Below are 57,671 nucleotides of genomic sequence, written 5' to 3'. Positions count from 1 at the left end.
GGGCAATCTCGGCCTTTTCTTCCCGCGTGCGGGCCCGCAGCAGCGAGCCGGTGATCACCGCGCGTTTGCCGAGGATGGTCAGCAGGTCGACGTCGTTGGCCTTGCCACCACCGAGGAAGCCGAGGATCACCAGGTGGCCGTCCATGCCCAGGGCCTTGAGGTTATTGTTGAGGTACGAGGCGCCCATGATGTCGAGGATCACGTTGACGCCTTTGCCATCGGTCTGTTTGGCGATGACCTCGGCAAATGCCTGTTCGCGGTAGTTGATCGGCTCGGCACCGAGCTTGGCAATCGCCGCGCATTTGTCGGCGCTGCCCGCCGTGGCGAATGCCTGGATGCCGAACTCCTGGCAAAGCATCAACGCGGTGGTGCCGATGCCGCTGGTGCCGCCGTGGATCAAGGCGCGCTGGCCTTTGCGGGCACCGCCGAGACCGAACAGGTTGGCCCAGACCGTAAAGAACGTTTCCGGCACGGCAGCGGCCTGAATCCAGTCCATGCCTGCGGGGATCGGCAGCGCCTGGCTGGCCGGCACCGCGCAATACTGCGCATAGCCGCCGCCATTGGTCAGGGCGCAAACCTTGTCGCCCAGGCTGTATTCGTTCACGCCAGTGCCCAGCGCCACCACTTCACCGGCCACTTCCAACCCCGGAATCGGGCTCATGCCGGGCTTCATCGGGTATTTACCCGCGCGCTGCAAGGCGTCTGGGCGGTTGACCCCGGCGGCGTGCACGCGAATCAGAATCTCGCCTGGCCCGGCCACTGGCACGTCGGCGCTGCGCGGCTGCAAGACCTCGGGCCCGCCAGGGGTGGTGATTTCGATCAGGGTCATTTCTTGGGGAAGCGTCATGGAAAAGTTCCTGTAGCGATGAGCGTATGGGTTGGGACCGTAGCGCGGGGTCGGCAGTTCAGCAAGATCATGCCGGGTTCTTCGGGCAATGCAAACGCAGGCTTTCAGCACAAGCCTGCAAGTGCGTCGGCGTGGCTTCGGACACACTGGCTGCCGCTCATTTTTGACGGACACAGGTGGCGTATGAACGAAGCGAGAAATCAGGATATCGGGTTGTTGTTCCTGCGGGTCAGCGGGGCGTTGTTCCTGCTGTGGGTGCATGGGTTGCCCAAGTTGCTCCACTACAGCGAGCAATTGAAGCTGATCGAGGACCCGTTTCACCTGGGCGCCCATGTCACGTTGCTGCTGGCGATCTTTGCCGAGGTGCTGTGCCCGCTGCTGATCGTCGCGGGCGTGCTGGTGCGCCTGGCGTGCCTGCCGATCCTGGCGGTGCTGGTCATCGCGTTGCTGGTGGTGCACCCGGAGTGGACGCTGTTCGAAGGGCAGTTCGGCTGGCTGCTGTTGATCATCTTTACCAGCGTGCTGATCGCAGGGCCGGGGCGGCTGGTGCTGAGCCAGCGCTTTGCCTGAACAAAAAAGGCCTGGCTCGCCCGGCCTTCTGCCTTCTGTAGGAGCGAGCTTGCTCGCGAAAAACGCATAGGCGCCGCGTTCATTCAGCAAGCACGCGTTATCGTTGACGTTCTTCGCGAGCAAGCTCGCTCCTACAGGGGCATCAAGATGTCAACGGTTCAGGAATCCCAACAGGTCTTCATTGAGCTGTTGAGCGTGGGTCACGGCAAACCCGTGAGGCGCATCCTTGTACACCTTCAGTTGCGCGCCCTTGATCATTTCAGCAGCCACCTTGCCGGTGGTTTCGAACGGCACGATCTGGTCGCCGTCGCCATGGATCACCAGGGTCGGCACGTCGATTTTGGCCATGTCCGGGCGGAAGTCGGTTTGCGAGAACGCCGTGACGCAATCCACGGTGGATTTGAGCGACGCGAGCATGGCGATCTGCAGGGTTTGGCTGAGCACACCCTCCGAAACGTGCTGGCCTTTATTGAGACCGAAGAATGGCGTGTTGAAGTCGCTGATGAACTGCGCACGATCCTTCAACAGGCCGGCCTTGATGCCATCGAACACCTCGCCTGGCACGCCTTGGGGGTAGTCGGCTTGCTGACCGAAGATCGGCGTGACCGCGCCCAACAACACCAGGCCGGCGACACGGGCACTGCCGTGGCGGGCGATGTAGCGCGCCACGTCACCGCCACCCATGGAGAAGCCCACCAGGGTCACGTCCTGCAGGTCAAGGTGTTCGATCAACTGGGCGATATCGTCAGCGAAGGTGTCGTAGTCGTTACCGGTCCATGGCTGGTCCGAGCGGCCAAAACCACGACGGTCAAAGGCAATGGTGCGAAAGCCACGGCTGCTCAGGTATTCCATCTGGTATTCCCACATGTCCGCATCCAGCGGCCAGCCGTGGCTGAACAGCACGGGCTTACCGCTGCCCCAGTCCTTGAAGTAGATCTGGGTACCGTCTTTGGCAACGAATGTGCTCATCTGAAACTCCTTGCAGGGCTGAAAAAGGGCGGTGTAAAAACCGCCTCACTATTGCCGTAAACCTGAGCCCAGGCTTGTATGGGTGTGCTTGTCTCACCAACTGAACTTGAGCTCCATGCCCAGGTAATTGCTGTCGTGCCCACCGGCATCACGCAGCGTCTGGCCGACCGCGTAGTGCACCGCTTCGACCGCACCGCTGAGGTTGGGCGTAAAGGCGTAGTCGGTGCGCAGTTGGCCGTAGGCGCCGGTCCAGCGCTCGCCTTGGCCCGCCGTGCCAGCCACGGCCAGGTTGGGCTGGGTGTAGACGGCGTCTGCGGTGGTCTGCCGCCACAGCAGGCCGACGGCGGTTTGCACGCTGAGCTTGGCGAGGGGCTTGACGGTGATCGACGGCTTGACGTGGATCAGGTTGCTGTAGCCGGTGTAGCCCGCCAGGGAAAAGTAATAGCCATTGGGGAACAGCGGGTTGAAGGTGCCGACCCGGCCGTCACCGGCCTGGCGGTCACCGGAAGCGATATCCAGTTGCAGGCCGATACGCGGCTTCCAGGCCAGCGTGTCAAAGGTGTAGCCGGTGCGGCTGCCACCGGCCCAGGCGCGAATCGTCTTGCTGCCCACCGAGCCGCGTTGCAGCATGGCTTCGACGTCCCAGTCGAAACCCTGGGCTGCGCCACCCAGGCGGGCGTCCAGCAACTGGCGCGTCTCTTCGCCGTCGGCGTCCAGGTAATGGGCGGCGCTGCGCTCGTACACGCCGTAATAGGCCGACAGCTCATTGGTGCCGCCCACCAGCCGCTCGACTCGTAGCATGTGGAAGCGCGCGTCGCTGTTGGACTTGTCGTCGAAATGCCGGCCATCCTGGTAATGCACCGGTTGGCTGGCGATCCCGATGAAGCGCCATTGCGGCGTTTCCCAGTCCGCCCACAACGCATCGAAGGACTGCCGCACATTCGGGCCGTCCCGTGACGAGATGAAACGCTGCAAGTCGAAGGCGAAATCCTGGCGGCCAGCCCGTGCCTTGAAGGTGCCAGCGCTGAAGGTCTTCACGTATTCGGCAAAGGCCAGGCGCAGGTCGACGCGGTTCTGGTCGGCACCGCCAATGGTGGTCTTGTCATAGGCCCGCACATCTTCCAACTGGGTGAACAGCCGCCAGTGTTCGTTCAGGTGCAAGTCGGCGTGCACCTGAAAGCGCTGGATCAGGTAGCGGTCACGCGGTACATCCCGCACGCCGAACCCGCTGGCGTCGTTCATCTCGAAACGTTCACGCAAGGTTGCGCCCAACGACAAGTAGGTGAACGGGTTGGCGGCGGACAGTGGGCTGTACTTGAGGTTGTCCAGCGGTTGCGTGCGCAATGCCGGGTCCTTGAGCACAGACCAGTCTTCCTGCCAACGGTTGGCCTTGATCGCCGGGCGTACCGGCTGGTCGTCGGCCTGCACGCTGCCGGTAAGCAACGGCCACAGCACAGCCAGGCTCCAGCCTGCGTGACGAATCATTTTGCCGCGCTGAGTTGGTGGATTTCTGCGACATAACCGCCCGGGAACTCCACTAACGCACTGCGCCGACCTTTGCTGTCGAACGCCGGCACCAGCACTGTGGCGCCAGAGCCAGTGGCCTTGCCCAGGGTGGCGGCGAGGTCGTTGACCTGGTAACCGGTGGTGTCGTGGCCGAACGGGTAGGGCAGTTGGCCGTTGGTGACCAGCACCGCCATGCGCCCGAACGGCGATTCGATCTCGACGCGGCGGTAGTGGCCGCCGGCCTGGCCGACATCAACCCCAGGGGCGTGCTTGTCGTCGCTCACTACCTTGCCGTGGGAGAAACCCAGGAATGCCTTGATAAACCGCTCGGCGCTGTCGTTGGACACATACACACGGTTTTCCGGCACGGTGTCGAAGGCGGCGTAATCCGGGGTCTTGGTGTGCCAGTAGAGCTGCATGTTCACACCGCCCGGCCATTGCACCACGGCATCACGGCCGATGGGGTCGGGGAAATCGCTGACGATTACGTCGGCGCCATTTTCCCGCGCGGCCTTGAGGGCCACGTCCATGTCCTTGACCAGATAGCCGTTGCGTTCCTGGCCGAACGGGTGAGGCACGGGGGTGGTAAAGCCGAACAACGACACGGTGCCCGCCGGGGTCTGGAGCAATTGCGAGGTGGTGCTGCTCGGCACCGGCAGCACGTTGACCACGACCTGGGGCGTGCTTTTGCCGCCGAAGGTGGCGAGGAAACTCTGGGCAAAACGGTCCACATCGGCCGGTGCCACATACACATGGCTGGTGTCGTACTGCGGCGCCACGGCCACGTTCGGGGTGGCGGCAAACGCGTTGCTCATCATCGCACCTGCCAGCAGCGTCAATGCCAGCGATACCTTGGTTGCTGTGTTACCCATGCCCGTTCTCCAGCGCTTCTGAGGGTTCGAAAGCCGTGAGGTTAGGGGGGCAGGGCGGTGGGGAATTGTATGGACGTGCTCGGTTGAACGTTTCAGCTACGCGGACCAGACAGCCGACGCCTATCTACCTGACGCCCCTCAATCCAAATATGGAAGCTGGCTTGCCTGCGATGACGGCCTGCCAGCCGACGCTTCTCTAGCTGATACCCCACGATCAAACTGTGGGAGCTGGCTTGCCTGCGAAGGCGGCCTGAGAGCCGACCATAATCTTGGATCAGACCGTGTACATATCCATTATTTAGGTCATGGCTGCTTATGGTTCCGCTTTTACAGCGGCTCACTTTTGAAAAGCGCAAAAGTAAGCAAAACGCTCTTGCCCCACCACTCGGCACCTCGCTTAGGCTCGGTGTGCCCTCACTCCGGCTTGAATCCGTGGGCCGCCGTCATGGGCCATCCTTGGCCCAGGACGGCTAACCCGGCGTCCTGCCGGGTTACCCACGAATTCAAGCCTGCGTTCGGCCAGCGTGGTTTAACGGGGCGCCTGAGATCAAGATCAAAAGCAGATCAAGAGCGGCTCGCTTCGCATCGTAGTTACCGGTGGCTGCGGCGAACTGCACAGTTGTGTAGATACCTATGCTGCGATGACGACGTTTCAGTCACTGCATCTATTACTGCACGACCGCTTTCGCAGGCAAGCCAGCTCCCACATTTGATCTTCGTTGCGTTGGGCATTGCGTTCGCTTAACTGTGCGGCATTGGGGCTGCCCACACATTTGGATGGCGGGGCATCGGTTAAACAGCCGTTATCGGTCAGGCCACCATAATGATCTTCGACACCAACTCCACCACCGTCTTGGCCTGCAATTTCTTCATCAACCGCGCCCGGTGCACCTCAACGGTGCGGTGGGAGATCGCCAGGCGCAGGGCAATTTCTTTGGATTTGAACCCGTTGACGATGTGCATGGCGATTTCCCGCTCCCGGGGCGTGAGGTCGCCGGTGCCCTGGTGCATGCGGTCCAGGCGTTCGAAGTGCCAGATCATCAGCTTGAACGGGTCTTTGGGGGTGAGGGTGTAGCCGTGGGACTTGGCCCAGAATACTTCGCCGTTGTGGTGCTGCATGAAGCGTTCATCGGAATAAAAGCCGTTGTCGCTGTCGAGCAGCCAGTCATGGCTGCGCTTGCCGATGGCGTGGTAGTCGGCCTGGGACGGGTAGATCAGCAGAGTCAGCTGGTTGACCAGTGCGTCGCGCGTATAGCCGAACAGCTTCAGGAAAGCGTCGTTGCAGTCCAGTATCACGCGGTCGCTGGTGACGATCTGCGGGGCAGGGGACAGCTTGAACGCCAGGCGTTCGAGGTCGGGAAATTGCTGGGCTAGCGCGGTCATGGGGCATCCTGCCTCGTTGTTCAATGCCCTGGGGCGCTACTTACCCGTGTAAGTAGTTACACGAATTGGCGCACGATCAGGGGTGGGTCATTGTAAGTAAAGTCCGAATCAAGAACAGAAGAAATTGATTATGCCTGCTGATTGCGTCTCCATTGTTGCCGCTGGTCACTCCCGCTTTGGTCGCCTGGAAGGCACGACGCTGGAAGACCTGATCGTCCAGGTTACCCGAGAAGCCCTGAGCGACGCCGAGATTGATGCGTCGCAAATCGATGCGTTGTTCCTCGGCCATTTCAACTCGGGGCTGGTGCCCGACGGGTTTGCCGCCTCATTGCTATTGCAAGCCGACCCCGGGCTGCGCTTCAAACCGGCTACCCGCTGTGAAAACGCCTGTGCGTCCGGCTCGGCGGCGATCCAGGCGGGGGTCAATGCGATCCTCTCCGGCAGTGCTGAGCTGGTGCTGGTGGTGGGCGCCGAGAAGATGACCCACACCAGCACCGCCGCTGTCACCCAAGCCTTGGCCGGGGCCGGCTACCAGAACGACCCGGCCGAAGCCGGCCTGAGTTTCCCCCAGTTGTTCGGCCGCGCCGCCCGCCAATACGCCGAGCGTTACCACTGCCCGCTGGGCTCGATGGCGGCCATCGCTACCAAAAACCACTCCAATGCCATGGCCAACCCGCTGGCGCAGATGCATCGGGAGATGAATTTCGAACACTGCAACAACGTGTCCCAAAGCAACCCGTTCGTGGCTGACTCCTTGCGCCTGACCGATTGCTCGCTGATCAGCGATGGCGCCGCCGCGATCATCCTCGCCTCGCCCAAACGTGCGCGGGCGTTCCGTCGCGAGGTGCAAATCCGGGCGATGACCCAGGTCAACGACACCTTGCCCATCGCCCAGCGTGACATCCTCGCCTTTGAGGGCCCGCAACGCGCGATCCATGCAGCGCTGCGCGGGGCGAATGTGACCCTGGCTGACCTGAGCTTCGCCGAAGTGCACGACTGCTTCACCATTGCCGAGTTGCTGATCTATGAAGCCATGGGCCTGGCGCCCAAGGGCGAAGGCCATCGCGTGCTCGACAGCGGGGTGGTGCGCGCCGGCGGGCGCTTGCCGGTGAACCTTTCCGGCGGGCTCAAGGCCAAGGGGCACCCCGTCGGTGCCACGGGGGTGTCCATGCATGCCTTGGCGTTCCGGCAATTGACCGGCGAGCCGATTGGCCTGGCGGTGCCCAACCCGGAGTTCGGCCTGGTGTTCAACATGGGCGGCATGGCGGTGGCCAACTACGCCTCGGTCCTGCAGGCACGCCGGAGCTGAGTCATGAACATTGCCAACTGGCTGCACGACACCCAGCGTCGGGCCCCGCAACGCCCGGCATTGTTCGACGGCAGCGTGCAAGTGGCCGACTACGCCACCTTCGCCGCCCACGTGCGCCAACGCGCCGCGCACCTGGTGGAGCAGCATGGCCTGGTGCCGGGAGACGCGGTGGCGCTGCTGATGAAAAACAGCTGCGACTACCTGGAACTGCTCTACGCCATCTGGTGGATGGGCGGGGTGGCGGTGCCGATCAACGCCAAGCTGCACCCCAGCGAAGCGGCGTGGATTGCCGATAATGCCGAGGCGCGGTTGATCTTTACCGACGGCGGCCAGGTGTTTTCATCGCGGGATTTGCCCGCGCATTGCACGGAATTGAACGGCCACCCGCTGCCGCCCAGCCATGGTTGGCCCAGCCTGGAACAGCCGGTGCCCCGCCAGGATCACGACCTCGCCTGGCTGTTCTATACCTCTGGCACCACCGGGCGCTCCAAGGGCGTGATGCTGTCGCACGGCAACCTGATCGCCATGTCGCTGTGCTACGCCACGGATGTCGATCAAGTGAGCGCCGACGATGCGGCGCTGTATGCCGCGCCCATGTCCCACGGCGCCGGCCTGTACAACTTCATCCATGTGCGCTGCGGCGCCCGCCATGTGGTGCCCGCCTCCCATGGCTTCGATGCCGCCGAGCTGTTCGGGCTGGCCGAGCACATGGGCCAGGTGTCGCTGTTTGCTGCGCCGACCATGGTCAAGCGCATGGTCGAACAGGCCCGGCGCCAGGATTATCACGGCGCCGGCATCAAGACCATCGTCTACGGCGGCGGCCCCATGTACCTCGCCGACCTGCGCGAAGCAGTCGATACCTTCGGCCCGCGCCTGGTGCAGATCTACGGCCAGGGCGAGAGCCCGATGACCATCAGCGTCTTGCCCCGCGCCTTGATCGCCGAGCGCCAGCGCCCCGACTGGGCCACCCTGGCCGCCTCGGTGGGCCACGCGCAAGCCTGTGTCGAGATCCGCATTCTCGATGCCGAGCACCAGCCACTGCCCACCGGCCAACGCGGTGAAATCGCGGTGCGTGGCGCCACGGTGATGCAAGGCTACTGGCGCAACCCGCAGGCCACGCGCCAGACGCTGGTGGACGGTTGGCTGCTGACCGGCGACATCGGCTACCTCGACCCGGCCGGCTACCTGACCCTGACGGATCGCTCCAAGGACGTGATCATCAGTGGCGGCAGCAACGTGTACCCCCGTGAAGTCGAGGAAGTGCTGGCCCAGCATCCCGAGGTGTTCGAAGTGTGCGTGGTGGGCGCGCCCGACGCGCAATGGGGTGAGTCGGTGGTGGCCTTCGTGGTGACCCGCAGCGGCCAGCCGCTGGACGAAGGCGAGCTGACGGCGTGGTTCCTGGCGCGCATGGCCTCGTTCAAAAAGCCGAAAAAATATGTGTGGCGCAGCGACTTGCCGAAGAACAGCTACGGCAAGATTCTCAAGACCGACTTGCGACATTGGCTGCAAACCGCGAGTATCGCCGCGCTTTAACATGGATCGATAATCAGACAAGGAGTCCCCACGATGGGCAATCCCGCACAAGACACCGTCCGCAAGCGCCGCCGTGCGTTTCTCGGCGCCACCTCGGGCCACTTGATCGAGTGGTACGACTACGGCGTGTATGGCTTTCTCGCGGTCTATATCGGCCAGGCGTTCTTCGTCTCCGATGACCCCACCACCAGCCTGTTGGCCAGCTTTGCCGCGTTTGCGCTGAGCTTTTTTATCCGCCCTCTGGGTGGGCTGTTCTTCGGCCCGCTGGCAGACAAGATCGGCCGGCGCAAAACCCTGATCATGGCGCTGGTGATGATGACCGGCTCCACGGTGATGCTGGGCCTGTTGCCGACCTACGCCAGCCTGGGCATCGCCGCACCGATCCTGTTGATCCTGGTGCGCTGCGTGCAGGGCTTCTCGGCGGGCGGCGAAATCGGCACCGTCACCAGCTTCATCTCTGAATACGCCGGCCCCGGTCGCCGTGGCTTTGCCACCTGCTGGCTGATGGTTACCGCCGTGCTCGGCCTGCTGCTCGGTGGCGCCGTGGCCAACGGCATGACCTGGGTGCTGGGCGCCGAGGTCATGCAGGAATGGGCCTGGCGCGTACCGTTCCTGATCGCCGCGCCCCTGGGCTTTATTTCCATGTACATTCGCCTCAAGCTCGAAGACAGCCCCGAGTTCCTCGCCCTGCAACGCGCCGGGCAAACTTCGCGGGCGCCGCTGCGTGAGGTCTGGCAGTGGAAGCGGGCGATTGCCCTGGTGTTCTTTATCATCACCTTGCACAGCTCGATCTTTTACCTGGTGCTGACCTTCGCCTCGACCTACATGGCCAAGATCCTCAAGTTCGACAGCGGCACCACCTTGCTCTATGTGTTCGTCGCCAGCTTCTCGGCGGCTTTCGTGATGCCGTTTGGCGGGGCCTTTACCGATAAATACGGGCGCAAGCCGTTCCTGATGGTGATCGGCACGCTGGCGACCCTGGCGATGTTCTGGCTGTTCAAATCCGCCCCGACCGCCACCCCGGCGACCTTCTTCGCGCCGTTGATGGCGGTGGCGATTCTGTTCGGGCTGTACGCGTCGTCAACCTATGCGTTGATGAGTGAGCTGTTGCCGACGCGGATTCGCTCCACTGGGATTGCCGTGGCGTATAACGTGCCCGTCGCGGTGTTTGGCGGCAGTGCGCCGTTGATTTCCACCTGGTTGATCAAGGTGACAGGCGACATTACTTCGCCGTGGTATTTCTATGTAGCGACCGGGGTGGTGTCGTTGGTAGCGCTGGTGGTGTTGCGCAAGGAGGACTTCGTGGTCGGTGCCACGCCTAGGGTGGCGTCTGCGAAAACGGCGCTGGCCTGACGCCGTGTTTGCATCTTGGTAATCAAACGGCAGGGTTGCGTTGGCAAACCTGCCGCAACAGGCTATCGGGCTGAATTGGCTGGCAACACGTGGGCCGCGGCCAGGGCAGGGTAGGAGTAATGTGGCCGGTAATCGACAAGTTCTTGAACCATCTCAGGCTCTTTCTGGGTGCCAATATTGAATCGCAGCAGCGTTCCTGATGTCTTTTCCACCGTATTAAGGTGGTTGTTCTTGGCAAAATCCAACTTCACTTTCGAGTCAGCGAGCAACTTTATGTCGCGTGAAGAAAGCGTGGGGTATTTCGCTTTGAATTCCCGATAGTACGTTTTGAACAGGCCCGTTGGGTCTTTGCCCAAAAAATAATCCATGTGCACAGGACCTGCGAATGACTTGGTGGGTATGTTGGTCAGGTTGGAGATTTCATCACCCAGCGAGTTCGGGCCGTTTGCGCCGGAATAGCAGACGCGAAGCACAATGTTTTTATATTTGCTGAAGTCAATTTTTTCCGCACGAAGTTTATTGACGATGTCTTGCGCCGAATAGAACTTGCCGTTTGCGCCCACGACTTTCGCGGGCTCTCCGGGGGCCGGTTCAGTCCCATGTCCGAATATATTGAGTCGTGGGGCGCCTTTGTAAATATCCTCGAAGGTTTGTATGTCGCCATCGATGGCCTTGAAACCCCTCCATGGACCGCCCAACCGAATCACTTCACGTAATGCTGACTCAGGCGAAGGCGCCGCCGGTAAATCACCTACGCGTGTTTCCTGCGGTACCGTATGAATGGCCGCGATTCCAGTACGTGAGGAGGTTTGAGTGGGGTGTGCTCTTGCGAGGTGAAGCAATAACATCGCTATGTTGATGAATAAATCTGTTGCGGCTGCTTCTTTGTTTCCTTCCCTGCTCTCGGCAAGCGTCTTGATATCACTTATGATGCTGTCTGCCTGAAACGGCATACCGATTAAAAAGGCACTCTCTGGCATGAACAGAAATGCCGTATTGAGTAATAGGCCTGCCCCTTCTTTAATCCTTTCCCAGCGACTTTCCCCGTTGGATACGGCTTGGTGTTCGGCCAGCGATGTCAGCGCCCTTGAATTTGCTTCATACAAGTAGTTCAACAGTTGCGCGGTTTGCAGCTCGGACGACAGGTCGTGAGTCGCCAGTGTGGGCGGCGCAGGCGTGAACACGGGCGTATATGTCGGCATATGCGGTTCGCGAAAGCCATCGTGCCTGTAGACGGCGCGGGTTGTCTCATCAGGCAGCCAGGCAAGAATGTCTTTTTGTAGCTCCTTCTGTGTCTGGACAGACTCCATTAGCGCCTGGCGCGAAGGAAACTGCAGCAGGGGGGCGCTGGAATTCAACGGGCGATAAAGAATATGCGGGCCGACTGTGGTGTCTTTGGGTTCGATCAGGAACATGTTTTCGACCACATCGGGCACCGCGCCGGGCAGGCGCATGAGCGCCAACGGGCGCACGGTGATTTCGTTGCCATTGACAAACTTCTTCCCTGGCGTTGGATCCAGTATTGCCTGGAGGTAACGAAAACCCATGGCGTTATCGAAGCCAGCCTCGCCTTTGGCCGTCAGTTCCAGGGCCCTCATTTTCAGTTCAATCGGGACTTGCTCGGCGAACAGCGCTTGGCGCCTGGTTTTTTTTTCAGGATCGTCGAGCAGCTCGCGCCTGACTAATTCGGGGTAGTTCTTGCCGGCATCGATTTGCTGAATCAACTTACCCAGTTCGCCCTCTCTTCCGAGCTTGGCTAGATGAATGCCCGTCGGTTTGTGACGCACCTCCACCCGACCTTTTGGTAATCCTGAAAGGTTGCGTACAAAGGTTTCGGTGAAGGACAGGGTGGTGGTTTGGGTTGATCCGAATCCGCTGGCCGGGGCGCCATAGGGAGTGTGAAAGATGACTTCCAGATCCTTGATGTCATAGTGAAAGGGTGGAGGGTTGAGGGCTTTGATCTGTTCCTGGATATAAGTGCTAATGTCCGGAATATCACTGCCAAAGCTCTTGCCCTTGTGCCGGCGCTCGAAGCCCGCCATCTCCAGAAGCAGGTCATGGTAAATAAAGCGATTGGCATCCGAGGCGGTTTTCGACCATTCGGGACGCTTGAGCCCGGACTCTTGGGATGGTCGCGCCACGATCAGCGCGGGATCAGTGTTGGCGTTGGCGTCCCCGTTGTTAATCATGACGTTCGCTTGCAGGTAGAACGCATCAGCGTCGAAGGCTTTCAGGCTGGGCTTGTCGGTGCGGGTCGGTGGTTGCGCCTCGGGGTTTTGCTGTTCCCAGGCCTGCTGGGCAGCATCCAGGGAAGCATAAGGGGTAACCTTTCCGCTGGGTTCGCACATCAGCACTGCGAGGGTGCGATCCCCAGCCTTGCGTTCGATGAACAGGTTAGGGGTTTGAACGTTCGGGCTGTCTGGGTTGGCCGGGTCAGTGCGGACCATGAAGTGAATGGTTGTCTTGGAGTTGTCTGTGGGGTTGAGGTACCCGTGGGGAAACCTTGCTACCGTATCCAGTGTTTCGCGCTGTATGTCATTGAGACCTGGAGATTTTAAACTGGCCAGGCGCAGGTTGCTGTGCAGCAGTTGGCCGAGCATTGACCGCCGACTACCCGCGTAAATCGGGGTGACACTGAGCGCTGTGTCGGCACTTAGCCCAGGGGTCGGCTCATTGAACGGCGGCTCATTCCAATACGTGATCTTTGCCGCTCGAAGCGTTTCGTTCAGCTTGCCGGGCAACTCGCTCATAGCCTTCTGTAGCGCTGACCTATCGATAGGAAGTGCAGTACCCGCAGGTTTGCCGGTACGGGCGAGCACGTCCTCGCGCGTATCGACGAATTTGCCAGCGCTGTCGAAAACCGGCGCGGCGCCTCCAGCGACATGGCTGATGATCATTTCCATCAGCGGTGTTTCAATGTACTCACCTGGATTGTCCGGATCGGGAACGGCGAACGCCAACTGCTCCACATCGAGGTTCAATGACGCATCGATGGCGTCCTTGAGTAATCCCGATACGACCGACTGCAACCCGGGCTCTGCGTTAAACAGACGGTGGGCGATGTCGCTCACGGGGCTGGCGACGGGCGGCTTGGCGGTGGTTACCGCCGCAGGCGCTTGAACGACGGTAGGTGTTGGAGGGGTTGTGATGCCTGCAAGTGTTTGTAGGGCTGCCTGCTGCAGTTCGCGAATCCCACGCGAGGTGTCAGCAGAAGGGTTGTTTTTTTTCAAGGAGGGGAAGCCATCGCGGATGAGCCCTGCGACTTGTTCGAGCCACTTCTGCTCTGAGCCGGTTTCCCGAGTCACGCCGTAAAAGTCCAGCATCATAGAGAGATCCAGCGCTTGCTGGGTACGAACGGGCCCCTCGTAGACCGAGCCGCTTCTCCCGTATTTTCGGGCTGCGCTTGAAATGTCGGGTTCAAGGGCCGCCCATTGGGGGCAAGTCGACGTGCGCAAAACAATCGATTTACGGCTGCCGTCAGGGTTTCGTACGTAGCCTTCCAACTGGCCTGTCGGCAAGTGGATAAACAAGGATGACACCTCGAGATTATGTTCTTTCGCAAACGCCAGGAAAGCGGGGCTGGAGAAACATTTGCCGAACGCCTCGCGTGTGTGTGCGTAGGTCGAGTCGTCAGGCACATTCAGGAAGGGGAGAAAGGTTAGCGACTGATCATCGATGCGCCTTTGATAGCCGATCCTCGTGAGGATTCTGGCACACTCCCGTGCCACTTCCCGATCAGCCGCCTCGACGCGTTCGGCGGGCGTCGGTGTGCGACTGGAGTCGGCAAGTGTGCCGCTGCGTTCAAAGGTGGCTTGGGTGATCGTCTCCTTCACGCTGCGTTGTGCTTGCCTGGCACGCAAGGTCTGTTGCGAGATGTCCAATGGCAGGGGGCCGTTGGGGATGACCAGAGAGGGGAATGTATCGGCGTCCTGGAGTGCCGCGATCACGGCCCGCGGATTACGCGTAAGCTCGGTTCTAGCGATAGCGTAGAAGTCTCCGACCAGGTAACTGGGAGGCGTGTGGTCGCCCGTGTAGCGGAACCAGGTCGTCGACGGGGCGCCCAGCTCTCTGGCCGCTGCGGCGACGTCCGCCGATGCCTGTGACCAGCCAGGGGTGAACTCCGTGAAGCTGTTGGGGGAGCCATTGATCATGCACGTCATGGTTCCCTCTTGAGGGTTCCAGCTGAAATTGGACAGGTCGATGTGATGGGCTTTGGCAAAGGTTGCAAACGGCTCTGCCCTGAGCGCCTGGTTAAAACGTGCCCACGCTTGGCCGAAGCTGGAAAAAGGCGGAACCTGGGTGAGGGTCGGGGCGGTGAGTGACTGCCTGTTGGTTGTGAGCTCCTCAGCGACCTGGCCCATCAATGCCGCGCTGAGCTGCTGTGCCAGCTCGGCATCACTCTTTTCCACCAACGTGCTGACGTGTCCTTGAGTGAGCAGAAATTGAGGCGAACTTGTGGCGCGTCTTGAAACGGGCTCGGATCGACCAGGATTTTCCGGCTGCTGAGCGATGTCATACTTCAGCCTTTCATCCGGGTTGACCGGCCACGCAAAGGTGCCTGTTGGCGTTTGTTGCGAAGATGAGGGTGGAACATGGTTCGTGGCTGCCGGGATCGTCATGGAAGTCTCCGTCTATCGTTATGAAAAGCGCGCCTTCTGTGGCGAGTTTTCGTGGCTTTTCTGTACGAAGGTGTTCCGTATCCACTTAATACGAAGGGTTACAGCCACTGATGCGGGGAGCCGTCATGTGTCATGTTCGTTGTGACAGGTTGAAATACGGCGCCGTTTTCCCTGCGCCGCGTCCCTGAACAGAGTGAGGTGCCTATGCAAGCAACCCGATTGACTCTCGTATGTCATGCCGTGACACCCTCGCAAAAGCAGGGGCGATTTCCCGATGACGAATCGTTGCTGATGGATTGGCAGAATGCGCGGCTGTCACTGGCGGATCGGTTCCGCAAAAGTGTGCGCCTGATATGCGGGCCCGAAGCGCGGACTCGCCAGACGGCGACGCTGTTCGGTGACAACGCCGTGGTTGAGCCCGCGTTACGCGATGGCGATTTTGGCCATTGGAAGGGGCAGGACACTGCCCAGCTTGATCGCGATGAATTGATGACTTGGCTCACCGACAGCGCCAGCGCCCCCCATGGCGGCGAGTCGGTGGACCACATTTGCGCGCGCGTGGGCGAATGGATGAGGTCACTGGAGTGCCAACCCGGCCATGTGGTGGCCGTTACACATCCCTTGGTCATCCGCGCTGCAATGCTGTACGTCATGCAATTTCCGGTATCGATGTTCTACCTGATCGATGTCGAACCGCTGTCGCGCACCGAGCTGCGTTTCAACGCGGTCTGGCGCCTGCGCCTGGAAACTCACGCCTGATGCGTTGATCATGGCAAAATCCACGCCCCGCACTGAGAGCAACCCATGAAACGCATCCTGATCATCGGCATTGGCGCCGGCAACCCCGACTACATCACGATGCAGGCCGTGAAGGCGCTGAACCGTACCGACGTGTTCTTCCTGATGGACAAGGGCCAGAGCAAGGACAAGCTGATCGACCTGCGCCGGGAAATCTGCGACACCTATATCACCGAGCCCGGCTACCGTTTTGTCGAGGCCGACTGCCCGGAGCGTGTGCGCGGTGAAATCGACTACACCACCGCTGTGCAGGACCTCAACCGCGATAAGCAGCAGACCTTCGAACGCATGATCAACGAAGAAATGGCTGACGGTGAGGTGGGGGCGTTCCTGGCCTGGGGCGACCCGGCGCTGTACGACAGCACCATCCGCATCTTGCAGGCGATTCTTGCCAGTGGTCGCTGTATCTTCGAGTTTGAAGTGATCCCCGGCATCACCAGCGTGCAAGCCCTGGCGGCGCAGCACAAGGTGGCGCTCAACCGTATTGGCAAGTCCATCGAAATCACCACTGGGCGCCGGTTGGCGGCGGGGCAGGCGAGTGATGCCGATACCCTGGTGGTCATGCTCGACGCCGAAGATTCCTACCGCAGTGTGGCGGATCAGGACCTGGATATTTACTGGGGCGCCTACCTGGGCACCCCGGACGAGATCCTGATCAGCGGTAAAGTGGCGCACGTGGCAGAAGAGATCGAACGGGTACGCAAGGCGGCGCGCCTGGAAAACGGCTGGATCATGGACACCTATTTGTTGCGCAAACCCTGAGGTAAACCCGATGCTCAAACAACTTGCCCTCGCCTTGGCCCTGGTGGCCGGCGCCGCTCATGCCGACTCCGGCTTGCACACCGACTTGCCTTTGTCCTACCTGGAACAGACCCAGGGTGATGCGCGCAACCAGCCGCTTGTGATCTTCCTGCATGGGTTTGGCAGCAACGAGGAAGATCTGTTTGGTATCAAGGACGCGTTGCCGTCCACCTGGACCTACCTGTCGGTGCGCGCGCCGCTGCCCGTGCAGCCGCAAGGGTATCGTTGGTTCACCAAGACCGATGAGCCTGAGTACAACGGCGAGACTGATGAACTGTTCAGCAGCGCCCGGCTGATCAAGGACTTTGTGCTCAAGGCTACCGCCAAGTACCACACCCAAAGTGATCGGGTGTTCCTGGTGGGGTTCAGCCAGGGCGCGATCATGTCTTACGAGGTGGCCTTGCGTGAACCCGAGTTGGTACGCGGTATCGCTGCGCTCAGTGGCAGCGTGCTACCGGTGCTCAGGTCTGCGCTGAAACCGGATGCGTCCATGGGCAAGCTGGCGATCTTTATCGGCCATGGCACCTTGGACCAGGCGCTGCCCTTTAGCTCGGCCACGCAGGCGAACAAGGTGCTGACGGGGTTGGGGCTCAAGCCGGAGTTTCATGAGTACCCGGGAATGAATCACACCATCAGCGAAGCGGAAGTGCAGGACTTGAAAGCCTGGCTAGAGAAAAGCCTGAAGTGAAATGCGCTTGAACATGTGGGAGCTGGCTTGCCTGCGATAGCCATAGGTATCTACACAACTTCGGCACGACGCTAAATTTGTGGCGAGGGAGCTTGCTCCCGTGACGGCCCGGCAGCCGACACAGATATAACTGATGCCCCGCGATCCAATGTGGGAGCTGGCTTGCCTGCGAAGACGGCCTGGCAGTCAACACAGTTGGACCGTGTACATATCCATTCCTGCGGTAACGGCCACTTAGGGTTCCGCCCTTACGGCGGCTCACTTTGCAAAAGCGGCAAAGTAAGCAAAACGCTCTTGCCCCACCACTCGGCACCTCGCCTAGGCTCGGTGTGCCCGTAATCCGCCAGTGATTTGGGGGGCCGCCGCCACGCGCCATCCATGGCGCGGGGCGGCTAAACCGGCATCCCTGCCGGTTTACCCCCCAAATCCCTGTCGAATTCCGGCCAGCGTGGTTTAACGGGGCGCCTAAGATCAAAAGCAGATCAAGAGCGGCTCGCTTCGCATCGTGGTTACCGCTGAGCTTACAGAGTTATGTAGATACCTATGCTGCGATAGCGGTGGCTCAGTAAAAGATTCAGTGACTGACACACCGCCATCGTAGCCAAGCCCGCTCCCACATGGGTTTTGTGTTGGCTGGAAGAGGGGGCTACTTGCCGCCCGTAATCTGCTTCACCAACGCCGCATGCCCCTTCACATCATCCGCCCGGGAAATCGCCTGGATCACCAGCAAATGGTTGCCCGAACCACCCAGGAACGTGGAGTTCAAGGTCTTGCCTCCGCCTTGGGTAGCGCTGCTGTCCACCTGGCGCAGGCCCAGGCCCTTGTAGGTGAGTTTCTTCTCCCCCAGTTTCTTGAAGTCGGGCATGGCGGCGCTCTGGTCTATGACGAAATCAGCCACCGCGCCGTCGAGGAACTTTGGGTCGTTATCCTGGATAGTTGCCCCATCGTTGCGCACGGTTTCGGCGACGATCACCACACTTTTCGTCGTTGAGTTAGCGTACAGGGTGCCTTGGGTGTCAGCGGTGCCGTCTTGCGCCGTGCCGGAGGGCAGGGTGTCGGCGCTGTAGGCTTTGGGCAGTTTGAAGGTGAACTTGCCACCCAAGGTGGAGATTGTCTGTGTGGCGGGCTTGGTGGCAGCGAACACGCTGCCGGCGGTAAGCGCTAGGGCGAGCAGCATTGCGGTTTTGGTGAACGTGGCCATGAAGCACTCCGGGGTTGAACGAAATTGCGGCGTATTCTGTCAGAAAATTCGCAATTTCGTTCATCCAGCCCATCACAGCTTGTCGGAGGATTCCTCGTCAAGCCTGTCCATTTCAAACAAGCGCGCCAGTTCCGCACGGGCTTCCTGGGCAGTTTGCATGACCTTGGCCGCGTCGTCGTATACCGCGTGTTGGGCGGCAAGTACCTGCTGGTCGTGGGTTTTGAAGCGGTTGATGCGCGCATCGGCCTGGGCCTGGCTCAAACCGAGGCCGACCAGGGTACGGCGGCTCATTTCCAGGCTGGAGTAGAAGGTTTCGCGCACCGGTGAAGCGTCCAGGTCCACCAGGCGGTGTACGTGCTGGCGGTTACGCGCACGGGCGATGATCTTCATGTGCGGGTAGAGGTTGCGCACCAGCTCGGCGGTCTTGATGTTGATCTCCGGATCGTCCATGGCGATCACGAAGAATTCCGCTTGATCGACTTTGGCAGCGTGGAGGATTTCCGGGCGTTGGGGGTCGCCGTAGAACACCGGCATGCCGCCGAAACTGCGGGTCAGCTCGATGGTTTCCACCGAGGTGTCGAGGGCGATGAACGAGATGTTCTGCGCGCGCAGGATTCGCGCCACGATCTGGCCCATCCGGCCCATGCCGGCGATGACCACGCGAGGCGCATCGCTTTCGATGGCGCGGTATTCCTCGGGCACTTCCACCGGCTTGGCCTTGGGTTTGAACAGCTTCGGGCACACCAGCAACAGCAGCGGAGTCACGGCCATGGACAGGGTGATGGTCAGCACCAGCACGTCGTACAGCTGCGGTTCGAACAGGCCCTGGTCGCGGCCGATTTTGAACACCACAAAGGCGAACTCACCCCCCGCCGCCAGTACCACGCCCAGGCGCAGGGCACTTTCGCGATTGAGGTCGCCCACCATCCGCCCGACGGCGTACAGCAGCGGCAGCTTCAAGCCGATCAGCAGCAGGGTCAGGCCGATCACCACCAGCGGCGTGCTGAGCAGCAAACTGAGGTTGGCGCCCATGCCCACGCTAATGAAAAACAGCCCCAGCAGCAGGCCCTTGAACGGCTCGATCTGGGATTCCAGTTCGTGGCGGTATTCCGAATCCGCCAGCAGCAGGCCGGCGAGAAAGGCCCCCAGGGCCATGGACACGCCCACCAACTCCATCAGCCAGGCGGTGCCGATCACCACCAGCAGCGCGGTGGCGGTGGACACTTCGCGCAGGCCGGTCTTGGCCACAATGCGAAACACCGGGCGCAACAGGTAGCGCCCGCCGATGATCACCACTGCGATGCTGCCGAGGATCTGCAACACATGTTGCAGGCCCTGGGCTTCGGTGGTCGGATGATCGCTGCCGGCCAGCAACGGCACCATGGCGATCAGCGGGATGGCGGCGATGTCCTGGAACAACAGGATGGCAAAGGCCAGACGCCCGTGGGGTTGGTTGAGCTCCTTGCGTTCGGCCAGGCTTTGCAGGCCAAACGCCGTAGACGACAGCGCCAGGCCCAGGCCCAGCACGATGGCGCTGTTCCACGACTGGCCAAACAGCCATAGCGCGACCGCGCCCATCACCACACCGGTGAGCAGGACCTGGGCCAGACCGACGCCGAACACCGCCTTGCGCATCACCCACAAGCGTTTGGGCGACAGCTCCAGGCCGATGATGAACAGTAACAGCACCACGCCCAGTTCAGAGAACTGCGCCACGCTTTGCGGGTTGCCGATCAGGCCGAGAACCGACGGGCCGATGATCACACCGGCAAACAGATAGCCCAGCACCGCGCCCAATTGCAGGCGCTTGGCCAGGGGCACGGCCAGCACGGCGGCGAACAGGAACACCACGGCTGCTTGTAACAGGTTGCCTTCATGGGGCATCACGAACTCCATCGTTTACGTAGATCAACTCGGGGGGCCATTGTGGCGAGGGAGCTTGCTCCCGCTGGGCTGCGAAGCGGCCCCAAAAAACTGCGGGCGCTGCGCACCCGAGCGGGAGCAATCTCTGGCCACAAAATATTCCACAGCAGGGGAAATAGAGCGCTATTAGAGCGCTTTTTCACATTTTGAAACTTGTATTTTTGTCGCGACAGTCAATGGATGTTGGCTCTCATCCCATTCTTACGCCGGTTTTACGAAAGTATTAATACCATTTAATTCAATGGCTTTCGCGCGGGTCTACTAACGTTTCGAAAAACTGGATCAGTAGTCACCACGGTCAGGTGTTTCGAATTCGATGCGTGTGGATCGTTGAAACAAGGCTTGCACGCAGTCACGGATGAAAGGCTTGGACCACAAGGAGTAGAACGTGGATAGAAGACTTGCGACTGCCGCTTTACCTCGTATTTCTGCACTTTCTCTCGCGATCCGCCTCGGAGTGGCCGGGCTGGTGATGGGCCTGGTAAGTCCGGACGTGTTTGCCGCCTGTAGCCCGGCAAGTCCTACGGTCGGCGCGACGGTGACCTGTACGGGCGTGCCGTCATTGCCATTGTTCCTCAACACTTTCAGCAGCGCGGTCAATAACCTGACGGTCAACGTCAATGCCGGGGCGCAACTCAACGCAACGCTGGGCGGCAAAGCACTGACCCTGACCGGCAACAACGCCACGTTGAACAACTCCGGCACCATTGACCCGGCACTGCTCGGACTGGTTTCAGTGCTGAGCGGTGGGGTGGTGATCGGCAACACGGCAGCCAGCGTGTTGAACATCACCAACAGTGCCACCGGCATCATGCGCGGTACTGGCGCGTTGCTGGGGCTGAACCTGGCCTCGTTGGATGGCATGGCCCTCAACGCCACCAACGGCGCAGGCGGCACCACCACGATCGTCAACAACGGCGTCATTGGTTCTTCCTCCTTGCTCGGCCTGTCGCTGTTCACGTCCGATACCCCGGTGGTAGCCGTGCAGGGTGGCGGGCAGGTCAATATGACCAACAACGGCGCCCTGACCGGGCGCGTGGCGTTCGAGAGCTCCACTACAGGGAACACGTTCCGCAACACCGGCACTATCTCTGGCGGCGTGTCGATGGGGGCCGCCAGTACCAACACCTTTACGGCAGTCACGGGCTCGCAAGTGGCCAACGGCGGCGGCATCGGCTTGAGCCTTGGCGGACTGATCGGCGTGAACCTGACGTTCGCGCCCACCGGCCAGGTGGATGGCGGGGCAGGCGGCAGCAACTCGCTGATCCTTGAAAACACGACGGGTGTCGGTGGTGGCAGTACGGGCACCGGCACGGCTTCAAGCGCCAACTATGTCAACTTCAACAACCTGGCCATCAACAGTGGCACCTGGACGTTGCAGGGGCCGTTGGTCAGCGGCAGCACTACGCTCAATGGGGGTGTGGCGCAATTCAATAACAACGCGACATTTGGCAGCGGTGTGCTCACGTCTAACGGCGGTGCTATCGAGGCCACTGGCAACGGCTTGACGCTGGCTAACCTGATGACCCTCGGAACCGGTGGACTGACGGTGCAGGGGGCTGCTACCGGGCTGACCTTGAGCGGCCTGATCTCGGGCAATACTGGCTTGAACAAAGCCGGGACCGGCGAATTGATCCTCAGCGGCGCCAACACCTTCCAGGGTGGTACTACCTTGAGCGCCGGCACGCTCACGCTGGGCAATGCCACCGCGCTAGGCACCGGTGCCTTGACCGTGGCGGGTGCAGGTACTTTGCAAAGCAATGCTGCGCTGACAACCAGCAATGCAATCGCCTTGAACGCCAATCTGACCGTAGACGGCGTGAACCCGCTGACCCTTGGCGGGGTTGTCAGCGGTGGTTCCGGGTTGATCAAGGAGGGCGTATCGAGCCTGGCGCTTACGGGCAACAATACTTACACCGGCGCCACGGCCCTCAACGCCGGTTCGCTGGTGGTTGGCTCCAATACTGCGCTCGGCGCCAGTGTGTTGAACGCCTCGGCGGGTACCACGTTGGATGCCAGTGCAGCAGTGAGCCTGGGCAATAACCTCAACCTGGGCGGTAACCTGACCCTCGGCGGCAGCAACGCGCTGACCCTTGGCGGCGTGGTGGCGGGCCTTGGCGGGTTGATCAAGAACGGCCCGGCGGATCTGATCCTCAATCAAGCGAACACTTACCTCGGCAACACTGCGCTGAACAGCGGCAAGCTGGTGGTTGGCGCCAGCGGTGCCTTGGGCGCGGGTACGTTGAATGCAGCCGGGGGCACGACCCTGGACGCCAGTACCAGTGCCACGCTGACCAACGCGATCAACCTGGCCGGTAACCTTGGAATCGGTGGCAGCGCCAACCTGACCCTGGGCGGCACGGTCAACGGTGCGGGCAGCCTGACCAAAGACGGCGCGGCCGGCCTGACACTCAGCGGCAACAATAACTTCCTGGGTGGCACCACCCTGAACGCAGGCAGCCTGACCCTCGGCAGCAACACGGCGCTTGGCCTGGGCAACTTGACCGTCGGCGGCGCCGCAACCCTGGACAGCAACTCGGCGGTGGCGCTGGGCAATGGCATTGTCCTTAACGCCGGGCTGACCGTCGGTGGCACCAATGGGCTGAACCTGGGCGGTGTGGTCAGCGGCGCGGGGGCGCTGATCAAGGATGGCCTGGCCAACCTGACCCTTGACGGCACCAACACTTTCACCGGTGGCACCAGCCTCAACGCCGGTACGCTGACCTTGGGCACGGCAGGCGCTTTGGGCGCAGGCCCCTTGACGGTCGGCGGTGCGGCAACCCTGGATAACAGTGCTGCCCTTACCCTGGGCAACGGGATTGCCCTGAATGGTGACCTGACGCTCGCGGGTAGCAATGACCTCAACCTCAGCGGCGTGATCAGCGGCGCCAGTGCGCTGATAAAAAATGGCTTGGCTGACCTGACCTTGAGCGGCAACAACACCTTTACCGGGCCATTGAATATTGTCTCCGGCAGCGTCACCACCGGCAGCGCCGGTGCATTGGGCAGCACCTCCGGCGTTGATGTCAGCGCTGGCGCTGCGCTGAACCTGGGCGTCGATTCCAGCCTGGCCGGCCTCAGCGGTGCGGGTGGCGTGGCAGTCGGCGGCGGTTTGGAACTCACCGTGGGTGGCGTGAACACCAGCAGTACTTTTGACGGTGACCTCAGCGGCGCGGGCAGCTTGATCAAGGTGGGTACCGGCACGCTCACGCTCAACGGAATCAATGGCATCACCGGTAACACGGCGATCAACGCGGGCACTCTGGATGTCGATGGTTCCCTGGGCAGCGCGTCGGTCAACGTGAATACCGGCGGCACCCTCACCGGCAGTGGCTCGCTATTGGGTACGGCGAATATCAACAACGGCGGGCACCTGGCGCTGGGCAGTGGCACGACCTTGTCGGCTGGCGGCCTGAACATGAGTGCCGGGGCCAGTCTGGATGTGGCGCTTGGCGCACCGTCGCTGACCTCGCTGATGAATGTCGGTGGCAACGTGAATCTGGCCGGCGACCTTAATGTGAGCGATGCCGGTGGCTTTGGCGCCGGCGTGTATCGCTTGATCAACTACACCGGCGGCTTGACCGGCGCATTGAACGTCAACACGGTGCCGCTGGGTTATGGCCTGGGTGATCTGCTGGTACAGACCTCAGTGGGCAGCCAGGTCAACCTGGTGGTAGCGGCGCCGAATATTCGTTTCTGGGACGGCAGCAACACCCTTGCCAACGGCACTGTCGACGGTGGCAACGGCACCTGGACAGCGGGGGGCACCAACTGGACCTCGGCCGACGGCCTGTCCAACCAGACCTGGGGCGGCGGCTTTGCGGTGTTCCAAGGCGCTGCGGGGACTGTCAGCGTGAATGGCGTACAAACCATCACCGGTCTGCAATTCGTCACCGATGGCTACAGCCTGGTCAATGGCACCGGTGGGCAGTTGAGCACCGGCAGCGGCAACTTCGTCGTACGTGTCGACCCACTGGCGACTGCCACCCTCGGCGTCGATATCACCGGCGCGGGCGTTCTGAACAAACTCGATACCGGCACGCTGGTGCTCAATGGCGCCAACAGCTACACCGGTGGCACCTTGCTCAATGGCGGTACCTTGGTGGTCGGCAGCAACACCGCGCTGGGTACTGGCGCCCTGACTGCTGCGGCGGGCACCACACTGGACAGCAACGCCTCCGTAACCCTGGGCAATAATGCGGTACTCAGCGGCAGCCTGACGGTCGGCGGCAGCAACGCATTGGCGCTCAATGGCGCCATCAGTGGCATCGGTGGTCTGGTGAAGAACGGCACGGCAGACCTGACACTCGGCGGCACCAATACCTTCCTGGGCCCTGTGGCCTTGAACGCAGGCGGGCTGATTCTGGCCAGCAATACGGCGCTGGGCGCGGGCGTGTTGAACGCCGCCGGCGGCACAACATTGGACGCCAGCACGGCGGTTACTACCACCAACGCGATCAATCTGGCTGGCAACCTGGGCATCGGCGGCACCGCTGACCTGACGCTCGGCGGCGCAATCAACGGTGCGGGCAGCCTGACCAAGGAGGGCGCGGCCAATCTGATCCTCAGCGGCGCCAACGCCTACCTGGGTGGCACCACCCTGAACGCCGGTACGCTGACCTTGGGCAGCGCCACCGCCCTTGGTCTGGGCAACCTCACCGTTGGCGGCGCGGCGACCCTGGATAACACGGCAGCGCTGAGTGTGGGCAATGGCGTCGTGCTTGACGCCAACCTCGCCGTCACCGGCAGCAATGACCTGACCCTGGGTGGCCTGGTCACCGGCACGGCTGGCCTGAGCAAAGACGGCGCGGCCAACCTGACCCTCAATGGCGTCAACACCTTCCAGGGCGGCACCACCCTCAACGCCGGCACGCTGACCCTGGGCACGGCAGCGGCCCTGGGTACCGGCGCCTTGAACGTAAACGGCGCGGCCACGCTGGCCAACAGCACACCGCTGGTATTGGCCAATGCGGTCAACCTCAACGCTGGGCTGACCGTGGGCGGTCTCAACAATAACCTGACCCTGGCCGGCGTGCTGGCCGGCAGCGGTAGCCTGGTCAAAACCGGCACGGCGGATGTGAGCCTGACCGGCACTAACACCTTCAACGGCCTGTTCGATGTGCAATCGGGCAGCCTCACCACGCTGGGCAACGGAGCACTGGGTGTCGGCGCCGGGGTCAACCTGGCGAGCGGTACGTCCTTGAACTTGGGCGGCAGCGCCAGCCTGGGCGCCCTCACGGGTACCGGGCTTGCAACCGTAGGGGCCGGCAGCACCTTGAGCGTCGGCAACAATAATCTGGACAGCACCTTCAACGGCGTCGTGGCAGGCCTCGGCAACCTGGCCAAAGACGGCACAGGCGCCTTGACCCTCGGCGGCCTCAGCGTGGTGACCGGGGACGCCCAGGTCAACGCCGGCAGCTTGCTCGTCAATGGTTCCCTGGCCAGCGCCAACGTGGCGGTGGGCAGTGGTGCCACCCTCGGTGGTACCGGTACTTTGTTGGGCAACGTGAGCATCGCCGACGGCGGCCACCTGGCCGTCAATTCCGGCGCGACCCTGACCACCGGTTCGCTGCTGCTCAATGCCAACTCCAACCTGGATGCGGGCCTCGGCGCGCCCGCCACGGGCGGCACCGCGCTGGTGCAGGTCAACGGCAACCTGACTCTGGACGGCACCCTCAACGTCACGGATATCGGCGGCTTCGGTGCGGGTATCTACCGCCTGATCGACTACACCGGCGGCCTGACCAACAACGGCCTGCTGCTGGGCAGCCTGCCGGTGAACATCCCGGCCAGCGACCTGGACCTGCAAACCGCTATCGGTAACCAGGTCAACCTGCTGGTCAACGGCAGCACCAACGTGCAGTTCTGGGACGGTAGCCAAACCACGGGCAATGGCACCATCGAAGGCGGCAGCGGCACCTGGAGTGCAGGCGCCAGCCAATGGACCGGCGTCAACGGCGCATTCAATACAGCCTGGACCCCGAACAGCTTTGCCGTGTTCCAAGGCACGGCGGGCACTGTCACGGTTGACGGCGCGCAAGCCATCACCGGTTTGCAGTTCGTCACCGATGGCTACAACCTGGCCGGCAGCGCAGCGGGCGCCTTGACCCTGTTCAACGGCGTGGGCGGCAACACCGCCGTACGTGTCGATCCCGGCGTCACTGCCACCCTGGGCGTCGCGCTCAACGGCGGCGGCACCCTGGCCAAGCTCGACACCGGCACCCTGGTGCTTAACGGTGCCAACAGCTACACCGGCGGCACCGCCCTGGATGGCGGCACGCTGGTGGTCGGCAATGACAGTGCCCTGGGCAGCGGCGCCTTGACCACCGCCAACGGCCCCACCCTGGACAGCAACACCGCAGTCAGCCTGGCCAATGCGCTCAACGTCAACGGTAGCCTGACCCTCGGCGGCAGCAATGCCTTGACTCTGGCCGGCACCGTGGCGGGCACGGGCAGCCTGATCAAGAATGGCATCGCCAACCTGACCCTCAGTGGCAACAACACCTATGCCGGCCCAACCGCACTCAACGCAGGCGGCCTGATCCTGGCCTCCAACACGGCCCTGGGCAGTGGCGCCCTGAACGCGGCCGCCGGCACCACCCTCGACAGCAGCACGGCGGTCGCCCTGGCCAATACGGTCAATCTGGCCGGCAACCTGGGCATTCTAGGCACCGCCGACCTGAGCCTGAACGGCCTGGTCAGCGGTACCGGTGGGCTGACCAAAACCGGCGCGGGCGACCTCACGCTCAACGGCGCCAATGCCTACTTGGGCGGCACGCAGTTGAATGCCGGCTCCCTGACCCTGGGCAATGCGTCGGCCCTGGGCAGTGGTGCCTTGGCGGTCAATGGGGCAACCACCCTGGACACCAACACGGCGTTGGCCCTGGCCAATAACACCAGCCTGAATGCCGCGCTCACCGTCGGCGGCAGCAACGACCTGAGCCTCAACGGCGTGGTGGACGGCAGTGGTTCGTTGACCAAGGCCGGTGGCGCCAACCTGACCCTGAACGGCGCCAATACCTACAGCGGCGGCACGGCACTCAATGCCGGTACGCTGACCCTCGGCAGCACCACGGCCCTGGGCTCGGGCGCGTTGACCGTCGGCGGTGCGGCGACCCTGGCCAATAGCACGCCGCTGGTGCTGGCCAATGCGGTCAACCTCAATGGCGACCTCAGCGTCGCTGGCAGCAACAACCTGACCCTGGCCGGCGTACTCGCTGGCAATGCAGCGCTGATCAAGAATGGCGCGGCGGACCTGCTGCTGACTGGCAACAACAGCTTCAGCGGCCCACTGACCGTGGCGGCCGGCAGCGTGACCACGGCGGATAATGGTGCGCTGGGCACCACCTCCGGCGTCACTGTCGGCAGCGGCGCGAGCCTCAACCTGGGTGGCAATGCCAACCTCAACAGCCTGGCTGGCACCGGCACGGTGCAGGTGGCGGGCGGCGCTACGCTGGCGGTGGGAGGCAGCAACCTCGATAACAGCTTTGGCGGCGCGCTCAACGGTGCCGGCAACCTGGATAAAAACGGCAGCGGGGTGCTCAACCTGAGCGGCACCAATGCCCTCAGCGGCGCGGCCAACGTCAACGGCGGTACCTTGAATGTCACAGGTTCCCTGGCCAGCGGCACGGTGGCGGTGAACAGCGGCGCAACCCTGGCCGGCAGCGGTTCATTGGCCGGCGCGGTGTCCGTGGCCGACGGTGGGCACATCGGCCTGGCCTCCGGCAGCACACTGTCGGTGGGCTCGTTGGTGCTGGGTGGCAACTCGAACCTGGATGTTGGCCTCGGCACCCCGGTGCTGGGCGGCGGCACAGGCCTGCTGAATGTCGGCGGCGACCTGACTCTGGACGGTAACCTCAATGTCACCGATATCGGCGGCTTTGGCAGCGGCGTCTACAACCTCATCAACTACACCGGGGCCTTGACCGATAACGGCCTGGCGCTCGGCACACTGCCAGGCAGTGTGGTACCGGGTGATCTGCAAGTGCAGACCGCGATCACCAGCAAGGTCAACCTGCTGGTGACTGCACCCAACACCACCGTGCAGTTCTGGGATGGCAACAGCCTGATCGGCAACGGTGCGATTGACGGCGGCAACGGCACCTGGAACGCCGGCAATACCAACTGGACCAATGTCGACGGCACCCTCAACCAGGGCTGGGTCAACAGCTTCGCGGTGTTCCAAGGCGCGGCGGGCAACGTGACGGTGGACGGCACGCAGAACATCACCGGCATGCAGTTCGTCACCGATGGCTACACCCTGGGCGCTGGCACAGCGGGCGTACTCAACCTGGTCAATGGCGGCACCGGCAACACCGCGGTGCGCGTCGACCCGAACGCCACCGCGACCCTGGGCGTGACCCTCAACGGAGCTGGCACCCTGGCCAAGCTCGACAGTGGCACCCTGGTACTCAACGGCAATAATGGCTATACCGGCGGTACCGCGCTGAATGGCGGCACCCTGGTGGTGGGCAACAACAGTGCCCTCGGCACAGGCGCTCTGACGGCGGCCGGCGGCACCACCCTGGACAGCAACGCGGCGGTCAGCCTGGCCAATGCGGCTGTACTCAACGGTGCCTTGGCGGTGGCAGGCAGCAACGCGCTGACCCTGGACGGGGTTATCAGCGGCAGCGGCAGCCTGGTGAAAAACGGTGCGGCAGCGCTGACGCTCAATGGCGTCAACAGCTACAGCGGCGGCACTGGCCTGAACGCCGGTCAATTGATCCTTGGCAATAATGCTGCCCTGGGCAGTGGTGCCTTGACGGTCGGCGGCGCGGCGCAACTGGATGGCAGCACCGACCTGCAACTGGCCAATACCCTCAACCTGGGTGGCCCGCTGACCCTGGCCGGCAGCCACGACCTGGCCCTCAATGGCGTGGTCAGCGGCACTGGCAGCCTGGTGAAAAACGGCAGCGGCGCCTTGTTGCTGACAGGTGCCAACACCTACAGCGGCGGTACCACGCTCAACGGCGGCAGCACCACGGGCAACACCACCAGCCTGCAAGGCGCTATCGCCAACAACGCGGCGTTGACCTTCGAGCAAGCCATTGACGGCACCTACACCGGCAACCTTACCGGCGCTGGTGTACTGAACAAAACCGGCACCGGAGCGTTGCTGCTGACTGGCAACAACACCTTTACCGGTACTACCAACGTCAACACCGGCAGCCTGCTGGTCAACGGCACCTTGAACAGCGCCGCAGTGCAAGTCGCCAGCGGCGCGACCCTCGGTGGCAGCGGCACCCTGGGCGGAGCGGTGAACATGGCAGACGGCTCGGTGCTCCAGGCCGGCGCCGCGACGCCGCTGTCGGTGGGTTCGCTGGCCTTGTCATCGGGCACTACCCTGGACTTCGCCCTCGGCGCGCCGGGTGCCTCCAGTACGGCGGTGAACGTGGCGGGCAACCTGACCCTGGACGGCACCCTCAACGTCAGCGATACGGGCGGCTTCGGTGTCGGTGTGTACCAGCTGTTCCGCTACGGCGGCAGCTTGACCGATAACGGCCTCACCTTTGGCACCTTGCCGGTGGCACTGGGCAACCTGAGCCTGCAAACGGCGCTGGCCAACCAGCTCAACCTGGTGGTGCAAACCGCGCCAGGGCAGATCCAGTTCTGGAACGGCGGCACCACCAACCCCGATGGCACCATTACCGGTGGCAGTGGTACCTGGGGCCCGGGCACCAACTGGACTGACCCGACCGGCACCCAGGGGCAGGCGTCCACCAACCAGTTCGCGGTATTTGGCGGGCAGGGCGGCACCGTGACCGTGGTTGGCAACCAAGGCTTCACCGGCCTGCAAGTGCTGGACGCCGGCTACGTGCTGACGGCAGGCGAAGGCGGCAGCTTGAGCCCGACCAATGCGGCGGATGGCAGCCTGGCGCCAGTGCGGGTCAATTCCGGCGTGACCGCCCAGATTGATGCTCCGCTGGTGGGAACCGGCGGCATCAACAAGCTGGATGCCGGTACCTTGCTGCTGACTGGCGCGAATACCTACACCGGCGGCACTACCGTCAGTGGCGGTACGCTGGCGGGCACCACCACCAGCCTGCGTGGCAGGATCCTCAACAACGCGCGGTTGTTGTTTGCCCAACGCACCAATGGCCAATTCAGCGGCACCTTGAGCGGCACCGGTGCGCTGATCAAGCAAGGCGCAGGCGCGCTGTTGCTGACCGGCAACCAGCCGTTCAGCGGCACCGTGGCGGTGGAAGAGGGCGTGTTGCAAGTGGGCAACGCGGCCAACCCAGGCGCCGTGCTCGGCGGCCAAGTCACCGTGGCCAACGGTGCGGGGCTGACCGGTAACGGCAGTGTCGGTTCGCTGGTCAACAACGGCTCGGTGACACCCGACAGCGGCAAACTGACCGTGGCCGGCAACTTTACCAACGCCAGCACCGGTGCGCTGAACCTGGTGATCACCCCATCCACCACCGGCTCCCTGGCCGTGGGCGGTACCGCCAACCTGGGCGGCACCTTGAATGTGGTCAACCTGGCACCCTATGCCGGCGCCACCACCTACACCCTGCTGACGGCGGGCGCAGTCAACGGTACCTTTGCCACCACCAATCTGGAGAACTTGGCGTTCCTCACTTCCGCGTTGAACTACAGCCCAACCCAAGTGGCCCTGGCGGTCAGCCGCAACGACGTCAGTTACGCCAGTGTGGCGGCCACCGGTAACCAGCGCGGCGTGGCGGCGGCGTTGGGCACAGGCACCGGAGTCGGTGGCGCAGCGGTGCAAAACGCCCTGCTTAATGGTGATGTGGCAGCAGCACGCGCGGCCTTCGACAGCTTGTCCGGCGAAATCCACGCCAGCACCGCCAGCGCCATGCTTGAAGATTCGCGTTATGTGCGTGACGCGGTCAACGAGCGTCTGCGCCAACCCGGTTGCTACCGCGAGGACGACCCGCGCAATGCCCTGGCACCCAGCGAAAACCACCTGAGCAGCGCCGGTTGTCACGGTGAGATGGTCGGCTGGATGCGCGTGCTCGGCACCTGGGGCCATATGGGCGGTGACAGCAACACCGCCAAGCTGGACCGCAACCTCAGCGGCTTCCTGCTCGGCACCGACAAGCAAGTGGACGACGCCTGGCGCGTGGGCGTGGCCGCCGGCTACACCCGCAGCGACCTGGACGCCAAGCGCCGCAATTCCAGCGCCGATGTGGACAGCTATCACCTGATGGCCTACACCGCCTACCAGCAGGAAGCCTTCGCCGCACGGATGGGCGTGGCGTACAGCTGGCATGACGTCGAAAGCAAGCGCAACGTGGCCGTCGGTGGCGAGGGCCAACGCCTCAAAGCCGATTACAAGGCACGCAGTGCGCAGGTGTTCGGTGAAGTCGGCTACACCATTCAAACCCCTAGCGTGGCGCTGGAGCCGTTCGCCGGCCTGGCCTACGTCAACTACGACAGCGACACCATCAAGGAAAAAGGCGGTTCGGCAGCCCTGCGTGGCGATGCCGACCAGGACATCACCTACTCGACCCTGGGCGTGCGCATTGGCCAGACCATCACCCTGGGCAACGGCTCGAAAATCACCCCACGGGGCAGCATCGGCTGGCGCCATGCCTTCGGTGATACCAAGCCCGACGCCGACCTGAGCTTTATCAATGGCGGTGGCTCGTTCAGCACCCAAGGCGTGCCGATTGCCAAGGACAGTGCAGTGGTGGAAGCGGGGCTGGATTACCAGATCAGCCAGAACGGCAGACTGGGCCTGGGCTATTCGGGCCAACTCTCGCGTAACGACAAGGACCACGCAGTGACCGTGAGTTTCTCCCTCGGTTTTTGATCACGGCCGAGTTTTTTGAACCGCCCGAAAGGGCGGTTTTTTTTGGAAGATTTTTTGAAGAAGTACGTTGGTTCATGAAAGCAGGGCATTTATTGCTCACCGGGCAGCCTGAAGGATGTGAATACAATTTCTTCCGGAACACGGCTGGCGACCAACCGACGCCGGCCTAAAGTTATGCACTTGAGTTTATATTCCTTGGGTGGCATATTTGCATGGTCTGGGACATTGAATACACGGATGAATTCGAAGAGTGGTGGGATGGCTTGGATGCAAAGGAGCAATCGTCGGTGGCTGCCAGTGTTGATTTGCTGGGGCTGTTCGGGCCTGGGCTGCGCTTTCCCCATAGCAGCGATATCAAGGGTGCTCGGCACGGCAACCTGCGAGAGTTGCGGGTACAGCATGCAGGGCGACCTTACAGGGTGTTGTATGCCTTCGATTTTCGGCGCTGTGCAGTGTTGCTGATAGGTGGCGATAAAACCGCACAGCACCGTTGGTACCACGAGTACGTACCCTTGGCAGAGAAGCTGTACGACGTACATTTAGACTCATTGCGTAAAGAGGGCCGTGACCATGGCTAAGAAATTCGCGGAACTGAAAGCTCGCATGACACCTGAGGCGCACGCCGATGCCGAGCAGATATTTCAGCAACACTTGAAAGAAATGCCGCTGCATGAGTTGCGCAAAGCCCAGCAACTGAGCCAGGCAAGCCTGGCAAAGGCATTGAATATCAACCAGGCAGCGGTTTCGAAGATGGAGCGTCGTACTGATATGTACATCAGCACGTTGCGTGACTACATACGTGCGATGGGGGGCGAGCTGGAAATCATCGCCACTTTTCCGGATGGCCAGGTCAAAATTGACAACTTTGCCTGTTGAAGTAGCTGGGCTCTTCGCCAGATTCAGGCTATTCCAATTGTCCTGAGCGTGGCGAACGCTGGTCAGGATTCACCTTCCTTGTCGGCTCTGTTTGTTACTATCGCCATCCCTTCCGCCAGGAGTCACCGCCCCATGCAACACCAGTGGGATGAAATGCACCGCACCCGCAAACCCACGTTCGTCTTGTGTGGCGAGCCCCAGGGGGATGTGCTCAATCTTTATGTTCACGGTTATTCGGCATTCTTCAACCGTCAGCAACTGGGCAGTTTCAAGGAGCAACTGGCCGGTATCGAAGGGTCGACCAACCTGATGTTGTTCTGGCCGGCGGGGCATTTTCTGGAAAACCTGTTTGCACCGTTCAAGGACGTGCTCGCCTCGCTGCTCGGCGGTGGCGGCCTGGGCGCGGCGACGGTGGGCGTGGGCAAGGCCATTGCCTATTTTCTCGACCATTACAAAAGTGTCGAGGCACGGGTCGATGAAGTGGCCAAGACGTTATTGCCAGAGCTGGCCGGCTACCTGCACGACCAGTCGCTGCCGGTACGGCGTATCAACCTGATCGGCCACTCCCTGGGCGCGCGTATCCTGGTCAAGAGCTTGCTGGCCAGCCCCGAGATTGCTCGCGAACTGCCGCTCGATAACCTGTTGTTGATGGGCGGGGCGATTTGTACATTGAGCCCCTGGGATGATGTGTCGGCGCCGCTCAAGGGGCGGTTGATCAACTGCCACTCCAGCAAGGACTGGGCGCTGGCCATGAAACCCGATACCGAGCGTTGCATTGGCCGCTATGCGATTGACGTAACGCCCGCGCTCAAGTCCAAGGTCACCAATGTGCACCTGGCCAGCTTCGATCATGCCGCCTATTGGCCGCAGTTGAAGCCGGTGGTGCAGTACACCGATTTGCTGCAGGAGCGGCGCGGCATGATCCGTGTGGACTCGCGCAGCAGTGAAGTGCGTTTTGCCGAAGCGGACGTGGACCTGTACCCGGCATTGGTGCAAGCGCGGCCGGAGGAGCTGAAGTTTCTTGCCGAACTGATGGCGCAAAAGCGCAGTGCCGCGATTGATGCCAGTGTGCGCGAGCCGTTGAAACTGGCCATTGAATTGCAGCGCATGGGCGGTGATAGCTTTATGAACCTGGCCCGTGGCCATGGCGTGGGCTATCGCCAGATTGCCGAAGATGTGGCGCAACGCCTGGGCATCAAGTTCGACCAGCCACTTGAGCACGTGGCGCTGGCAGAGATCGAAGGGCAGGTCGCAGAAACACTGATCGAGCAGTACAAGGACAAACTCAGTCGCGCTGATCGCCAGGCGTTCGAGGCCGAGCTCAAGGCGGCTGCACAAAAAGAGCAGGGGCTGTTCAACCGTTTCGATCTGGGGCGTTCGGCCACCACCGCCTTGAGCGGCACGGCGTTGGCCGGGCTGACTGGGTTTATCCTGCGGCGTGGTGCGGCCACGGCGATTCCGGTGGTGGGCCAGGCGCTGGCTGCGGCGATGTTGCTGGTCAGCGGGGTGCGAGCGTTTTCCGGCCCGGCATATTCGATCACCACCCTGGCGGTACTGGTGATCGGCGTGATTCGCCAGCGCATGGAGCGCGAGGCGCTTAACCAGGAACTGGAGCTGGTGGTGCAAGTGGTGGAAGCGTTTGACCTGCCGCGAGACACGGTGATGCGCACGGTCGCGTCCGACTGATAAGCTGCTGCCCAAGTCTTGTGTATTTGCCTGGAATACCGCGTGAAATTCAGCCTGCCGAAAATCGCTACCGCCCCGTTCTGCCCGCCGGAAGTGGCCGGCTCTGTCGCTGTTGATCCCAAGGCCTCGTTTTTTAAACGGGTGCTGATGTTCGCTGGCCCCGGCCTGTTGATCTCCATCGGCTACATGGACCCCGGCAACTGGGCAACGGCCATTGAAGCCGGTTCACGCTACGGCTACAGCCTGTTGTTTGTGGTGCTGCTGGCCAGCCTGGCGGGGATGGCGGTGCAGTGCCTGTGTTCACGGCTGGGTATCGCCACTGGCAAGGACCTGGCGCAACTGTGCCGTGAGCGCTACAGCCAGCGCTCTGCTCGTACCCAGTGGGTGTTGGCGGAAATCTCCATCATCGCCACAGACCTTGCCGAAGTGCTCGGCTGCGCCCTGGCGTTTCACCTGTTGCTGGGCGTGTCGCTGACCACTGGTATTGTCATCACTGCCTTCGATACGCTGTTGATCCTGGCCCTGCAAAATCGTGGTTTTCGCCGCCTGGAAGCGATCATGCTGGCGCTGGTCGCCACCATCGGCGTGTGTTTTTTCATCGAACTGGTGCTGATCAAACCCTACTGGCCCGACGTGCTCAGTGGCTTCACTCCGTCACTGTCGGCTATCAGCGATGCGGCGCCGTTGTACTTGGCCATCGGTATTCTCGGCGCGACGGTCATGCCTCATAACCTCTACCTGCACACCTCCATCGTGCAGACCCGCCTGATCGGCAAGGACCTGGCGAGCAAACAGGACGCGGTCAAGCTGGCGCGTATCGACACCATCGGCTCCCTGGCCTTGGCGCTGTTGGTCAACGGCGCCATCCTGGTGCTGGCGGCTGCAGCCTTCTACAAGACCGGCCATACCGATGTGGTGGAGATCCAGGACGCCTATCACCTGCTCGATCCCTTGGTCGGCGGTGCTTTCGCCAGCATTCTGTTCGGTATCGCCTTGCTGGCTTCGGGTCAGAGTTCGACCTTTACCGGCACCATTGCCGGCCAAGTTATCATGGAGGGTTACCTCAACCTGCGCATACCCTGCTGGCAGCGCCGCCTGATTACCCGTGGGCTGGCGCTGATCCCGGCGTTTCTAGGTGTATGGCTGATGGGTGATGATGCCATCGGCAAGCTGCTGATTCTCAGCCAGGTGGTCCTGAGCCTGCAGTTGCCCTTTGCGCTGTACCCGCTGATCCGCATGACTGGCGACAAGCAATTGATGGGGCCATTCGTCAACCGGCTGCCCACGCGGCTGCTGGCGTGGTTTTTGTTCGCGGTGATCAGTGGGGCGAATGCGTGGTTGATCGGGCAGTGGTTGTTCTGAGCCAGGGTTGAGTCATGTGCTCGTTTTCTCAACACCGCCTTCGAACAGTTTGCGCTCCATCAGGGGGCGGTCACACTCACCGATCCCAATACGGCACCGTCCCAAAACACTCCACGAAATAGTCGATCACCGTGCGCACCTTCAATGAGAGCCTGCGGCTGCCCGGCCACAACGCGGCGATCTGTTGGGGCTCCAGGGTTGTCGCGACCTCATACTCACTCAGCACCGCCTGCAAGGTGCCGGCGCGCAGGCTTTCGCCAATCAGCCAGGACGGAAACACCACCAGGCCCAGGCCTTGTTCGGCGGCGTGGGTGAGTGTGTCGGCGTGGTTGCCAGTGATGGGGCCGCTGACGCTGTAGGGGGTCCAATCGCCTTGGCCGCGGCGGAAGAACCAGCGCTGCTGACCGGTGATGCCTTTGTAGGCCAGGCAGTGGTGGTGGGCCAGTTCGTCGGGGTGGCGCGGCGTGCCATGCTGGGCCAGGTAGGCGGGGCTGGCGGCGATGCGAAAGCGTTGCGGCGCGAAGATGCGCGCCTGCATGCCCGAGTCATTGAGCACGCCGATACGAAACAGCAGGTCGGTGCCGTCTTGCAGCGGGTCGACGAAGGTGTCGGTCTGCTGGATATCCAGTTGCAGCTTCGGGTAGCGCCGGCACAGCCCTCCCAGCCAGGGTGAAAGGTGACGCTGGCCGAACGCCATGGGCGCGTTGATGCGCACCAGGCCGCTGGGTTCGCTGTCTTGCTCCTGCAGGGCCTGGTTAGCCGTCTCCAACTGCTCGAGTAGCAAGCGTGCGTGACGGCCCAGCAGGCGGCCGGCTTCGGTGGGGCTGACGGCACGCGTATGGCGGTAGAGCAATTGCTGGCCGACGGCCTGTTCCATCAGTTGAATCTGCCGCGAAATGGAGGAGGGCGCCAGGCTTTCGCGGCGGGCCACTTCGGAAAAGCTGCCCTGGTCCAGCACGGCCACAAACAGGCGTAGCGCCTTGAAACTCAGTTCATTCAAGCCCTGCATCGTCTCTCCAGGCTGTGCGTTTTGCGCAAAGGTGTTGTCCGCATACTCCCATTTATCGCACAGCACGGCCACCGGATAATGCGCGCCATGTTTTTCCTTTCTTGATACACGGGTGATGTATGCAGGCACGTTCTACCGAAGGCCTGGCGCAGGCCAGGCCGAGCAATAACCTTCTACGGCTGCTGCTGTTGCCGTTGGTGATTCTGGCGGGCATGGGCCTGTCGGTGGAGGCCGGATTGCTTGGGCCATTGGGCGCGCAGGTCGGGCATTTGTGGGCGACGTTGAGCATCTTTGGCGTTGGCACGGCGATCCTGTTTTTACTGCTGCTGTTCAGCGGCCCGCAAAAGGGCCCGGCCTTCACGCAACTGCCGCGCTGGCAGTTGATCGGCGGGTTTCTGGGGCCGATGTACGTGGTGGTGTTGACCCTGGCCACACCGCACATCGGCATCGCGATGACCATGATCGCGATCCTCTCGGGCCAGGTGGGCAAGAGTGTGTTGATCGACCACTTCGGCTGGTTCGGCACGGCGCGCAAACGGGTCAATGGCGAGCGCTGGATCGCGTTGGCGTTGATTGTGGCGGCTCTGGTTCTGATTGCACGAGGTTAAGACGATGAATCTGTTTATGTTGTTGGTGGTGGTGATTGCAGCGGGGGCGGTGCTGAGTGTGCAGGCCGCTATCAATGGGCGTCTGGGCCAGACGGTGGGGGTATTGCGCAGCAGTCTGTTGACCTTCGCGGTGGGCGCGCTGACCACGGCGCTGTTGATATTTTTCTTCGAGCCGGCCCAGGCCGTCAGCCTGCTGGAGGTGCCAAAGTGGCAATTGACCGGTGCCCTGTTTGGCGTGGTGTACATGATGGTGATGGTCGGCGCGGTGCCTGTGGTCGGCACAGCCGTCGCCACGGTGGCGGTGATTGTCGGGCAACTGGGCATGGGCATGCTGATCGACAACTTTGGCTGGCTGGGCAACCCGGCGATCGAGCTGTCGGGCAGCCGTATCCTCGCCATGCTATTGCTTGCCCTGGCGTTGGTGTTCATGTACCGCAGTAATAGCCGCCGGGCCGACTGACGGCGCTGAACCATGCTTGCTTGCCCAGGGTCACTGCTTAAGGTGCAGCGATCGCCGCACCGGACGACCATGAAAAAGGAGTCTGACCATGCCAGATCAAACCTGTGCTTGCCCTCACTGCAAATGTGTATTGGGCGCTGACGCAATAATGAAAGACGGCAAGGGCTATTGCTGCCAGGGCTGTGCCGAGCATCATGCTCATGGTGAACCCTGCGCGGCGGCGACGGGTTGCGAATGCGCCAAGTCAGCCCACGGTTGACAGGATTGACCTGCAGGCCCGGGCACCCGGTGCCTGCAGGATGAGTAAAAACAGTTCGCTTGCCGGCGACCAGTCTTTACCATGGTCACCCGACCCGATTGATGTGTACCCGCCATGGCCCTGGCCGCGCCCCCCGACCTCAGTGATCACGCCGTTCCCGTGCAGCCGTTGGCGCGTACCTACCCGCGTGGGTTGTACGTAGAGCCGCACAGCCACGATTGGGGCCAGTTGCTCTACGCCATGAGCGGAGTGATGTGGGTCGAGACGCCCCGCGAAGCCCTGGTAGTGCCGCCCCAGCGTGCGGTGTGGTTGCCGCCGGGGGTGGAGCACGGGATTCGCGTGGTCTCCGATTTGCAGATGCGCAATATCTACCTGCGCCCGGCGTTGGCAGCGACGCTGGACAGCCAGGTGCAGGTCATCGAAGTGGGCCGCTTGTTGCGTGAGTTGATCGTGACATTGGTGGAGCAGGGCGATCACGGCGATGCGGCCTATTACGAGGCTGTCGTAGGCCTGGCCCTGTTGGAGTTGCAACGCGCACGGCGCTCGTCTATTCGCATCGCCATGCCGGTGGCGGCTGATCGTCGGCTGATCAATGCGTGCCAGGCCGTCATGGCGTCGCCCTCCCTGGACATCCCGTTCGAGCAGCACGCCGAGGCCGCGGGCGCCAGCGTGCGCACCCTGGCGCGGTTGTTCCAGCAGCACCTGGGCATGGGGTTTGCCCAGTGGCGCCGTCAGGTGCAGTTGGCTACGGCGGCGGCGGAGTTGATCCAGGGCCAGTCGGTGAGCGGCATAGCGCGCACCCTGGGCTATTCGCCCAGTAGCTTCAGTGACATGTTCCGACGTGAACTGGGAGTATCGCCGTCGCAGTACAGGGGTTGGCCGAAATCCTGAAGCACTTGGCCGATACCCACGGTAGACGCGCCCTAGACTGAGCCCATCAATCAACCGGGCGCAGCGTTCATGAGCTATTTGATTTCCTTGGCCATCGGCCTGTTTGTCGGCGTGATCTACGGCGCGCTGGACTTCCGCTCGCCTGCACCGCCCGCTATCGCACTGGTCGGCCTGATGGGCATGCTGCTCGGCGAAAAGCTCTGGCCCATGGCGCGGCAGTTGGTCAGTGGTTGGTTGTCCTGATCCCTTTTTCCTTCCACGGATGCCCTCTATGAACGCACTGCAATTTACCGCCACCGGCGACCTCGCCCACCTGCGCCTGCTGGAGGTGCCCATGCCGGTACCGTCTGCCGGCGAAGTGCTGGTCAAGGTCAACGCGGCGGGCCTGAACCCCAGCGACGTCAAAAACGTGCTTGGCCGTTTCCCCTACACCACGCTGCCACGCATCCCTGGGCGTGACTTCGCAGGCGTGGTGGTGGAAGGCCCGCAGGCATTGCTCGGCCAGGAGGTCTGGGGCACCGGTCGTGACCTGGGTTTTTTCGCTGACGGTTCCCATGCCCAATACCTGCGCGTGTCAGCCAAGGGCGTGGCGTACAAACCTACGCACTTGAGCTTTGCCCAGGCGGCCAGCCTCGGTGTGCCCTATACCACCGCCTGGGATGCCCTGGAGCGCAGCGGCGTTGGCAAGGGCACGCGCTTGCTGGTGGTCGGCGCCAACGGCGCGGTCGGCAGTGCGGCGTTGGCGCTGGCGAAGATACGCGGTGCGCAGGTATTGGCGGCCGTGCGCAAGGCCGATCAGCTCGAGATGTTGCAGGCCCAAGGGCTGGAGGCGATTGCCTTGGGCAAGCCGGAGGAATTGGGCGCGCAAGTGCAGGCCGTGTTCAAGGGCGGCGCCGACGTGATCTTTGACACTACCGGTTTCTGGCTGCCTGCCGCGGTGGCGGGGCTGGCACCGTTCGGCCGCATCGCCATCATCGCCGCACCGGTTGACGGCCATGTGCAGTTACCGGCCCTGGCGCTGTACCGTAAGGGCGGGTCGGTGGTGGGGATCAACTCGTTGCTCTATAGCTGCGAACAATGCGCGGTGATGCTGGAGGCGTTTGGGCGCTTCTTTGATGAAGGCCTGTTGCCGCTGCCTACAGGGTTGCGTGAAGTGGCGTTGGTGGAGGGTGTTCAGTGCTATGCAGAAGTGAACAACGGCAGCCCAGACAAAATCATCTTCCTGCCGTGATGGATAGAAATGTGGGAGCGGGCTTGATGTGGCGAGGGAGCTTGCTCCCGCTCGACAGCGCAGCTGGAGCCGGCTTTTTTGGGGGCGCTACGCACCCCAGCGCAAGCAAGCTTGCTCGCCACAGCAAGCCCGCTCCCACCGTGTTGATCTTTATTCGGTTTCGGGAACGCCTTTTTCCCACGCCGACCAGTTCTTCACAATCGCTTGGACCAACGGGTTGCCCGTGCGGTACAGGTTTTCCAGCGCCGGTACAAACCCACCCTGGTCCGCATACTTGAGCAGGTTGTCCACTTCGCTGTAGCCAGGGTAAGGCCGGTCAAAGTCGGAACCTGCGCGCACCACGGCCAGACGCTGGATATCCACCAAGCCTTCGCGGCTGGCGCGCAGCAGCGCTTCGTAGGTGGAGTTGTCTTCCTGTTGGGTGGTGCAGTATTCGCCTTTGTTGTCGGTGAGCAACTTGGTCCAGACTTCGGCACGTTCGCTCAACCGGGTACCGGAAAACCAGGTGTTGCCCGCCAGGGTGTCGCAGCGGGTAACTTGCGGCGGCTGGTTGGCCGGGGCGGCGGGGTAGTGTTTGCGCCAGGCGGCGGACTCTGTGCTTTCTGTCAGCTCCACCTTGTGCGACAAGGCAAATGCCTTGGCTTGCAGTTTGGGGTTGAGCTCAAACACTTCGGTCTTGTAGTCCAACGGTGGTTTTTCGTTGGGGCCCTTGGTGTTGATCCCGATATAGCCCGTCGGCCAGTCCTTGGGTGCATCCCGTGAATCCAGCTCCCACTGCGTGCCGAACTCCACCAGGTAATGAGCCCAGGCGGCGGTGCCGATGGTGCCGTGCTTGGGGCTGATACCGGCGATTCCGGCGATCAGGAAGTAACTCTGGCGCAGGTCGAACTTAGGCGACAAGGCCAGGGCCAGGGTAGACGCGGCAGCGTTGGTCTGGCCCATGCCGGTCACCAGCAGGCACACGTCTTGGGTGTTGCAGCGAATCACGGGATATTCGGCGGACAAGCCCGGAACGCGTACTTCTTGTTTAAGCTCGAGGCGGTCGATCCAGGTTTGCGCCTCGGGGGCGAACATGGTGATCAGCATCACCTTGGGTTTGATCGGTGGCGGGTTATCCGCCAGCACCACGTGAGGCAATAGGGCCAGGCCGACGGCCAGCGAGACACGGGTCAATGCGTTCATCTACAGCTCCTTGATCAGAATTGATAGCCCACGCCAGCGTAGTAACCCCAGCCGTCTGAGCGTGCGCGGAAGTTGCCTTCGCCGAAATTCAACTCGCTGCCATCCTCCCAGTTGCCGCCGTTGTGAAAGTAACGACCGACCAGGGTAAAGCGCAGGTGGGTAAACGAGTACAGCAATACGTTGGTGGCCACCAGGGAGTTGGCGGTGCGCGCCGGGTTGTCCTTGTGCAGGTCCGAGCCGAAATCGTAGTTGGTGAAACCGATGTAGGTCAGCGAGGCGCCGTTGTCGAACTTGCCGATGGGCACGATGTACTTCATCTGCGCTCGGTAGCCGTCCCAGGAATACTCATTGCTGGCGCCGTAGTTTTCCCACTGGTAGCGCCCGTAGAAATTGGCCGACAGGTTGACTCGCGAGTGGGTGTCGATATCGGTGCCCAGGCCGCTGTACAGGGTGTTGGCGCGGTTTTCCTTGCGGCTGCCGTGGTCGTAGATCCAGTCAAAGGCCACATACCATTCCTTGAATGGGCCAATTGCCAGGCTGCGTCCTGCGAGGTAGTCGATGGAGATCCGCGGTTCATGCTCCATGAACACCGGCGAGCCATGGTCCCACACACCTTTGTCATTACTGTTACCGATGGTGAGGATCTTCGGCACATCGATATAGCCGTACAACTCAAAGGGGCCCTTGCGCCCGAAGTACTCGTATTCCAGGTAGACGTCATCTTGAGGCTTGGGGCCGAAACTGATGTCTTTGCTGCCAATCAGCGTGAGGTCCTGGTTAAACCACTCGGACAGATACACGCCTTTTTTCGCCGGGGGGTTGGCTTCAGGGCTGAGGGTTTCGCCCTGTGCTGAGTCATCCACGGGCTTTTCCTGCGCCAAAATGGGTGCACTGAGTACTCCCGTAACGGCAGCCAGTAGCAACGAAACGCCAAGACCAGCACGAGGCTTTGAGGTGGGGTGCATTGAAAGTCCTTATTCTTACGCGGTTTAAACCCGATTAGACGGGGAGGAGTGAACTTGGCGGTCAAGTTCGTTCCGCAAACGTTTGCACAGGTTGTACCAACTTGGGTCAATGGCTTGAACTATCTAGAAAAAAGAGCAATTAGCCGACGCTTTGGTCAGGAAAACAGTGGGATTTCTGTCATCCTGATGCGTTACCCCTGTGGAGGAATCTGATGTTCGAACACTACCTGCGTGCCTGGGAGCTGAGTGCCGATGGAGAGCCTATCGTCACACCCGGCAGCCACCTGTTGCCGGTCCGCTGGAAGGGCGTGCCGGCGATGTTGAAAATTGCTCATACCCCTGAGGAAAAACTCGGCGGCCGCCTGCTGAGTTGGTGGGCCGGTGACGGTGCGGCACGGGTGTTCGCCCATGACCACACTGCAGTGTTAATGGAACGCGCCACGGGCCCAGGTTCCTTGATGCGCATGGCCCTCAATGGTCAGGACGACGAAGCCAGCCAGATCGCCTGCGCAACCCTGGCCCGGCTGCATGCGCCTCGTGTGTCGCCGCCCGAAGGGTTGGTTGGGCTGGATGAGTGGTTCAGATCCTTGTGGCACGCCGCCGAACAGGAGGGCGGTGCCTTACGCGACTGCGCGGCGACGGCCCGGACATTGCTGGCTGCGCAACAGGAGGTTGTGGTACTGCACGGTGATTGCCATCACGACAATATCCTCGACTTTGGCCCTCGTGGCTGGCTGGCGATTGATCCAAAGCGGGTGATGGGCGAGCGCGGTTACGATTACGCTAATCTGATCTGCAATCCGGACTTGCCGACCAGTAGCGATCCACTGCGTTTCAGCCGCCAGGTTGGGGTTATCGCCCTGGCGGCCGGCCTCTCACGTCCTCGTTTGTTGCAATGGGTGGTGGCTCATGCCGGGTTGTCTGCCGCCTGGTTTCTGGAAGACCAGGAGCGCGAGCGTGCCATGATTGAGTTGCAGGTTGCCCGTCTGGCACAGCAGGCACTGGCTCAAGGGGCGGGCGAGTAAGGCGGCGGGTGATGGGTAAACGGGGTGAATAATTGAAGTGCGGCCTGCCGCCGGTACTCACTCGGCGTCTGGTGCATTTCGATCCGAAAGTGGCGATTGAAATTCGACAGGTTGGCGTAGCCCACCTCAAAGCAGATGTCCGCCACTGACATTTGGCTGTGCAACAGCAAGCGGCAGGCACGCTGCACGCGGAACTTGCGCATCAGGTCGATAAAGCCGTGGCCGGTGTTGCGCTTGAAAAACCGCGAAAAGCCGGGTTCGCTCATGTCCAGTTGCCGGGCGATGTCCGACAGGCGTACATCGCCGGTCAGTTCCCGCATCAGGTAGTCAAGCGCCTTGTTGATACGTTCGGCGCTGCGCGCATCCAGCGTCGGTGCATAGCACGGGCTGGCCAGGGTATTGGCCTGTGCAGGCGGTGCGTTCTTCAGGGTGTCGAGCAATTGCAGGAACAGGGCCAGGCGTTGCAGCCCATGGGCGCAGCCGATGGCCTCCATCAGCCGTGCCGCGCTCGTTGCGGTCTCGCCGGTGAATTCGATGCCCCGTCGCGCCCGTGCAAACAGTGACTGTAAATCACCGAGCTCAGGCAGGGTGGTGCGCAGAGCGAGCAGGGCGGCGCCGTCGAATTGCAGCACCACATCACGCCCGTGCAGGTATTCGCCCGGCGGCAGGTCACCGATCCAGTCGTGGGGCAGGCCAGGGCCGATCAGCGCGACGTGCCCGGCGCTGAATGCACCGATATAGTCGCCCGCCACCAGCTTGCCGCTGCCTTGGCGGATCAGGTGGATTTCGAATTCAGGGTGGTGGTTCCAGCGTGCCAGTTCATAGGGATAGTCATGTTCGAACCAGCGAAAACCATGTTCCGGTTCGGTCAGGATCACCTCAAGCTCGGCAGGGCGATGCTCGAACAGGGTGGCGGGGCTGACGGGCATGGTGCTGCCTCTTGTGGCGGTGCAATTTTCCCAAAATACCCGCACTGGCAATCGCTGCGCTAGCCCTGGTTTCGCCTGAGGCTGATACTTTTTTGATCCTGTGCCTCAAGTTAAAAAAGTATCAGCCTCGCATTCGCCAGCCGTTTGTGAGGCGGCAGGCCAAGCTGCTGTAATCGAGGCTCAACAACAAAGGTCGGCTAGCTGTTCTCGGCGGTGTTCACCGGCTACCGGCAATAACCTTTACAGGACCCCCCATGAAACGACTCGAAGGCAAAAGCGCGCTGATCACTGGATCGGCGCGAGGCATTGGCCGTGCGTTCGCCCAGGCCTACATCGCTGAAGGCGCCACCGTGGCCATCGCCGACATCAACCTGCAGCAGGCCCAGGCCACCGCCGCCGAACTGGGGCCCAAGGCTTACGCGGTGTCGATGGATGTCACCGACCAAGCCTCCATCGACGCAGCGATCGCCACGGTGGTGAGCCACGCCGGCAAGCTCGATATCCTGATCAACAACGCCGCCCTGTTCGACCTGGCCCCCATCATCGACATCACCCGCGACGGCTTTGAACGACTGTTCTCGATCAACGTCGCCGGCACCCTGTTCACCCTGCAGGCCGCAGCCCGACAGATGATCAACCAGGGGCATGGCGGCAAGATCATCAACATGGCCAGCCAGGCCGGGCGGCGGGGCGAGCCGTTGGTGGCGGTCTATTGCGCGACCAAGGCGGCGGTGATCAGCCTGACGCAATCGGCGGGCTTGAATCTCATCAAGCAGGGCATCAACGTCAATGCCATCGCCCCCGGTGTGGTGGACGGTGAGCATTGGAATGGGGTGGATGCGCTGTTCGCCAGGCATGAAGGGCTGGCGCCTGGCGAGAAGAAAAAGCGCGTAGGGGATGAGGTGCCGTTTGGGCGGATGGGCACAGCTGAAGACCTGACTGGCATGGCGATCTTCCTGGCGTCGACGGACGCCGACTATGTGGTGGCCCAGACCTATAACGTTGATGGCGGCAATTGGCTGAACTAGCGGTTAACGCTGACCCAACTGTGGGAGCTGGCTTGCCTGCGATAGCGTTGGTGGATTCACTCCCGTCATTGCAGGCGAGCCAGCTCCCACCTTTGAACTTCAGCGTTCTTGAGAATAGGGTAAGTCAGCAACGCATCGATCCCCGCAGTAAACTGTCCCATACTTCAAGATTTCTACGCTCGCCCGGAGGCGGTCGTACGTGCAGACCACCCGAGAACGACCATGAGCCTTTCGAAAGCCGCCATCGCTTCATTTGACGTCGACGCCCAGAAGAGCTTCACGCCCTTGTGTCCCAACGAGTTGCCAGTGGCCGGTGGCGACGGCATTGGTGCCGAACTCAATTACATGGCCAGTCTCGCCGGCCACCGCATCGGCAGCAAGGACGCCCACACCCCCCACGCACCCTGGGTGGTTGCGCAGCACAGCGAGATGCTGCAACCCACCGGCCTGGCCCATGCCGATGTGACCTGGGTCAGCCACTGCGTGCCGGGTACCGAAGGGTTCACCCTGCTCGATGAATTGCCCACGCCCTATGACTACGACTACTTCATCTGGAAAGGTGTCGAGCCCGACCTGCACCCCTACGGCGCCTGTTACCACGACCTGCACGACAAACTGTCCACCGGCGTCATCGAGTACCTCAAGGCCCACGGCGTGGCCCGCGTGATTGTGGGCGGGCTGGCGCTGGACTATTGCGTCAAGACCACCGCGTTGCAATTGCTCAAAGCCGGATTGCAAGTGGTCCTGCATTTGCCGGCGTGCCGAGGCATCAGCGAGGAGGGCGGTGTACAGGCTGTCGACGAATTGCTCAAGGCTGGTGCACACATCAGTCGCACCCGCGAAGAACTGGCCCTGATTGCGCAGGGCTAAGCCTCAACGCTCAATCGACCGACTCCACCGCGCATTCCACTGCGGCCGTGCCTGGTTGACCTGGTCCCAATCAATCGAAATGGCCGTTTGCAGATAACCCTGCATGGCCTCTACCCGCGCACGGGTTTTGTCGGTGGTGGGGGTGGTCGGGTTCGACGGGATCTGGTCACCTTCTTCCAACGCTGGCGCCTGGGCCTGGGCGGTCAGCAAGAACGCTGCGAGCTTTTGCGCCAGTTCCGGCTGGTCATTGCGGGCGATCACGCATTCGGCCACGTTGAGCACCACCGCACCTTCTTTGGGTTGCGCGTACTCCATCGGTATGCCGAGCAGCTTTTGCGTGGCGACCTGGGTCGGGGTCAGGGGGAAGATCGCGGCCTCGTCGGTTTGCACCATCTCGGAGATCTTCGCCGAGCTGGCGATGTATTCCAGCACGTTGGGGCCCACGGTCGTAGGCCAGGCCTTGAAGCCCGGTTCCACATTAGTTTCATCGCCACCCTGGATGCGGTTGAACATCAGGAAACCATGCAGGCCGAAGGTGGAGGAGGCCAGGGACTGGAACACCACTTTGTCCTTGAAGCGCGGGTCGGCCAGGTCCATCCATGAGGTGGGCGCGGCCCAGCCTTTGTCCTTGAACATCTTGGCGTTGTAGCCCAGACCGGTGACGCCCAGGGTCACGGCCACGGCTTCGTCCTTGATTCGGGCCTTGGCCGGGATCTGTTCCAGTGGCGGGCTCGGCGCGAGCTTGTCGCAAAGGCCCATGGAGATGGCGCGGTACATGATGCCGTCGTCGAGGAACATCACATGCATCTGCGGGTTGGCCTGGTTGGCCTGGACCTTGGCAAGGATGTCCGAGGAGGTGCCGGGTACGATCACGACCTTGACGTTATTGGCCTTTTCGAAGGCGGGCAGCACCTTGTCGGCGTACACCCGTTCCATGGTGCCGCCGTTCATGCCCAAGTACAGCGTAGGGGCGGCATGGGCCGTGCCGGTGAGCAAGGCGATGGACAAGCAGGACAACGCGAGACGTGATTGCATGGGTTTTTCCTCTCAGGCTTGGAAACGACGGATGGAAAACGCTTCGATGGGTTGGCGGCTGGCGCCGTCGCAGACGATCTCTGCCAGGGCTTCACCAACTGCGGGGCCGAGCTGGAACCCGGCGCCGGCAAAGCCGAAGCCGTGGAGCAGGCCGGATTGGGTACTGCTGGGGCCGATCACCGGTTCGTGGTCAGGCAGGTAACCTTCGGTGCCACTCCAGGTGCGAATGGCCTGGGCTCCCTGGAGAAACGGGTAGAGTTCGCCGGCATTGCGCAGGATCTCCAGCACCGCCGCCTGGCCCGGCCGTGCCTGCTGTGGGCCCAAGGCAAAGCCGCGCCCGCCGCCGAGAATGCAATTGCCACGGGCGACTTGCCGGGCATAGATGCCGCCGCCCTCGACGCCGGTGCTGACGGTCATCACTCCCGGCAGTGGCTCGGTGACCAGCATCGCCGGGTGCGCCGAGATGATCGGCACCGGCTCGCCCAATTGCGCGGCGACCTTGCCGGCCCAGGCGCCAGCGCAGTTGAGCAGCCAGGGCGCTTGCAAGTGCAGGCCGTTGGCGCAGTGCACCTGGAACAGCCGGCTGTCGTGCTCGATGCGGATCACCTCGGCTTGCTCGTACACCGCAGCGCCGTGGCGTTGGGCGGCACGGGCAAAGGCTGGGGACACCAGTCGCGGGTTGGCATGCCCATCATCCGGGCACAACGAGGCGCCCACTGCCACGTCGCCCACCCAGGGAAAACGCTTGCGCAACTCGCTGCGGTCCAACAGCTGCAAGCCCAGGCCAAAGCCTCGTGTCTGATCGGCGTAGGCTTGCAGGGCGGAAAAATCCCCGGGGCTGCGCGCCAGCTTCAAATGCCCGGAGCGCACGTATTCACCCTCAATACCAATCAACCCAGGTAGGTCGGCCCACAATTGGTGAGCGCGCTGGGATAGCGGTAACTGATGCAAGGGCCGCCCCTGGCGCCGCACGCCGCCGTAATTGACGCCGCTTGAGTGCGAGCCACAAAAATCCCGTTCGACCAGTGCCACCCGCTGGCCTTTTTGCGCGAGCATCAAGGCCGCCGAAGCCCCGACGATGCCCCCCCCCAAGACGATGACGTCGATCATGGCTGTACCTGCACGCCAAACGGCAGCGGCTTGATCGGTGCCTGGCCACGCAAGCGCCCGATCTGTGGGAGGTCGCGGCCGCTGCGCTCTGCCACGATTTCCGCCGCCGCCAACCCGCACATCCGTCCCTGGCAGCGGCCCATGCCAACGCGGCAATGGGCTTTGACCCGGTTGATTTCCCAGTGGCCTTCATCTACCACGGCGCGCACCTCGCCGACGCTGACCTCTTCGCAGCGGCACACGACCAGTTCGTCCGGCGCCTGCGCAGCCCAGTGCTCAGGGAAGGGGAACGCGGTTTCCAGGCCCTGGCGAAAGCGCTGGATACGCGCCAACTGCCGCTCCAGTGTAGCCCGACGGTGCGGGTCGACCGCGACGCCGGTATCTTCCAGCAACGCCAGCGCGGCACATTCGCCGGCCATTTGCGCGGCATCGGCGCCCATGATCCCGGCGCCGTCGCCCGCCAGGTACACCGTGTCGACACTGCTGCGCCCGGCGCTGTCACGTTGCGGCAGCCAGGCGCGATTGAGCGGGTTCCAGGCAAACTCACAGCCGAGCAGATCGGCCAATTGCGTTTCGCTGCGCAGGGCGTGGGCGAAGGCCACCGCATCGCAGGGCAGGGTCTGTTCGCCCCAGCGAATACCACGTACCCGTTGGTCGCCGTCGATCTGCTTGAGCATTGCGCCCTGATACACGGCAATCCCGTGGGCGGTCAGCCAGGCGCGGTAATACATGCCCTTGGCCAGGGTCGCCGGTTGCCTGAGCAGCGCCGGCAAGGCCCGGCATTGGGCGCTCAGCGGCGCACTGTCGAGCACCGCCAGCACGTTAGCACCGGCCCTTGCGTATTGGTAAGCGACTAAATAGAGCAACGGCCCTGAGCCACAAAACACCACGCGTTCGCCAATCGCGCAACCTTGGTACTTCAAGGCGATTTGCGCCGCGCCCAGGCTGTAGACACCGGGCAATGTCCAGCCCGGCGCAGGCAGGATGCGGTCGGTGGCGCCGGTGGCGACTATCACTTGCGCGTATTCGAGGCTGTCGGCGCGCCCGTTATTGAGCATGTCCAGGCGACCGTCCTCGGCATTCCATACCAAGGTATCGGGCCGATAGTCGATCAAGGCTGCCAATTCATCCATGGTGCGGTGCACGGCTTGGGCCTTGCGCGCTTCAAACCCGTAGATCTGCCTGGCAGTGCGTTGAAACCCTGGAGGTTGGCGCCGATAAATCTGCCCGCCACCGCGCGGGCTCTCATCCACCAGGCAAGATGTAATGCCATGGTCGAGCAACGTGCGCGCCGCGCTGATCCCCGCCGGGCCTGCACCCACAATCACCACCGGCTTCATGGCTGGCGCCCCGGGTCACGGCTGATCGCCTGGCCGTCTTCAAGCAGGGTCGAACAGGCGCGCACCCGCCGCCCGTCGGCCAGCCGCACCCAACAATCCTGGCACGCGCCCATCAGGCAAAACCCGGCGCGGCGCTCGGCACTGAAATCGCTGCTGCGCAGGTGCTCGGCACAGGTCAGCATGGCGGTCAGCAGGGTGTCGCCGAGCAACCCCGTGGCGGGTTGGCCGTCGAGGGTGAAGGCCAGGGCAGGGCGTTGGGTTTCGCTCAGTCGCTTGAACAAGGCCATTAGTGTTTCCCCACCAGCACGCGGTCCAGGCCGTAGACCCGGTCGAGCACAATCATGGTCGCTGCCGTCAGTGCGATGACCAGCGCCGACACGGCCGCCATCATCGGGTCGATGGACTCGGTGGCGTACACATACATGCGCACCGGCAAGGTTTGCGTGGCCGGCGAGCTGACGAAAATCGACAGGGTCACTTCATCGAAACTGTTGATGAACGCCAGCAACCACCCACCGGCCACGCCAGGCAAAATCATTGGCAGGGTGATCTGCCGGAACAGCGTAAAGCGCCCGGCCCCGAGTGATTCGGCGGCCTGCTCGGCACTGCGATCAATGCCGATGGCCGCCGCCAATACCAGGCGCAACACGTAGGGGGTGATGATCACCACGTGCGCAAGCATCAGCCAGGTAAAGCTGCCGTTTACGCCCATCAGCGCAAACAGGCGCAGCATGGCCACCCCCAGCACCAAGTGCGGAATGATGATGGGCGACAGGAACAGCGCGCTGAAGAAATTGCGCCCCGGGAACGAATAGCGACTGATCGCCAGGGCCGCCGGCACCGCAATCAGGGTCGCCAGGGTGGCGGCGGTGAAGGCCAGGATCAGGCTGTTGTAGAACGCCTGGATAAAGTCAGCGCGTTCGAACACTGCGCGAAACCAGCGCAGGGAGAAGCCCGACGTGGGCAGGCTCAAAGTGTTCTCTGGCGTGAACGCCACCAGGCACACCACCACCAGCGGCGCCATCATGAACAGCACCACCACCGCATGAAAACCGAGGGCCAAAGGACCGTTTCTGGACATGTGCTTAAACCCCCAGGGACTTTTTGTAGCGGCCTTCGACCATGCGGTTCCAGCTCAGCATGATCAGCAGATTGACCAACAGCAGCGCCACCGCGAGGGTCGCGCCCATGGGCCAGTTGAGTTCCGAGAGGTACTGGTCGTACACCACGGTGGCGACCATCTTCAGGCGCCGCCCGCCCAGCAGGCCGGGGATCGCAAAGGAACTGGCGGCCAGGCCGAACACGATCAAGGTGCCGGACAGCACACCGGGCATCACTTGGGGCAGCACGATCTTGCGCATCACCGTGACTTGGCTGGCGCCCAGGGACAACGCCGCCTGTTCGGCCGACGGATCGAGCTTTTGCAGGGAGGTCCATACCGGGATGATCATGAACGGCAGCATCACGTGCACCAAGGCAATGATCACGGCGAACGGCGTATAGAGAAGCTTCATCGGGCGCCCGCCGAGGGCCTGGATCACCTGGTTGACCAGGCCGTCGGCGCCGAGCAGCAGGCTCCAGCCAAACGCACGTACCACCACTGAAATCAGCAGAGGTGTGAGGATCACTATCAGGAAAATCGAGCGCCACGGCGTGCCCATGCGGCTGAGAATGTAAGCCTCCGGCACGCCGATCACCACGCACAGTAGCGTCACCAGGGCACTGATCCAGAACGTGCGCCAGAAAATCTCGTAGAAGTAGGCGTCGCTCAACAGCGCCCAGTAATGGGCCAGGGTCCACTCATCGGCCTTTACGCCTACTTGGTAGTCGAACACATTGAACGACAGCACCAGGGTCAAGCCCAGCGGCACGATCAGCAGCCCGGCAAACAGCACCAGCGCTGGCAGCGAGAGCAGGTAACCGCGACTCATGGGTGCACCTCATCGGCGGCCAGTACCCGCAGCAAATCGGCCTGCCATTGCAGGCCCACTGCCGCGCCGCCAGCCAAAGGTGCGCTGCCGTCGTTACTGCGCACCACGGTGATTTCGCCCAGGGCGGTCTGGACGCGGTACAGCCATTGGCTGCCGAAAAAGTAGCGGTCCAGCACTGTGCCTTGCACGCGCCCGGTGCCAGGGTCCACCAGTTGGATTTTTTCCGGGCGCAGGCTCAGGGTCAGCTTGCCTGCGCTGCCGTCGTGGCGTACTTGGGGGGCGCCGAGCGCGTCGTAGTCGCCAGCCAGCAGGTTGGCCTTGCCGACGAAGTCCGAGATAAACCGCGTGCGCGGGTGCTCATAGAGCTTGTACGGCGCATCGATCTGAGTCACACGCCCGGCCTGCATTACCACCACGCGGTCGCTGATGGACAGGGCTTCGGCCTGGTCATGGGTGACCATCAGGGTGGTGATGCCCACCGCGCACTGGATACGACGGATTTCAAATTGCATCTCTTCGCGCAGGTTGGCGTCGAGGTTGGACAGCGGCTCATCGAGCAACAACACCGGCGGTTCGATCACTAGCGCACGGGCCAGGGCCACGCGCTGGCGCTGGCCGCCGGACAGCTCACGAGGGTAGCGTTGCGCATGTTGGGCCAGGCGCACCAGCTCCAGCACGGTATTGACGCGGGTGGCGATATCGGCCGCAGGCACCTTGCGCATCTTCAGGCCGAAGGCCACGTTGTCGCGCACGCTCATATGCGGGAACAGCGCGTAGCTCTGGAACACCACGCCCAGGCCACGGCTGGCGGGCTTGGCGTGGGTAATGTCGCGACCGTCGAGCAGGATCTGGCCGCCGCTCACGTCGACGAAACCGGCGATCATTTGCAGGGTGGTGGTCTTGCCACAGCCTGAAGGGCCGAGCAGGGAAACGAACTCGCCTTGTTCCACCGCCAGATCAGTGGCGACCACCGCATCGACGGCGCCATAGCGTTTGCTCAAGGCTTTGAGTTGGAGAAATGCCATGTTTGCGTTCCACCTTTATTCAGTCGCGTCTAAACGCGCTTTCTTGTTTTGGGCAGATGCGAAAAGTGCGGTGCCGGTGCGTTGGCGCTCGATCTCAAGTCGGCTGCCGGTTGTTGTTCATTTCGCCCCTGTGGACGCAGATTAGGACGGAGACTAGGATGGGCGGAAGCTGAAATTTCACTCAATGGACTACTATTTTGCGATTTATTCATTGATCAGAATTATTAACGAGATTAGGTGTTATGGATTCCACTGAGCGAAATGACGGCGGCAAAGAAGTTGGTGCGGGCAGCGTCTCCCGGTTGTTTGCTGTGCTGCGAACCCTTGGGCAGGTACCCGAGGGCGGCGAGCGGGTCACCCAGCTCGCCCAACAGGTGGGCTTGTCCCAGCCCACCACCCATCGTCTGCTGCGCAGCCTGATGGACGAAGGCATGGTTGAGCAGGATGCACGCAGCAAGCGCTATCGCCTGAGCCTGGAGTTTTTCGCGTTGGCGGCCAACGCGGGCAAGACCGGCAACCTGCGCGACCTGGTGCGCCCCAGCCTGTTGCGCCTGAGCGCGTCGCTGGGGGACTCGCTGTTCTTGCTGGCGCGCAGCGGCTTCGACGCCATTTGCCTGGACCGCAGCGAGGGGCCGTATCCGATCCGTACCTTCACCGGCGATATCGGTGGGCGCGTGGCCTTGGGTGTGGGGCAGGGCAGCCTGGCGATCCTGGCGTTTCTGCCGGAAGAAGAGCGCGAGACGGTGATCCGCTACAACCTGCCACGGCTCAAGGACTTCCACCTGTACGACGAAGTGCTGTTGCGCTCCGAAGTGGAGAGCGTGCGCAAGCTGGGTTATGCGGCACGCAACACCGGTGTGCTGGAAGGCATGGCAGGGCTGGCGGTGCCCATCCTCAACCGCGACGGGTATGCGGTCGCGGCGTTGAGCGTGGCGACCATCAGCGACCGCCTGGGGCCGAGCCGCTTGCCGATGGTGGTGGAGTTGTTGAAGCGCGAGGCGGCGGCCATCGGGCCGCGGCTCAATCCGTTTGACCCGACGTTGCGCAGGCCGTCGCAGACCTTTGGGGGTTAACCCGGGCCTTCACAACAGCATATTGGATCCAGTTACGGTATAACCCTGAGACGCTTTCGTGATTCGAGGCCCCGTTTTTCATGCAAAACCCTTTGCAACGTCCGCTGTGGCAGATCTACCTCATGTTCCTGGCACCGATGGTGCTGTCCAATTTCCTGCAGAGCTTTTCCGGCACCCTCAACGGCATTTACGTTGGCCAGATGCTGGGCACCCAGGCATTGGCCGCGGTGTCGGGGATGTTTCCCATCGTGTTTTTCTTTATCGCCCTGGTGATCGGCCTGGGGGCGGGCGCCTCGGTGTTGATCGGCCAGGCATGGGGCGCCCAGGAGACCGGGATGGTCAAGGTGATTACCGGGGCCACCCTGACCCTGGGCGCGTTGGTGGGCCTGGTGGCCGCTGTGCTGGGCAGCCTGTTTGCGCGCCCGGCATTGCAGGCGTTGGGCACGCCGGTGGATGTGCTCGACGAGGCGGTGGGCTACGCCCAGATGATGATGTTGATCATGCCGTTGCTGCTGGTGTTCATCCTCTATACCCAACTGTTGCGTGGGGTCAGCGACACGATTTCGCCGTTGCTGGCATTGATGGTCTCAACCCTGGTGGGCTTGCTGCTGACGCCTGCGCTGATTCGCGGCTGGATCGGCCTGCCGCCCTTGGGCATACAGAGTGCGGTGTATGCCGGGCTGGTGGGTAACGCTTTGGCGATGCTGTTTTTGGTCCTGCGCCTGCGCCACAAAAACCACGTGATGGCGCCAGACCGCGAGCTGCTTGCCGCCTTGCGCCTGGACCGCGTCATCCTCGGCAAAGTCCTGCGCATCGGCCTGCCGACGGGCTTGCAGATGGTGGTGCTATCGCTGTCGGAGCTGGTCATCCTGGCCCTGGTCAACGGCCACGGTTCCCAGGCCACGGCGGCCTATGGCGCGGTGACGCAGATCGTCAACTATGTGCAGTTCCCGGCGCTGTCGATTGCCATCACTGCCTCAATCCTCGGCGCTCAGGCGATTGGCGCCGGGCGCCTGGAGCGTATCGGGCCGATCCTGCGCACGGGGCTTGTGATCAACCTGTGCCTCACCGGTGGCTTGATCGTGCTCGGCTATGGGCTGTCCCACTGGTTGCTGGGCCTGTTCATCACCGACGACAGCGCACGGGTACGGGCCGAACACCTGCTGCACATCATGCTCTGGAGCATTCTGGTATTCGGCTTCCAGGCGGTGATCGGCGGCATCATGCGCGCCAGCGGCGTGGTGCTGATGCCGGTGGCGATCTCGATCTTCTGCGTGCTTGGCGTGGAACTGCCAATGGCCTATCTGTTCAACGCCCACTTCGGATTGGAAGGAGTGTGGATGGCATTTCCGGTGACCTACCTGGCGATGCTGGTGTTGCAGATCGCCTATTACCGCCTGGTGTGGCGGCATAAGCAGATCAAACGGTTGGTGTGAGGCTCAGCCCCTGCAGGAGCAGCTCCAGGCCTTGCAAGCCTTCCTCCAGTCGTGTGCCCGGGTGTTCATCCCGGGCAATCCACAACGCGGTATTGACCAGGCTGCCGTTGATCAACTGCGCCAGTGCGTGACTGGGTGCCGTAGGCATCAGGCCCGCTTGCATCAGGGCCTCCAGCAATTGACGCAAGGACTCCACGCAGTGTTGTTGGGAGCCGGTGTCGCCCAGTACCGCCGGTGCATCCTGCAATACAATGCGCTGGATTTCCGGGTCCTGGGCCATGCGCAGATAGGCCCGGCAGCGCTCGCAAAAACCACTCCAAGGCTCTACGGCCTGCTCCGAGATGCGTTGCAAGCGCGCGTCCATCTCGCTGTCGAGTTGAGCGACCACCGCCGCCAGCAGCCCTTTTTTGTCACCAAAGTGGTGATACAGCGCACCGCGCGTCAGGCCGGCGCGGGCAGTGAAGTCATCCATCGAGGTATTGGCATAGCCTTGGGTGGCGAAGGCCCGGCGCGCGCTCGCTATCAGGCGGGCGCGGGTGTCTTCGATCATTTCAGCTCGGGCTCGGCTCATGGGCGTCTCTTGGCTAAGTGATTGACATACGCTGCGTATGCGAAGCATGATTTGCCACATACGCACCGTATGTATTCTGCCCTGATGGTTTCAGATAGCAAGCCCAGGGCGTCGAGCAAGAGGTCAAGCAGGATGGCAAACCCCTACGCTGAATTATTCCAAGTCCCTGGTGCCCGGGCCTTTGTGCTCGCTGGCATGCTGGCACGCATGCCGATATCCATGACCGGCATCGGCCTGATCACCATGCTGTCCCAGGTACATGGCGGCTATGGCCTGGCCGGTTCGGTGGCGGCGGTGTTTGCCCTGGCCACGGCGATTTGCGCGCCGCAAGTGTCACGTTGGGTGGACCGCTACGGCCAGGGCAGGGTGCTGCCGATTGCCGCGCTGATCGGCGGCGGGGCGCTATTGATGTTGCTGCTGTGTACGCGGTTGCAGGCGCCGAATTGGACGCTGTTTCTGTTCGCCGCGCTGGCGGGCTGCATGCCCAATATGTCGGCCATGGTGCGAGCGCGCTGGACCGAGTTGTACCGTGGCCAGCCCAGGCTGCAAACCGCGTTTGCCCTGGAGTCGGTACTTGATGAGGTGTGTTTCATCATCGGCCCGCCCATTTCGGTGGGGTTGAGCGTGGCGGTGTTCCCAGAAGCCGGGCCCCTGGTGGCGGCGTTGTTGCTGGCGGTGGGCGTCACCACCTTTGTGCTGCAACGGCAAACCGAGCCACCGGTACACGCGCATCAGGGCGCGCACGGTCGCTGGCTGATTGCTTCGCCGTCGGTATTGATCCTGATGATTTTGCTGCTGGCCATGGGCGTGATCGTCGGCGTGGTGGATGTGGTCAGCGTGGCCTTCGCCCAGCATCAGGGCCAGCCGGCGGCGGCGAGTATCGTGCTGTCGGTGTATGCCATTGGTTCGTGCCTGGCGGGGTTGGCCTTCGGTGCCCTCAAACTCAAGGCACCGTTGCCACGCCAGTTCCTGTACTGCGGCGTAGCCACGGCGTTGACCACCTTGCCCTTGCTGCTGGTGAGCAATATTCCCGGCTTGGCCGCTGCAATCTTTATCTCCGGGCTGTTCTTTGCGCCCACCTTGATTGTGTCGATGGCCATGGTGGAGCAGATCGTCCCGGCCAGCCGCCTGACCGAAGGCATGACCTGGCTGATTACCGGCCTGAGCATCGGCGTGGCCATTGGCGCCGCCAGTTCGGGATGGATGATCGACCACTTTGGCGCCACCAGCGGGTTTTGGGTGGCACTGGCGGCGGGGACGGTGGTAGCGGGCTCGGCGGTATTGGGTTACCGGCGATTAGGATGAAGGATGGCCTTGCACGTTTGCTTGAGCAGGTCATTCACGGCTTCGCGAAAGGCCACTTCCAACGCGGGTTCGGTTTGGCCTTCATAACTCACCAGCGCGCTGATGTACAAAAGCCTGCCAAACAGGCAATTGTCGTCAGCGCTGTATTCAATTGAGCCGTTATAGCCCTTGTAGTGCAGTTGGCGATTCATTCCGCTGATTTCCCTCGTGTAGACGCGTGGATAACCTGACCTGGGCAAGCCTGGAGCGCACGCATCGCTCCCCATAGTGGTGGCGTACTGATTTTGCGTAGGACGCTTCCCGCCAGCCCGTACTC

The 57,671-nt window shown here is 62.2% G+C and carries 45 protein-coding genes (1 of these 45 running past the window's edge); 24 read left to right on the top strand and 21 right to left on the bottom strand.

Going from position 1 to position 57,671, the window contains the following annotated elements; translation table 11 throughout:
• Nucleotides 1-847, bottom strand: the 5' portion of a protein-coding gene (locus tag GIV26_RS19035) for an NAD(P)H-quinone oxidoreductase (protein ID WP_069558869.1). 152 nt of this gene lie to the left of the window's left edge; only the first 847 of its 999 coding nucleotides appear in the window; the start codon lies at nt 845-847; the stop codon falls past the left edge of the window.
• A 183-nt stretch (nt 848-1,030) separates the two neighbouring features.
• On the opposite strand from GIV26_RS19035, the gene GIV26_RS19030 reads away from it, so the two are divergent.
• Nucleotides 1,031-1,417, top strand: coding sequence for a DoxX family protein (locus tag GIV26_RS19030; RefSeq protein WP_034127298.1), 387 nt, complete (start codon nt 1,031-1,033; stop codon nt 1,415-1,417).
• A gap of 150 nt (nt 1,418-1,567) precedes the next feature.
• Here the strand turns inward: GIV26_RS19030 and GIV26_RS19025 are convergent, their stop codons facing one another.
• From GIV26_RS19025 to GIV26_RS19010, 4 genes are all read right to left on the bottom strand, one after another.
• Nucleotides 1,568-2,386 carry an alpha/beta fold hydrolase gene (locus tag GIV26_RS19025; RefSeq protein WP_054898548.1) on the bottom strand — a complete coding sequence of 273 codons (819 nt, stop codon included), beginning with the start codon at nt 2,384-2,386 and terminating at the stop codon, nt 1,568-1,570.
• Between the two features lie 93 nt (nt 2,387-2,479).
• Nucleotides 2,480-3,871: an alginate export family protein gene (locus GIV26_RS19020; RefSeq protein ID WP_236281863.1), complete on the bottom strand. Its 1,392-nt coding sequence runs from the start codon at nt 3,869-3,871 to the stop codon at nt 2,480-2,482.
• Nucleotides 3,868-4,764 (bottom strand): VOC family protein, encoded by an 897-nt coding sequence (locus tag GIV26_RS19015; RefSeq protein ID WP_106117993.1) that lies wholly within the window; start codon nt 4,762-4,764, stop codon nt 3,868-3,870. Before GIV26_RS19015 ends, GIV26_RS19020 begins: the two co-directional genes overlap by 4 nt.
• Before the next feature lie 810 nt (nt 4,765-5,574).
• On the bottom strand, nt 5,575-6,147 hold the full coding sequence (locus GIV26_RS19010; RefSeq protein WP_003190613.1) for a LuxR C-terminal-related transcriptional regulator: 573 nt from the start codon (nt 6,145-6,147) through the stop codon (nt 5,575-5,577).
• Between the two features lie 130 nt (nt 6,148-6,277).
• Here GIV26_RS19010 and GIV26_RS19005 point away from each other — a divergent pair, with 130 nt between their 5' ends.
• The 3 genes from GIV26_RS19005 to GIV26_RS18995 are packed head-to-tail and all read left to right on the top strand — an operon-like array spanning nt 6,278 to nt 10,342.
• Nucleotides 6,278-7,456, top strand: a complete 1,179-nt coding sequence (locus tag GIV26_RS19005; RefSeq protein ID WP_054898545.1) for an acetyl-CoA acetyltransferase — start codon at nt 6,278-6,280, stop codon at nt 7,454-7,456.
• Between the two features lie 3 nt (nt 7,457-7,459).
• A complete protein-coding gene (locus GIV26_RS19000; protein ID WP_236281861.1) occupies nt 7,460-8,989 on the top strand; it encodes a class I adenylate-forming enzyme family protein in 1,530 nt (509 codons plus the stop codon).
• Nucleotides 8,990-9,022: 33 nt separating this feature from the next.
• Complete coding sequence (locus GIV26_RS18995; RefSeq protein WP_054918699.1) at nt 9,023-10,342, top strand: MFS transporter; 1,320 nt, start codon at nt 9,023-9,025, stop codon at nt 10,340-10,342.
• Between the two features lie 62 nt (nt 10,343-10,404).
• On the opposite strand, the gene GIV26_RS18990 is transcribed toward GIV26_RS18995, so the two are convergent.
• Entirely contained in the window at nt 10,405-14,961 is a 4,557-nt protein-coding gene (locus GIV26_RS18990) for a DUF6543 domain-containing protein (RefSeq protein ID WP_236281859.1), read from the bottom strand.
• Between the two features lie 204 nt (nt 14,962-15,165).
• Between GIV26_RS18990 and GIV26_RS18985 the strand changes: the two genes are divergently transcribed.
• From GIV26_RS18985 to GIV26_RS18975, 3 genes are read left to right on the top strand one after another with little or no spacing between them, the layout of a single operon-like run.
• Complete coding sequence (locus GIV26_RS18985) at nt 15,166-15,720, top strand: histidine phosphatase family protein (protein ID WP_236281857.1); 555 nt, start codon at nt 15,166-15,168, stop codon at nt 15,718-15,720.
• Between the two features lie 45 nt (nt 15,721-15,765).
• Entirely contained in the window at nt 15,766-16,521 is a 756-nt protein-coding gene (gene cobF, locus GIV26_RS18980; RefSeq protein ID WP_236281856.1) for a precorrin-6A synthase (deacetylating), read from the top strand.
• A gap of 10 nt (nt 16,522-16,531) precedes the next feature.
• On the top strand, nt 16,532-17,248 hold the full coding sequence (locus GIV26_RS18975) for an alpha/beta hydrolase (protein WP_054898540.1): 717 nt from the start codon (nt 16,532-16,534) through the stop codon (nt 17,246-17,248).
• Nucleotides 17,249-17,894: 646 nt separating this feature from the next.
• On the opposite strand, the gene GIV26_RS18970 is transcribed toward GIV26_RS18975, so the two are convergent.
• Nucleotides 17,895-18,449 carry a hypothetical protein gene (locus GIV26_RS18970; RefSeq protein WP_072448643.1) on the bottom strand — a complete coding sequence of 185 codons (555 nt, stop codon included), beginning with the start codon at nt 18,447-18,449 and terminating at the stop codon, nt 17,895-17,897.
• Nucleotides 18,450-18,521: 72 nt separating this feature from the next.
• A complete protein-coding gene (locus GIV26_RS18965) occupies nt 18,522-20,333 on the bottom strand; it encodes a monovalent cation:proton antiporter-2 (CPA2) family protein (RefSeq protein WP_034127310.1) in 1,812 nt (603 codons plus the stop codon).
• A 427-nt stretch (nt 20,334-20,760) separates the two neighbouring features.
• Between GIV26_RS18965 and GIV26_RS18960 the strand changes: the two genes are divergently transcribed.
• The 5 genes from GIV26_RS18960 (at nt 20,761) to GIV26_RS18940 (ending at nt 36,072) form a co-directional block, all read left to right on the top strand.
• Nucleotides 20,761-32,148, top strand: a complete 11,388-nt coding sequence (locus GIV26_RS18960; protein ID WP_236281853.1) for an autotransporter-associated beta strand repeat-containing protein — start codon at nt 20,761-20,763, stop codon at nt 32,146-32,148.
• Nucleotides 32,149-32,360: 212 nt separating this feature from the next.
• Entirely contained in the window at nt 32,361-32,726 is a 366-nt protein-coding gene (locus GIV26_RS18955; protein WP_034127312.1) for a type II toxin-antitoxin system RelE/ParE family toxin, read from the top strand.
• Nucleotides 32,719-33,024, top strand: coding sequence for an XRE family transcriptional regulator (locus GIV26_RS18950; RefSeq protein WP_057977105.1), 306 nt, complete (start codon nt 32,719-32,721; stop codon nt 33,022-33,024). The genes GIV26_RS18955 and GIV26_RS18950 overlap by 8 nt, the downstream gene beginning before the upstream one ends.
• Nucleotides 33,025-33,156: 132 nt before the next feature.
• On the top strand, nt 33,157-34,710 hold the full coding sequence (locus GIV26_RS18945; protein ID WP_236281851.1) for a DUF726 domain-containing protein: 1,554 nt from the start codon (nt 33,157-33,159) through the stop codon (nt 34,708-34,710).
• A 42-nt stretch (nt 34,711-34,752) separates the two neighbouring features.
• Complete coding sequence (locus GIV26_RS18940; protein ID WP_072448638.1) at nt 34,753-36,072, top strand: Nramp family divalent metal transporter; 1,320 nt, start codon at nt 34,753-34,755, stop codon at nt 36,070-36,072.
• A gap of 76 nt (nt 36,073-36,148) precedes the next feature.
• Here GIV26_RS18940 and GIV26_RS18935 read toward each other — a convergent pair whose 3' ends face one another.
• Nucleotides 36,149-37,081, bottom strand: a complete 933-nt coding sequence (locus tag GIV26_RS18935) for a LysR family transcriptional regulator (protein WP_054918678.1) — start codon at nt 37,079-37,081, stop codon at nt 36,149-36,151.
• A 119-nt stretch (nt 37,082-37,200) separates the two neighbouring features.
• Between GIV26_RS18935 and GIV26_RS18930 the strand changes: the two genes are divergently transcribed.
• The 6 genes from GIV26_RS18930 to GIV26_RS18905 all read left to right on the top strand — a co-directional run bounded on the left by GIV26_RS18930 (nt 37,201) and on the right by GIV26_RS18905 (nt 40,530).
• Complete coding sequence (locus tag GIV26_RS18930) at nt 37,201-37,689, top strand: DMT family transporter (RefSeq protein ID WP_014718846.1); 489 nt, start codon at nt 37,201-37,203, stop codon at nt 37,687-37,689.
• 4 nt (nt 37,690-37,693) lie between these two features.
• Nucleotides 37,694-38,149: a DMT family transporter gene (locus tag GIV26_RS18925; protein ID WP_003191976.1), complete on the top strand. Its 456-nt coding sequence runs from the start codon at nt 37,694-37,696 to the stop codon at nt 38,147-38,149.
• 88 nt (nt 38,150-38,237) lie between these two features.
• Nucleotides 38,238-38,408 carry a putative metallothionein gene (locus GIV26_RS18920; protein WP_019816816.1) on the top strand — a complete coding sequence of 57 codons (171 nt, stop codon included), beginning with the start codon at nt 38,238-38,240 and terminating at the stop codon, nt 38,406-38,408.
• A gap of 114 nt (nt 38,409-38,522) precedes the next feature.
• Nucleotides 38,523-39,299: an AraC family transcriptional regulator gene (locus GIV26_RS18915; RefSeq protein ID WP_034127317.1), complete on the top strand. Its 777-nt coding sequence runs from the start codon at nt 38,523-38,525 to the stop codon at nt 39,297-39,299.
• A gap of 69 nt (nt 39,300-39,368) precedes the next feature.
• The gene (locus GIV26_RS18910) at nt 39,369-39,542 is read left to right on the top strand and encodes a DUF1427 family protein (RefSeq protein ID WP_014718843.1); all 174 of its coding nucleotides are present in this window, start codon (nt 39,369-39,371) and stop codon (nt 39,540-39,542) included.
• Nucleotides 39,543-39,570: 28 nt separating this feature from the next.
• Nucleotides 39,571-40,530: a quinone oxidoreductase family protein gene (locus GIV26_RS18905; RefSeq protein WP_236281849.1), complete on the top strand. Its 960-nt coding sequence runs from the start codon at nt 39,571-39,573 to the stop codon at nt 40,528-40,530.
• Between the two features lie 150 nt (nt 40,531-40,680).
• Here GIV26_RS18905 and GIV26_RS18900 read toward each other — a convergent pair whose 3' ends face one another.
• Together GIV26_RS18900 and GIV26_RS18895 are read right to left on the bottom strand one after the other, a co-directional pair.
• On the bottom strand, nt 40,681-41,712 hold the full coding sequence (locus GIV26_RS18900) for a purine-nucleoside phosphorylase (protein ID WP_198861875.1): 1,032 nt from the start codon (nt 41,710-41,712) through the stop codon (nt 40,681-40,683).
• 14 nt (nt 41,713-41,726) lie between these two features.
• Complete coding sequence (locus tag GIV26_RS18895) at nt 41,727-42,677, bottom strand: nucleoside-specific channel-forming protein Tsx (RefSeq protein WP_032872109.1); 951 nt, start codon at nt 42,675-42,677, stop codon at nt 41,727-41,729.
• A 212-nt stretch (nt 42,678-42,889) separates the two neighbouring features.
• Between GIV26_RS18895 and GIV26_RS18890 the strand changes: the two genes are divergently transcribed.
• On the top strand, nt 42,890-43,702 hold the full coding sequence (locus tag GIV26_RS18890; RefSeq protein ID WP_054897045.1) for an aminoglycoside phosphotransferase family protein: 813 nt from the start codon (nt 42,890-42,892) through the stop codon (nt 43,700-43,702).
• On the opposite strand, the gene GIV26_RS18885 is transcribed toward GIV26_RS18890, so the two are convergent.
• Entirely contained in the window at nt 43,684-44,631 is a 948-nt protein-coding gene (locus GIV26_RS18885; protein WP_236281846.1) for an AraC family transcriptional regulator, read from the bottom strand. The two genes, GIV26_RS18890 and GIV26_RS18885, sit on opposite strands and share 19 nt — an antisense overlap.
• A gap of 254 nt (nt 44,632-44,885) precedes the next feature.
• Here GIV26_RS18885 and GIV26_RS18880 point away from each other — a divergent pair, with 254 nt between their 5' ends.
• Nucleotides 44,886-45,659 (top strand): L-iditol 2-dehydrogenase, encoded by a 774-nt coding sequence (locus GIV26_RS18880; protein WP_236281844.1) that lies wholly within the window; start codon nt 44,886-44,888, stop codon nt 45,657-45,659.
• A gap of 222 nt (nt 45,660-45,881) precedes the next feature.
• The gene (locus GIV26_RS18875; RefSeq protein WP_236281842.1) at nt 45,882-46,529 is read left to right on the top strand and encodes a nicotinamidase; all 648 of its coding nucleotides are present in this window, start codon (nt 45,882-45,884) and stop codon (nt 46,527-46,529) included.
• 3 nt (nt 46,530-46,532) lie between these two features.
• Here GIV26_RS18875 and GIV26_RS18870 read toward each other — a convergent pair whose 3' ends face one another.
• The 7 genes from GIV26_RS18870 to GIV26_RS18840 are packed head-to-tail and all read right to left on the bottom strand — an operon-like array spanning nt 46,533 to nt 52,970.
• Nucleotides 46,533-47,564: an ABC transporter substrate-binding protein gene (locus GIV26_RS18870; protein WP_236281840.1), complete on the bottom strand. Its 1,032-nt coding sequence runs from the start codon at nt 47,562-47,564 to the stop codon at nt 46,533-46,535.
• A 12-nt stretch (nt 47,565-47,576) separates the two neighbouring features.
• A complete protein-coding gene (locus GIV26_RS18865) occupies nt 47,577-48,674 on the bottom strand; it encodes an NAD(P)/FAD-dependent oxidoreductase (protein ID WP_236281838.1) in 1,098 nt (365 codons plus the stop codon).
• A complete protein-coding gene (locus GIV26_RS18860; RefSeq protein WP_236281836.1) occupies nt 48,671-50,014 on the bottom strand; it encodes an FAD-dependent oxidoreductase in 1,344 nt (447 codons plus the stop codon). The genes GIV26_RS18865 and GIV26_RS18860 overlap by 4 nt, the downstream gene beginning before the upstream one ends.
• Nucleotides 50,011-50,301 (bottom strand): (2Fe-2S)-binding protein, encoded by a 291-nt coding sequence (locus tag GIV26_RS18855; RefSeq protein ID WP_236281834.1) that lies wholly within the window; start codon nt 50,299-50,301, stop codon nt 50,011-50,013. The genes GIV26_RS18860 and GIV26_RS18855 overlap by 4 nt, the downstream gene beginning before the upstream one ends.
• On the bottom strand, nt 50,301-51,095 hold the full coding sequence (locus GIV26_RS18850) for an ABC transporter permease (RefSeq protein ID WP_003191953.1): 795 nt from the start codon (nt 51,093-51,095) through the stop codon (nt 50,301-50,303). Before GIV26_RS18850 ends, GIV26_RS18855 begins: the two co-directional genes overlap by 1 nt.
• Nucleotides 51,096-51,099: 4 nt before the next feature.
• Nucleotides 51,100-51,945 carry an ABC transporter permease gene (locus tag GIV26_RS18845; RefSeq protein ID WP_034127328.1) on the bottom strand — a complete coding sequence of 282 codons (846 nt, stop codon included), beginning with the start codon at nt 51,943-51,945 and terminating at the stop codon, nt 51,100-51,102.
• Nucleotides 51,942-52,970, bottom strand: a complete 1,029-nt coding sequence (locus GIV26_RS18840) for an ABC transporter ATP-binding protein (RefSeq protein ID WP_236281832.1) — start codon at nt 52,968-52,970, stop codon at nt 51,942-51,944. Before GIV26_RS18840 ends, GIV26_RS18845 begins: the two co-directional genes overlap by 4 nt.
• Before the next feature lie 242 nt (nt 52,971-53,212).
• Here GIV26_RS18840 and GIV26_RS18835 point away from each other — a divergent pair, with 242 nt between their 5' ends.
• On the top strand, nt 53,213-54,043 hold the full coding sequence (locus GIV26_RS18835) for an IclR family transcriptional regulator (protein WP_236281830.1): 831 nt from the start codon (nt 53,213-53,215) through the stop codon (nt 54,041-54,043).
• Nucleotides 54,044-54,123: 80 nt separating this feature from the next.
• Complete coding sequence (locus GIV26_RS18830) at nt 54,124-55,479, top strand: MATE family efflux transporter (RefSeq protein ID WP_236281828.1); 1,356 nt, start codon at nt 54,124-54,126, stop codon at nt 55,477-55,479.
• Here the strand turns inward: GIV26_RS18830 and GIV26_RS18825 are convergent.
• Entirely contained in the window at nt 55,463-56,050 is a 588-nt protein-coding gene (locus GIV26_RS18825) for a TetR/AcrR family transcriptional regulator (RefSeq protein ID WP_054918657.1), read from the bottom strand. The two genes, GIV26_RS18830 and GIV26_RS18825, sit on opposite strands and share 17 nt — an antisense overlap.
• Nucleotides 56,051-56,182: 132 nt before the next feature.
• Here GIV26_RS18825 and GIV26_RS18820 point away from each other — a divergent pair, with 132 nt between their 5' ends.
• Nucleotides 56,183-57,355, top strand: a complete 1,173-nt coding sequence (locus tag GIV26_RS18820) for an MFS transporter (protein ID WP_034127332.1) — start codon at nt 56,183-56,185, stop codon at nt 57,353-57,355.
• Here the strand turns inward: GIV26_RS18820 and GIV26_RS18815 are convergent.
• Complete coding sequence (locus GIV26_RS18815; protein ID WP_052199960.1) at nt 57,337-57,546, bottom strand: hypothetical protein; 210 nt, start codon at nt 57,544-57,546, stop codon at nt 57,337-57,339. The genes GIV26_RS18820 and GIV26_RS18815 overlap by 19 nt on opposite strands.
• Nucleotides 57,547-57,671 lie beyond the last annotated feature (125 nt).

It is taken from the genome of Pseudomonas sp. PA-1-3F (assembly GCF_021609665.1).
GTDB classification, from domain to species: Bacteria; Pseudomonadota; Gammaproteobacteria; order Pseudomonadales; family Pseudomonadaceae; genus Aquipseudomonas; species Aquipseudomonas paracarnis.
The sequence above is the reverse complement of the archived record's forward strand: the minus strand, read 5'-3'. Positions and strand labels throughout refer to the sequence as shown.

Bases quoted from the DNA above. Each gene is read 5' to 3' on its own strand.
- GIV26_RS19030 (WP_034127298.1), top strand. From the start codon at position 1,031: ATGAACGAAGCGAGAAATCAGGATATCGGGTTGTTGTTCCTGCGGGTC.
- GIV26_RS19025 (WP_054898548.1), bottom strand. From the start codon at position 2,386: ATGAGCACATTCGTTGCCAAAGACGGTACCCAGATCTACTTCAAGGAC.
- GIV26_RS19020 (WP_236281863.1), bottom strand. From the start codon at position 3,871: ATGATTCGTCACGCAGGCTGGAGCCTGGCTGTGCTGTGGCCGTTGCTT.
- GIV26_RS19015 (WP_106117993.1), bottom strand. From the start codon at position 4,764: ATGGGTAACACAGCAACCAAGGTATCGCTGGCATTGACGCTGCTGGCA.
- GIV26_RS19010 (WP_003190613.1), bottom strand. From the start codon at position 6,147: ATGACCGCGCTAGCCCAGCAATTTCCCGACCTCGAACGCCTGGCGTTC.
- GIV26_RS19005 (WP_054898545.1), top strand. From the start codon at position 6,278: ATGCCTGCTGATTGCGTCTCCATTGTTGCCGCTGGTCACTCCCGCTTT.
- GIV26_RS19000 (WP_236281861.1), top strand. From the start codon at position 7,460: ATGAACATTGCCAACTGGCTGCACGACACCCAGCGTCGGGCCCCGCAA.
- GIV26_RS18995 (WP_054918699.1), top strand. From the start codon at position 9,023: ATGGGCAATCCCGCACAAGACACCGTCCGCAAGCGCCGCCGTGCGTTT.
- GIV26_RS18990 (WP_236281859.1), bottom strand. From the start codon at position 14,961: ATGACGATCCCGGCAGCCACGAACCATGTTCCACCCTCATCTTCGCAA.
- GIV26_RS18985 (WP_236281857.1), top strand. From the start codon at position 15,166: ATGCAAGCAACCCGATTGACTCTCGTATGTCATGCCGTGACACCCTCG.
- cobF (WP_236281856.1), top strand. From the start codon at position 15,766: ATGAAACGCATCCTGATCATCGGCATTGGCGCCGGCAACCCCGACTAC.
- GIV26_RS18975 (WP_054898540.1), top strand. From the start codon at position 16,532: ATGCTCAAACAACTTGCCCTCGCCTTGGCCCTGGTGGCCGGCGCCGCT.
- GIV26_RS18970 (WP_072448643.1), bottom strand. From the start codon at position 18,449: ATGGCCACGTTCACCAAAACCGCAATGCTGCTCGCCCTAGCGCTTACC.
- GIV26_RS18965 (WP_034127310.1), bottom strand. From the start codon at position 20,333: ATGCCCCATGAAGGCAACCTGTTACAAGCAGCCGTGGTGTTCCTGTTC.
- GIV26_RS18955 (WP_034127312.1), top strand. From the start codon at position 32,361: ATGGTCTGGGACATTGAATACACGGATGAATTCGAAGAGTGGTGGGAT.
- GIV26_RS18950 (WP_057977105.1), top strand. From the start codon at position 32,719: ATGGCTAAGAAATTCGCGGAACTGAAAGCTCGCATGACACCTGAGGCG.
- GIV26_RS18945 (WP_236281851.1), top strand. From the start codon at position 33,157: ATGCAACACCAGTGGGATGAAATGCACCGCACCCGCAAACCCACGTTC.
- GIV26_RS18935 (WP_054918678.1), bottom strand. From the start codon at position 37,081: ATGCAGGGCTTGAATGAACTGAGTTTCAAGGCGCTACGCCTGTTTGTG.
- GIV26_RS18930 (WP_014718846.1), top strand. From the start codon at position 37,201: ATGCAGGCACGTTCTACCGAAGGCCTGGCGCAGGCCAGGCCGAGCAAT.
- GIV26_RS18925 (WP_003191976.1), top strand. From the start codon at position 37,694: ATGAATCTGTTTATGTTGTTGGTGGTGGTGATTGCAGCGGGGGCGGTG.
- GIV26_RS18920 (WP_019816816.1), top strand. From the start codon at position 38,238: ATGCCAGATCAAACCTGTGCTTGCCCTCACTGCAAATGTGTATTGGGC.
- GIV26_RS18915 (WP_034127317.1), top strand. From the start codon at position 38,523: ATGGCCCTGGCCGCGCCCCCCGACCTCAGTGATCACGCCGTTCCCGTG.
- GIV26_RS18910 (WP_014718843.1), top strand. From the start codon at position 39,369: ATGAGCTATTTGATTTCCTTGGCCATCGGCCTGTTTGTCGGCGTGATC.
- GIV26_RS18905 (WP_236281849.1), top strand. From the start codon at position 39,571: ATGAACGCACTGCAATTTACCGCCACCGGCGACCTCGCCCACCTGCGC.
- GIV26_RS18900 (WP_198861875.1), bottom strand. From the start codon at position 41,712: ATGAACGCATTGACCCGTGTCTCGCTGGCCGTCGGCCTGGCCCTATTG.
- GIV26_RS18895 (WP_032872109.1), bottom strand. From the start codon at position 42,677: ATGCACCCCACCTCAAAGCCTCGTGCTGGTCTTGGCGTTTCGTTGCTA.
- GIV26_RS18890 (WP_054897045.1), top strand. From the start codon at position 42,890: ATGTTCGAACACTACCTGCGTGCCTGGGAGCTGAGTGCCGATGGAGAG.
- GIV26_RS18885 (WP_236281846.1), bottom strand. From the start codon at position 44,631: ATGCCCGTCAGCCCCGCCACCCTGTTCGAGCATCGCCCTGCCGAGCTT.
- GIV26_RS18880 (WP_236281844.1), top strand. From the start codon at position 44,886: ATGAAACGACTCGAAGGCAAAAGCGCGCTGATCACTGGATCGGCGCGA.
- GIV26_RS18875 (WP_236281842.1), top strand. From the start codon at position 45,882: ATGAGCCTTTCGAAAGCCGCCATCGCTTCATTTGACGTCGACGCCCAG.
- GIV26_RS18870 (WP_236281840.1), bottom strand. From the start codon at position 47,564: ATGCAATCACGTCTCGCGTTGTCCTGCTTGTCCATCGCCTTGCTCACC.
- GIV26_RS18865 (WP_236281838.1), bottom strand. From the start codon at position 48,674: ATGATCGACGTCATCGTCTTGGGGGGGGGCATCGTCGGGGCTTCGGCG.
- GIV26_RS18860 (WP_236281836.1), bottom strand. From the start codon at position 50,014: ATGAAGCCGGTGGTGATTGTGGGTGCAGGCCCGGCGGGGATCAGCGCG.
- GIV26_RS18855 (WP_236281834.1), bottom strand. From the start codon at position 50,301: ATGGCCTTGTTCAAGCGACTGAGCGAAACCCAACGCCCTGCCCTGGCC.
- GIV26_RS18850 (WP_003191953.1), bottom strand. From the start codon at position 51,095: ATGTCCAGAAACGGTCCTTTGGCCCTCGGTTTTCATGCGGTGGTGGTG.
- GIV26_RS18845 (WP_034127328.1), bottom strand. From the start codon at position 51,945: ATGAGTCGCGGTTACCTGCTCTCGCTGCCAGCGCTGGTGCTGTTTGCC.
- GIV26_RS18840 (WP_236281832.1), bottom strand. From the start codon at position 52,970: ATGGCATTTCTCCAACTCAAAGCCTTGAGCAAACGCTATGGCGCCGTC.
- GIV26_RS18835 (WP_236281830.1), top strand. From the start codon at position 53,213: ATGGATTCCACTGAGCGAAATGACGGCGGCAAAGAAGTTGGTGCGGGC.
- GIV26_RS18830 (WP_236281828.1), top strand. From the start codon at position 54,124: ATGCAAAACCCTTTGCAACGTCCGCTGTGGCAGATCTACCTCATGTTC.
- GIV26_RS18825 (WP_054918657.1), bottom strand. From the start codon at position 56,050: ATGAGCCGAGCCCGAGCTGAAATGATCGAAGACACCCGCGCCCGCCTG.
- GIV26_RS18820 (WP_034127332.1), top strand. From the start codon at position 56,183: ATGGCAAACCCCTACGCTGAATTATTCCAAGTCCCTGGTGCCCGGGCC.
- GIV26_RS18815 (WP_052199960.1), bottom strand. From the start codon at position 57,546: ATGAATCGCCAACTGCACTACAAGGGCTATAACGGCTCAATTGAATAC.